Source organism: Streptomyces sp. NRRL F-5630 (assembly GCF_000719475.1).
Taxonomy (GTDB): Bacteria; Actinomycetota; Actinomycetes; order Streptomycetales; family Streptomycetaceae; genus Streptomyces.
In genome coordinates, this window is the sequence record NZ_JOGO01000045.1 from 1 (window position 1) to 53,753 (window position 53,753).

Consider the following 53,753-nt stretch of genomic DNA (forward strand, 5'->3'; position numbering starts at 1 on the left):
GCGGAGGGGGGCGGCTTGCGGAGGAGGTTGCTCCCCGACGTGACGGGCCTTCGGCGAGGGACCGCCCCCCTGTCGGGCCCGGCCGGTACAGGGGCGTGGCACGGGCGCGGCCGTGTCCCCCTGCTGCCCGCGGACACCCCTCGTACGGCCCCCGCCCCCTTGCGCCGCACCGCCCGCCGTGCCACCACGAGGGGAGAACGACTCGCGGAACGGGAAGGCCCGTACCGCGACCCCGCACCGATCCGCACCACAGGAAGACCGCACCGACCGCACCACCGGAAGCCGCACCACCACGTATCCGCTCCGGGTCCGCACGCGCGCGGGCCCCGGACCCGAAGGGCTGCACCATGGCTGAGCGTCGCGTCACCGTCGGCTGGCCGGAGGGCCTCCACGCCCGTCCCGCCTCCCTCTTCGTGCGGGCATCGACCGCCACCGGACTCCCCGTGACCGTCGCCAAGAGCGAGGGCGAAGCGGTCAACGCCCGCTCCATGCTCGCGGTGCTCGGCCTCGGCGTGCAGGGGGGCGAGGAGATCAGGCTGAGCGCGGAGGGAGAGGGGGCCGAGGAGGCTCTGGACCGGCTCGCGAAACTCGTGGCCGAAGGGCTCCAGGAACTTCCTGAAACCGTTTAGAGAATGCGCGGGTGGCCCGGACGCGCGGAATTGTTCCGCGCGGGCTTGGGCCACCCGCGCATTTCCCGGACGTGCACGCCGGTAAAGGCCCACCAAAAACACGCCCCACTACGGGCGGGGAATTCCCGCCGGGACGGCGAACGCGGCGACACCCCGGTCCCGCGTGGCGCATCCCTTTGTATACGGCCCCCGTGTTAATGCCGATGGCCCGGATTGTTTACGGGATGTTGCGAAGTCCTCACGCGGCCGGACCCGCGCCGCCTCACCACGCGGGGGCCTCCTCGGGTTCGCGCCCCGGCGGGCGGCGCGGCGGGCGCGGGCCGGGGACGCGCACGCGGTGGGCGCGGCGCGCGCGATCGGCGTGCTGCGCGGTGAGCGCGCGCGCCCGCTCCGCGTCGCCGCGCGCCACCGCGTCGACGATCGCGCCGTGCTCGGCCCAGGACTCCTGGGGATGGGCGGGCGACTCGACCACGTACATCCACGCGATCTTGTGCCGCAGCAGGGTCAGCAGCGAGGTCAGGGTCTCGCTCGCGCTGGCCTGGACGAGCGTCTCGTGGAACCAGCCGCCCAGCGAGCGCAGGTCCTCCTCCTGCCCCCGGCGCGCCCGCTCCTGCCCCAGTCTGACGAGGCCGCGCAGTACCTTGAGGTGCGCCTCGGTCCTGCGCTGCGCGGCACGCGCCGCGCACAGCGGCTCCAGGAGCAGCCTGGTCTCCAGGACGTCCACGGCCTCCTGCGCCCCCGGCTCTGCGACATGGGCCCCGGCGTGCCGCCGCGTCACCACGAAGCCCTCCGCCTCCAGCGTGCGCAGCGCCTCCCGCACCGGCACCCGGGAAACCCCGTATCTCCGCGCGAGCAATTCCTCCGTGAGCCGGCTTCCCCGCTCGTACACGCCCGAGACGATATCGTCCCTGATCGCCGTGCATACCGAGTGCGCGGGAATGCTCATGACCCGACCTCCGCATTCATCACCGCGAAACGCCGCCGTTGGGCGTCCGCGAGGTGACTCCATTAGAGCAGTGCCCCGGGAGAACAGCGAAGAATTCCTCAGGAGAGAGAGAATTCACCGGATGCCTTCGGGTTCGGCGCGCTGTTTACGGGCGGTTCGCGTCGAAAAGGGCGGGGTGCGTCGCGGCGCCGGCGCGAGCCCGCGACCCGCACGCGGAATGCCGAAAGCCCCCGGGGGGCCGGGGGCTTTCGAGTGCGCCAGGAGGGCGCGGGGCCTGCGGGGCCGAGGCGAGGACGCGCCGACGGCGCGAGGCCCGCGGGGCCGGCGCGAGGGCGGCTCAGATGTCGATGCCGTGGCCGCGCAGGTAGGCGAGCGGGTCCATGTCGGAGCCGTACTCCGGGCTCGTGCGGGCCTCGAAGTGCAGGTGAGGGCCCGTGACGTTGCCCGTGGCACCGGAGACGGCGATCTGCTGACCGGCCGTCACGCTCTGCCCGACCGCGACGGTGGCGGCGGTGAGGTGCCCGTACTGCGTGTACGTCCCGTCCTGCATCCGCAGGACCACCTCGTTGCCGTACGCGCCGCCCCAGTCGACCTTCACGACCGTCCCGGCGCCGACCGCGTGCACGCTCGTGCCGCTCGCCGCGTGGAAGTCGATGCCGGTGTGACTGCCTGACGACCACAGGGAACTGCTGGCGTGGTAACCGGTGGAGACGTACGAGCCGGGGATCGGCAGGACGAAGGTGTTGAGGCGCTCGCGCTCGGCGGCCCGCGCGGCCCGCTCCTTCGCCTCCTTCTTCCGCTCGGCCTCGCGCTTCGCCTTCGCGGCCGCCTTGCTCGCCTCGGCCGCCGCCTTCGCCTCGGCGGCGTCCTGCTCGGCGGCGGAGTGCACGAGGGACGCCTGTGTGGCGATCTCCTGGGCGACGCTGTCGAAGCCGATGACACGGGTGAGGCCGGTGTCCGGGCCCTCGTGGCTCGCGGCGTGCGCGGGGGCCGCGAGAGTGCCGACGACGGAACCGGTCGTGAGCGCGGCGAGTCCGGCCACCTTCGCTCCGGTACGGGACGCTCGGACGGCAGGGCGACGGTGCCTGCCCATGGGGCGCGTGAACGCCATGAAGCGGCTGTTCCTTTCCTTCCCTCTCGCCTACCGGGTTAGCTGACGGGTTCGGAGCAGGAAGGTCTCCTACGGACACCGGCGGACGGCGTCCGATTCACCCCATGGGACACATGGGTCCCCGGCTCCCGGGTACAAGCCCCGGAACTCGGCGAAGGCTGTCCGCTGCCGCGGGCGCGGCGCATACCTGACGAACAGCCGGAGTGACGCTAAGCGGGACAACACTTCCGCAACAACCGCAACCGCGCCTTTGTTGCTCATGCCACACCCCAGACAGGCCGTCATGCACCCAATACGGACACGGCCGCGTCCGCGGCCCGGACGGCTCCGGACCCGTGCCGGCCCCCTGAGCGCCCGTGTCCGGACAAAGCCCCACAGCCACCGCCGGTACGGACCCACTCGTCGCGGCCCCCACCGCCGCGCGCACGCCTGCCGGGCCCTCAACCGCCCGCAGTCGTCGGGCAGGAGGGAAAGCAGGCGGCCTGTGGGAGCGGGAGCGGGCACCGCCCAGCACACGACAAGCACCACCGAGCGGAACAGGCACCGCCCAGCACAGAGCCAGGCAATGCCTGCACAGGGCAGGCGCCACCGAGCGCCGCTGCCGTCCCGGTCGCGCCCGCCCCGCAGGGCATCTCAGCCCTGCACCACCGTCACCTCCCCGATCCCCAACTCCCGCACGGGGTCGGCGATCTGTGCCGCGTCTCCCACCAGGACCGTCACGAGGCGGTCCGCGGGGAAGGCGTTCACGACGGCGGCCGTGGCCTCCACCGTGCCCGTCTCGGCGAGGCGGCGGTAGAAGGCGGCCTGGTAGTCGTCGGAGAGTTGCTGCTCGACCTGGTCGGCGAGCGTGCCCGCGACGGCCGCTGCCGTCTCGTACTTGAGCGGCGCGACGCCCACGAGGTTCTGCTCGGCCGTCTCGCGCTCGGCGTCGGTGAGCCCGCCCGCCGCGAGGTCGCGCAGCACCTTCCACAGGTCGGCGAGCGCGGGCCCGGTGGACTCGGTGTCGACCGAGCCGCTGATGGCGAGGAGCGCGGCCCCCGGGGCGAGGCCCGTTCCCTCGGCCGGCCTCCCGGACCGCAGCACCTGCCCGAAGGCCCGTACCCCGTACGTGTAGCCCTTCTCCTCGCGCAGCACCCGGTCGAGGCGCGAGGTCAGCGTGCCGCCCAGGCAGTAGGTGCCGAGCACCTGCGCCGCCCACACCGGGTCGTGCCGGTCCGGTCCCGTACGGCCGATGAGGAGCTGGGTCTGCACCGAGCCCGGCCGGTCGACGATGTAGACGCGTCCGGTGTCGTCCGAGGTGATCGGGCTCATGGGCGGCGAGGCGGGGGCGGAGCCCTGCCATGTGCCGAGGCTCTCGGCGAGCAGCGCGTCGAGGTCGGCTCCCGCGAAGTCGCCGACGACGACCACGGTGGCGGTGGCCGGGTGCACGTACCGCTCGTACAGCTCCCGTACGGCCTTCGCGCCGATCGCCTCGACGGTCTCCGCCGTGCCCTGCCGGGGGCGGGAGAGGCGGCTGCCGGCCGGGAAGAGCCGCGCGAACAGCTCCTTGGCCGCGCGGCGCGCCGGGTTGGCGGCCTCGTGCGGGATCTCGTCGAGCCTGTTGCGTACCAGTCGCTCGATCTCGGACTCGGCGAAGGCGGGGGCGCGCAGGGCCTCGGCGAGGAGGTCGAGACCCTTGGCCAGGCGGGAGACCGGCACTTCGAGGGAGAGCCGGAGCCCCGCGTGGTCCGCGTGCGCGTCGAGGGTCGCGCCGCAGCGCTCCAGTTCGGCGGCGAATTCCTCGGCGGAATGCTTGTCGGTGCCCTCGGTGAAGGCGCGCGCGAGGATCGTGGCGAGGCCGTCGAGGCCCCGCGGCTCGGCGTCGAGCGGAACGTCGAGCAGCACCTCCACGGCGACGAGCTGCTGGCCCGGGCGCTCGCAGCGCAGCAGGGTCAGGCCATTGGACAGGGTGGAGCGCTCCGGTGCGGGGAAGGCCCAGGGCTTGGCGGGACCCGGCTGGGGGCGCGGGTGGAACTCCATGGTGCTCTGCACGGCTTCGCTCACTGCTGTGCCGCCTCCTCGTCCTGGTCGGTGGCCGCTTCCTCGGCGGCGGGGGTCTGCTCCGGCGCGGTGGGCTCGTAGACGAGGACCGCGCGGTTGTCCGGGCGCAGCCGGGCGGCGGCGATCTCGCGCACCTCGTCGGCGGTGACCGCGAGGAGGCGGTCCACGGCGGTGAAGGCGAGCTGCGGGTCGCCGAAGAGCACGGCGTAGCGGCAGAGCTGGTCGGCGCGGCCGGCGACGGTGTCGAGCTGGTCGAGCCACTCGCGCTCCAGCTGGGCCTGGGCGCGCTCCATCTCCTCGGCGGTGGGGCCCTCTTCGGCGAAGCGGGCCAGCTCCTCGTCCACGGCCGCCTCGATCGCGGGGATCTCGACCCCCGCGCTCGTCTTGACGTCCAGCCAGCCGAGCGAGGGGGCGCCCGCGAGCCGCAGCAGCCCGAACCCGGCCGCGACGGCCGAACGGTCGCGGCGCACGAGGCGGTTGAAGAGCCGCGAGGACTCGCCGCCGCCGAGGATGGTGAGCGCGACATCGGCGGCGTCCCCGGCGCGGGTCCCGTCCTCGGGGAGCCGGTAGGCGGCCATGAGCGCGCGCGAGGGCACGTCCTCGCGCACCGTCTCGCGCAGCTGGCCGCCCATCACGTCGGGCAGCGAGCCGTCCCGCGGCGGCTGCTTGCCGTCGTGGCCGGGGATCGAGCCGAAGTACTTCTCGACCCAGGCGAGGGTCTGCTCCGGGTCGATGTCGCCGACGACGGAGAGGACCGCGTTGTTCGGCGCGTAGTAGGTGCGGAAGAAGGCGCGGGCGTCCTCCAGGGTCGCCGCATCGAGGTCCGCCATGGAGCCGATGGGGGTGTGGTGGTAGGGGTGGCCCTCGGGGTAGGCGAGCGCGGTGAGCCGCTCGAAGGCGGTGCCGTAGGGCACGTTGTCGTACCGCTGGCGGCGCTCGTTCTTGACCACCGCGCGCTGGTTGTCCAGGGACTCCAGGTCGAGCGCGGTGAGCAGGGAGCCCATGCGGTCGGCCTCCAGCCACAGCGCGAGCTCCAGCTGGTTCGACGGCATGGTCTCGAAGTAGTTGGTGCGCTCGAAGCTCGTCGTGCCGTTGAGGGAGCCGCCCGCGCCCTGGACCAGCTCGAAGTGCCCGTTCCCCTTGACCTGCGCGGAGCCCTGGAACATCAGGTGCTCGAAGAGGTGGGCGAGGCCGGTGCGTCCCGCCACCTCGTGGCGCGAGCCGACGTCGTACCAGAGGCAGACGGCCGCCACCGGGGTCAGGTGATCCTCGGAGAGGACCACGCGCAGTCCGTTGGCGAGCCGGTGCTCCGTCGCGGTCAGACCGCCGGAGCCGGCCCGCTCGGTGGCCGTGTCACCCATGGGCATGTACATCCCTTCGTGTCGCCGAACCGCTCGTGGCCGCCGCGAGGCGCCGGGGCGTGCTCGTCGTACAGCTGTCGAGTCGGAGCGCTGTTGTCTCGTCGCGCTGTCACTCTATGCAACCGCACCGACGAGCGGGGAAGTTCCCGCCTCCGGACTTCTTCCCCACGGATCGGCGCAGGGGGCGCACGGGAGTCGTTCGCGCCCACGCCACGCGCCGGTCGGGTACGTACCCGCGCGCCGCTCCGGTACGCGCGGAGGAGGCGGGCGGCGCCGTACGAAGTGGACACGCCGCCCGCCGCCTCGCGGCAGGTACGAACGGCGAGGGAGGACACGCCGAAGCGGGCGCCGCCGCTCGCTCCCGGGACCGGCGCGACCCCCGTGCGACGGAGGTCGGCGCCCTCGCCGGAAGTGCCCCCTCGCTCCGGCTCCGTGGGCCCGCGACGGCTTCCGCGGACGGGTCGAGGTCGGGACTGTCGGCGCGGCGGTCCACAATGGTCCGCGTCAGTACAGCCGCAGTACAGCCGATGCCGTGACGAGAACGCGAAGGAGCCGCAGCAGCGATGGCCCGCCGCAGCACGAAAACCCCGTCTCGGGGCACCTCCCGGGCCGACGAGGCAGACTTCGAGGAGAGAATCCTCGACATCGACGTCGTCGACGAGATGCAGAGCTCCTACCTGGAGTACGCGTACTCCGTGATCTACTCCCGGGCCCTCCCCGACGCCCGGGACGGCCTGAAGCCGGTGCAGCGACGCATCGTCTACCAGATGAACGAGATGGGTCTGCGGCCCGAGCGCGGCTACGTCAAGTGCGCGCGCGTCGTCGGCGAGGTGATGGGCAAGCTCCACCCGCACGGGGACGCCTCCATCTACGACGCGCTCGTCCGCATGGCGCAGTCCTTCTCCATGCGGGTCCCGCTCGTCGACGGGCACGGCAACTTCGGCTCGCTGGGCAACGACGACCCGCCGGCCGCCATGCGGTACACCGAGTCCCGCATGGCCGACGCGGCGATGCTGATGACGGAGTCGATCGACGAGAACACCGTCGACTTCGCGCCCAACTACGACGGCCAGGAGCAGGAGCCCCTCACCCTCCCGGCCGCCTACCCGAACCTGCTGGTCAACGGCGCCTCCGGGATCGCCGTCGGTATGGCGACGAACATGGCGCCGCACAACCTCGGCGAGGTCGTCGCCGCCGCGCGCCACCTGATCCGCCATCCGAACGCGGATCTCGACACGCTCATGAAGTACGTGCCGGGACCCGACCTGCCCACCGGCGGGCGCATCGTGGGCCTCGCGGGCATCCGCGACGCCTACGCGAACGGGCGCGGCAGCTTCAAGACCCGCGCCACCGTCGCGGTGGAGAACGTGACGGCGCGCCGCAAGGGCCTCGTGGTGACGGAACTGCCGTTCACGGTGGGCCCCGAGAAGGTCATCGCGAAGATCAAGGACCTCGTCGGCTCGAAGAAGCTCCAGGGCATCGCGGACGTCAAGGACCTCACCGACCGCGAGCACGGACTGCGACTCGTCATCGAGATCAAGAACGGCTTCGTGCCCGAGGCCGTGCTCGAACAGCTCTACAAGCTGACGCCGATGGAGGAGTCCTTCGGCATCAACAACGTGGCCCTCGTGGACGGTCAGCCGCTCACGCTCGGCCTCAAGGAGATGCTGGAGGTCTACCTCGACCACCGCTTCTCCGTCGTGCGGCGGCGCAGCGAGTTCCGGCGCGCGAAGCGCATGGACCGGCTGCACCTCGTGGAGGGCCTGCTCGTCGCGCTCGTCGACATCGACGAGGTCATCCGCCTCATCCGCTCCAGCGAGAACTCGGCGGAGGCGAAGCAGCGGCTCATCGAGCGCTTCTCGCTGAGCGAGACGCAGACGCAGTACATCCTCGACACCCCGCTGCGCCGGCTCACCAAGTTCGACCGGATTGAACTGGAGTCCGAGCGCGACCGCCTCAACGCCGAGATCCAGGAGCTGACGGCGATCCTCGAATCGGACGCCGAACTGCGCAAGCTCGTCTCCGGCGAACTCGCGGCCGTGGCGAAGAAGTACGGGACGCCGCGCCGCACCGTGCTCCTCGAATCGGGGGACGCCCCGGTCACGGCGATCCCGCTCCAGGTCGCCGACGACCCCTGCCGCGTCCTGCTCTCCTCGACCGGCGTCATCGCGCGTACGCCGGGCACCGAGCCCTTGCAGGAGGGCTCCGCCAAGCGCGCCAAGCATGACGTGATCCGTTCCGCCGTGCCCGCGACGGCACGCGGCGAGGTCGGCGCGGTCACCTCGGCGGGGCGGCTGCTGCGCATCACGGTCGTGGACCTGCCGCAACTCGCCGACGGGGCGGGCCCCTCGCTCGTCGGCGGGGCACCCGTGGCGGAGTTCGTACAGCTTGAGGACGACGAGACGCTCGTGTGCCTGTGCACGCTGGACGAGTCCTCGCCGGGGCTCGCCATCGGCACGGCGCAGGGCGTCGTGAAGCGGGTCGTGCCCGACTACCCGGCCAACCGCGATGAGCTGGAGGTCATCACGCTGCGCGAGGGGGACCGCATCGTGGGGGCCGCCGAGTTGCGCACGGGCGAGGAGGACCTCGTCTTCATCACGGACGACGCGCAACTGCTGCGCTTCCAGGCCTCAGCGGTACGGCCCCAGGGCCGCCCGGCGGGCGGGGTCGCCGGGGTCAAGCTCGCCGAGGGCGCCAAGGTGCTCTCCTTCGACGTCGTCGACCCGGCGGTCGACGCGGCCGTCTTCACGGTGGCCGGCTCGCGCGGCACCCTCGACGACTCGGTGCAGACGACCGCGAAGCTCACCCCGTTCGACCAGTTCCCCCGCAAGGGCCGGGCGACCGGCGGGGTGCGCTGCCAGCGCTTCCTCAAGGGCGAGGACTGCCTCAGCTTCGCCTGGGCGGGGCCGGTACCGGCCCGCGCTGCCCAGCGCAACGGCGCCCCGGCGACGCTGCCCGAGCCCGACCCGCGCCGCGACGGCTCCGGCGTCTCGCTCGACAAGCCGGTCGCCGCGGTGGCGGGACCGGCCTGACCGGAGGCCGCCGTCCGCGTGCTCGTCCACGGCCTGCCGTGCGTACGGGCCGTGGGCGGCGGGCCTGCTCCGGGGAGGCGGGCCGGTCTGGGCAGCAGCCCGGCGTCCGGCGAGGGCGGCCGGGCGCCTGGAGGGGACGGCCAGGTCCCGTCGAAGGCGCGCCCTCCGGCTCCGGCTAGGGCGTGAACTCCGGCTCCTCCGCGAGATCCGCCTCCGGGTCCCGCACGTACCTCAGTACGCCCCACATACGGCGCTGGCCGTCCGCGTCCGCTCCCCCGGCGAGGCTCAACGCGTCGGGCGCGGCGGCGAGTTCCTCCTCGCGGCAGGCGTCGAGTTCCTGGGCGACGCGTGCCGCGTCGATCCCGGCGCCGATGAGGACGAGTTCGGTGCGGCGGGGCGCGGCCTCGGGCCAGGGCTCGGGGGTGAAGCGCAGGAAGCGGCCCACGGCGTGCACGCCGTAGCGGTGGAGCGGATCCGCGGCGCCGAAGTCCACGTAGCCCTTGATCCGGTAGAGGCCCTCGGGCCGCCGCTCCAGGAAGGACATGAGGCGTACGGGATCGAGCGGGACCTCGTAGGTCCGCGCCACGCTCTCGTACCCCTCGTGCAGGTGAGGTGCGGGCTCCTCCTCGGCGCGCAGGTCGTCGAAGGAGAGCTGCCCGCGCCGCTCGGTCACGGGACGGCGGTCGAAGAGCAGTTCCGGGTCGAGGCGGCCGTGCGTGACGGGTACGACGGCGGCACCGCGCGCCAGGTCCCGTACCTCCGCGAGCAGTTCGGCGCGTGCGGTGGCGGTGACCCGGTCGGTCTTGTTGAGGACGACGAGGTCGGCGACGGCGAGCCGTGTGCCGAGGCCGGGGTGCCGCGCGCGCGTGGCGGGGAACTCGGCCGCGTCGACGACCTCCACGAGCCCGCCGTAGACGAGCCGCGGATTGTCACCGGCGAGCACCATACGGACCAGCTCGGCCGGTTCCGCGAGCCCGCTCGCCTCGATGACGACCAGATCGACGCGCAGCCCTGGGGCGGTGAGCCGGGCGAGCTGTTCGTCCAGTTCGCTCACGTCGACCGCGCAGCACAGGCAGCCGTTCCCGAGCGAGACCGTTGAACCGGCCTGTCCGGCGACGGCCATCGCGTCGATCTCGATACTGCCGAAGTCGTTGACGAGCACCGCGATCCGGCTGCCCCTGCTGCTGTGGAGCAAGTGGTTGAGCACCGTGGTCTTCCCGGCCCCGAGGAACCCGGAAAGCACCACGACGGGGATCTGCCGCGGGGCGGCGCGCTCTTGTTCGTCCGCTGTCACCGTCCCAGCCTACGAACCGCTCCCCGCCGCTCGTCCGCTCGCCCCACCCGCACACCCGAGCCGGGCCCGGCTCGGGGACGCCCATGGGCTCACGCCAGGGTCCGGCGCGGGATTCGGCACGCGTCGCGGCGCGGGTGCCGCACCGGCTTCGGCGCGCGGTTCAGCGGGGCGCCTGCCCCGTCGAGCCCCTGACGACCAGCTCCGGCTCGAACAACAGCTCCTCGGCCGTCGCCGTCGCCCCCGCGATCTGCACCGCGAGCAGGTCGACCGCGGCACGCCCCATCGCCTCGATGGGCTGGCGCACGGTCGTGAGCGGGGGCTCCGTGCAGTTCATGAAGGCGGAGTCGTCGAAGCCCACGACGGAGACCTCGTCCGGCACCGACAGTCCGCGCCGCTTCGCCGCGCGGATCGCGCCGAGCGCGTAGGGGTCGCTTGCACACACGAAACCGGTGACGCCCTGGTCGAGGAGCCGGGTCGCGGCGGCCTGCCCGCCCTCCAGTGAGAACATCGCGCGGACGACGTGCGCCTCGGGCAGTTCGCGGCCCTCCGCGGCGGCGAGTTGCCGGGCGGCGGCGAGCTTGCGCTGCGAGGGCACGTGGTCGGCCGGGCCGAGGACGAGACCGATGCGCTCGTGGCCGAGCGAGGAGAGGTGCCGCCACGCCTGCTCGACGGCGACCGCGTCGTCGCAGGAGACGCCGGGAAAACCGAGCTGATCGATCGCCGCGTTGATGAGCACGACGGGGATGCGGCGCTCCGCGAGCCGGCGGTAGTGGTCGTGCGGCGCCTCGGCCTGCGCGTACAGCCCCCCGGCGAAGACCACCCCGGAGACCTGCTGCTGCAGGAGGAGATCGACGTAGTCGGCCTCCGAGACCCCGCCCTTGGTCTGCGTGCACAGGACCGGTGTGAGGCCCTGCTGCGCGAGCGCCCCGCCGATGACCTCGGCGAAGGCGGGGAAGATCGGGTTCTGCAACTCGGGCAGAACGAGACCGACGAGGCGGGCCCGCTCCCCGCGCAACTGCGTGGGCCGCTCGTAGCCGAGCACGTCGAGCGCCGAGAGCACCGCTTGGCGCGTGTTTTCCGACACCCCGGGCTTGCCGTTGAGGACCCGGCTCACCGTGGCCTCACTGACTCCGACCTTCTGGGCCACTTGGGCGAGTCGACGCGTCATGGCCGAAAGATTAGCGCAAGGAGCGCAAGCGATTTGCGGGAATCCTGAAAATTTCACCGTTGGCTTCCGCCGGATTCTGCTCGCCGCGCTGCGCACCGTGCGCACGGAACCCGACAGCCCTTCCCGCGCCGCCTGAGGGACGGCCCCGTTCACCTGCGGTTAGGCTCGCCTTCGTGAGTATCTGCGCCACCGCCTCTCGTGCCCTCGGCGAGCCCCTCGCCGGGACGGCGGCCACCGCCCGCACCTGGCTCCTCATCGAACAACCGGGCCCGTGGGGTGCCAAGGCCCTGACCTCCAGCCGCCTCGATCCCGCCCTGGGAAGGCGCCTGGAGGAGGCCGCGCGCGATACCGGCGTGCGCCTCGGACTCATCCGCCGCCCCGGCCGCACTCCGCCCACCCCCGCGCGCCGCGTCTTCGCCGCGCACGTCGTACCCGGGCAGGGCTGGGTGCACGAGGCGAGCATCGCCTCCGACGAGGCCGCGGAACGACTCCTCGGCCTGGATCTGAAGGCCCTCGGCGCGGGCGACGCCACCTCCTTCCTCGACCCCGCCGACGGCCTCGCCGGCACCCCCTACACGGGCGCCCCGCTCGTCTGCGTCTGCGCCAACGGCAAGCGCGACCGCTGCTGCGCGCTCCTCGGCCGCCCCCTCGCGGCCGAACTGCACGCGGCGGGCACCGAGGGGGTCTGGGAGGTCACGCACCTCGGCGGCCACCGCTTCTCCCCCACGCTGCTCGTCCTCCCCTACGGCTACGCCTACGGGCGCGCGGACGCCGCCCTGGCCCGCACCGCCCAGCGCGCCGCCGCCTCGGGCCGCGTCCACCTCGACGGCTGCCGGGGCCGCTCCGTGTGGGAACGCCCCGAGCAGGCGGCCGAGTTGGCGGTACGGGCCGAGACCGGCGAGGAGCGCGCCGAGGCACTGACCCTGCACACCCTGCCGCCGGGTGAGGGCTCCGCGGCGCACCTCGTCCGCGTGGACCACGGCGACGGCCGCCGCTGGACGGCCGAGGTGGTGCGTACGGTCGCCGAGGACGCGCGCCCGGAGAGCTGCGGCGCGGCCCCCGCCCGCACGGCCGGTTTCGAGGTCGTACGGCTGACGGCCCAAGCCTCCTCGCGCTGAACGCCGCTACGGGTGCGGGCGCCCCCCCTCGTGGAGAAGGACGCCCGCACCCGTAGGCCCGCGGCCCGCCGCGCCCGGCCGACGGGGTGACGCTCAGACCGCTCCCGCCCCGGTGAGGGAGCGGACCTCGGTCTCCGCGTGCCGGGCCTCGTCCGGCTCCTCCTTGGACGTGACCGTCCCGATCCACCCGAAGAGGAAACCGAGCGGGATGGAGACGAGGCCCGGGTTCTCCAGCGGGAAGAGATGGAAGTCGACGCCCGAGACGATGGAGTCGGGGCCGCCGGAGACGACGGGCGAGAAGAGCACGAGCAACAGCGCGGGCACGAGTCCTCCGTAGACGGACCAGACCCCGCCCCGCATCGTGAACCGGCGCCAGAAGAGCGAGTAGAGCAGGATCGGCAGATTCGCCGAGGCCGCGACCGCGAAGGCGAGGCCCACGAGGAAGGCGACGTTGAGGTTGCTCACGAGCAGACTCAGCGCGATCGCGAGCACTCCGATACCGACCGCGGCGAGCCGCGCCACGGCCACCTCGCTGCGCTGCTTGCGCCCGGCGCGGCGCAGCGTCGCGTACAGGTCGTGGGCGACGGAGGCGGAGGAGGCGAGAGTGATGCCCGCGACAACGGCGAGGATCGTCGCGAAGGCGACCGCCGCGACCACGGCGAAGAGGACCGTGCCGCCCGTGGAGTTCTCACCGCCGCCGAGGTCGAGGGCGAGCAGCGGGATCGCCGTGTTCCCGGCCGCGTTGGAGCGCCGCACCTCGTCCGAGCCGACGACCGCCGCGGCGCCGAAGCCCAGGATGATCGTCATGAGGTAGAAGGCGCCGATGAGCCCGATCGACCACACCACCGAACGCCGCGCCGCGCGCGCCGTGGGCACGGTGTAGAAGCGCGACAGGATGTGCGGCAGCCCCGCCGTGCCGAGCACCAGGGCGAGACCGAGGCTGATGAAGTCGAAGCGGGAGGTCCAGTCCCCGCCGTACTTCAGGCCCGGCTTGAGGAAGTCCATGCCGTGGCCGCTGCGTTCGGCGGCGCTCTTGAGGAGCTGGTTCACATCGCCGTGGAAGCGGAGCAGGACCAGGACGGTCAGAGCGATGGCACCGGCCATCAGGAGCACGGCCTTGACGATCTGGATCCACGTCGTGGCCCGCATCCCACCGAACGAGACGTAGATGATCATGAGCGCGCCGACCCCGATGACGGTCCAGACCCGGGCCGCCCCGCTCGTGCCCCCGAGGAGCAGGGCCACCAGGGAGCCCGCGCCGACCATCTGCGCGACGAGATAGAGCACCGAGACGGTGACCGAGGCGGCCCCGGTCGCGACCCGCAGCCGCGGCGCGCTCATCCGCGCGGCCACCACGTCCGCCAGGGTGAACCTGCCGCAGTTGCGCACCAGTTCGGCGACGAGCAGCAGAACAACGAGCCAGGCCACGAGGAAGCCGACCGAGTAGAGCAACCCGTCGTAGCCGACGAGCGCGATGAGGCCCGCGATGCCGAGGAAGGAGGCGGCGGACATGTAGTCCCCCGCGATGGCGAAGCCGTTCTCCATCGGCGTGAAGAGCCGGCCACCGGCGTAGAACTCCTCGGCGGAACCGTGCCTGTTGCGGCTGACCCAGGTCGTGATGCCCAGGGTGACCACTACGAAGGCGCTGAACAACAGCAGCGCCAGGGTCTCGTGGTTGCTGCTCAACGCCGCACTCCTCGCGTCATTTCCTGGGTGTCCCAGCGCAGTTCGAGAGCCGCCCGGTCCCGCCGCAGCCGGGCGTGACGCGCATAGGCCCAGGTCAGCAGGAAGGTCGTGGCGAACTGCGCGAGCCCCGCCACCATCGCCACGTTGATCACCCCGGCGACCGGCCGCCCCATGAGGTCCGGCGCCATCGTCGCGGCGATCACATAGGCGACGTACCAGAGGAAGAACGCCGCGGCAGCCGGGAAGGCGAAGCTGCGATAACGGCGACGCACTTCCTGGAAAGCGGGGCTGTGCTGCACCTCCAGGTAGACGTCCGCCGCCCGACGGGCCGGCTCCGGCTCGGAGGCGGGTGCGGGAATGACGGGCGTCGAGGCTCCGACACCGTCCACCCCGCCCCAGCCGGAGGCGAGCGAATCCCGCCAGGGGTCGTCGAGCCGGACCTGTCCGGCTTCACGACCATCGTGCTTTTCCACCGAACTCTCCTTGTCCGCGGCGAGCTGAGCCGCGAGCACAAGAATGAGCAGTGCGGAAAGACCCGAGACGCCTGGGACCGGAAATTTCACCCTTTCAGGTGAGAGAGGAACCTGGTGGCGTAACTATCCCGTGCAGATAGGCATATCGGACGGCCTGGGCGCGATCACGAAGGCCCGCCTTGGCGAACAGATTGTTGATGTGGGTCTTCACCGTGGCGGCTGACACATGGAGCGCGCGTGCGATGTCCGCGTTGCTCAGGCCCTGCGCGATGAGCGCCAGCACCTCGGCCTCCCGCGCCGTCAGCCCATCCGGCGGCACAGACCCCGCGGAGCCCGGCGGTCGGACCGCCGCACGCCCCGCCACCGCGTCTCCCCCGCTCCCGTCCGCCGCCCGGCCAGGCGTCCCCTCTCCCGGTCGGCCGGACGCCCCGGGCGGCGCCGAAGGATCCGCCGCGGTCTCGTCCGCGATGCGGTCGAGAAGGCGCCGCTGAATCCCGGGAGCGAGCCCCGCCTCGCCGGACAGCACGTCCTCGATGGCACGCACGATCTCCTCGCCCCCCGCGTCCTTCGTGAGGTAGCCCCTGGCCCCCGCGCGCAGGGCCGGGAAGAGATCCTGGTCGTCGGCGTACGTGGTCAGTACGACAACCTGCGTCCCCGGGTACTCCGCCCGGATCCTGCGCGTGGCCTGCACTCCGTCGCAGCGCGGCATCCGCAGGTCCATCAGGACGACGTCCGGGGCGAGCTCCCCGACAAGCCGGACGGCCTCGTCCCCGTCCCGTGCCGAGCCCACCACCTCGATCCCCGGCAGCAGACCGAGCAGCATCACGATGCCCTCGCGTACCACCGACTGGTCGTCGGCCACCACCACCCGCGCGTTCACGCCGGAACCCTCAGTCGCACCACGAAGCCTTCCTCACCGTCCTCCGGGGGGCCTGCCGACAGCGTCCCACCCAGCAGTTCGGCCCGCTCCCGCATGCCTCTCACACCGTAGCCGCTGCCACTCGCCGCCAAATCGGGAACCCCGAGGTCGTCCGGCCCCACCCTGCTTCCCCCGCCCCGCACACCTTCCGGGCCCACCGGTCCCGCCGCCCCCTCCCCGGCTGCCAGGCGCGTTCCGCCTTCCGCACCCGCGGCCCGCTCCTCGCCGCGCTCCACCCCTTCGTAGCGCCCGGCCGGCTCGCCCCGCCCAGCCGTCTGTGGGCCCTCGCTCCGCTCACCGCCGCCGTCCCCGGCGAGGCCCTCACCGCGCTTGGCCCCGGCCAAGCTCTCACCACTGCCGTCCCCGCCCAGGCCCTCACCACGCCCGGTCCCGTCGAAGCCGCGCCCGGTCCCGCGCAAGCTCTCGTCACGCCCGTCGAAGCCCCCGCCGCCTTCGGAGTGCTCACGCCGGGCACCCCGCTCCCCCCACGTCTGTCGTCCGGGCCCGTTGCGGACCTCCAGCTCGACGGCCTCCGGCCCGTAGACAAGACGCAGCCGTGGTCGCGCGCCCGGCGCGTGCTTGCGCACGTTGGTCAGCGCCTCCTGCGCGACCCTCCGCAGCGTCTGCCCCGCCTCCGCGGCGACGGGCCGCGCCTCGCCCTCGACCCGCAGCACCGTGCCCTCCCGCGCGGCCAGCTCGGCGAGTGCCTCGGCCACGGGAGCCATGTCGCCGCGCAGGGCGGAGAGCGCCTGCCGGGTCTCCTCCAGCCCTTCCCGGGCCATTCCCCGTGCCGCGACGACCCGCTCCAGGACCTGCTGGCGGTCGGCGCCCCGTTCGAGCTGGATTCTGGCCGCCTCCAGGTGCACGAGCTGTGCGGAGAGGCTGTGGGCGAGTACGTCGTGTATCTCCCTGGCGATCCTGGCCCGCTCCGCGAGCGCCGCGGATTCGGCACGCGCCGCCTGGCTCGCCCCCTCCTCGATGAGCAGGCGGTGCGCGGCCCCCCGCGCCTCCGCGTCGAGCCTCATCACAAGCCCGGCCAGGACGAGCCCGCCACAGGTGACCAGTGTCGCGATCCAGTCGTCCCGGTCCGTCACGAAGTACGCACCGAGCCCCAGCATCGCGGCCGCGCCGCCCCAGCCGAGGGGCAGCCTCTGCAGCGCGACGACCGCCGCCAGGCACCACAGCACGGACGAGGCGGGGTGCCAGTCGAGACCGTAGAAACCGGCCCCCGCGAGGAGGACGGCCGCCATGCAGGAGACGGCCGCCCGGAGCTGGTGTTCACCGGTCACCCGGAAGAACCGTCGCAGGGCCACGAGCGCGAGGCCGAGCAGAACGAGACCGCCGATCACCGGGACCGGTCCCGCGTCCGGGTGGAGCTGGTGGCTGACCCACAGGAGGAAGCCCAGGAGCGTGACCCGGACTCCCCTGGTCGCGGCCGTACGAGCGCCGCTCTCCACCCAGCGGCGGCTCTCCCGCGAGAGCGCCTCGCGCGAGGGCCAGACCGACCAGACGTCCTTCCTCATACACGGTCCTTCGGGCGGGCTGCGCGGTCGTACCGGCGAGCCGGCTTCGGTGTTCCGGAACCCTCACCGTACGTCGGCCCGAGAAGCGCGGCCCGGCGATTGAGGAGCAGCCCGCGGGCGAGGAAGGTCGCGGCCAGACCCAGGAGGAGGACGGGTGTGTGCTGCGTTGTCCCGAGCGAGGAACCCACCCCGTAGAGCGCGACCCGTACCAGGATGCTGCCGCACCACACGGCGCCCGCCATCTTCGTACCGGCGGACCACAGACTCCCGTCCTCCTCCCGCCAGACCCGAGAGGTCCACGCCCAGGCGGCACCGGTGAGCAGGCCGGCGAGCACGTTGAGCAGGATGAGGGCGACCGCCACGGAAGGGTGTGCGTCATCGACGAGCCCGGGCTCGCGCAGCGCGACGACGGCGAGGATGACGGGCAGCAGCCATGGGCGCCGACCGCCGTCGATGCGCTGGGCCCGGAACAGCCTGAACGCGATGAGGACGACCGCCGCCACGATCAGCAGGATCTCCAGGGCCCCGGACATGTGCGCCTCCATAGGTCGGGGGGTGTCTCGAACACCACCGAAACTACGGAAGGGGCCTGGTCAGGGGATCGGAGCCAGGGTGGAAAGCGGGTGGATTCTGTTTCTCCACCCCAGGGTGGAGAACCGGGAAGATCCGGCCTCCCGGGGCGGAGAAACAGCGCCCGATACCGACCCGCGCGGCGGGCGGACCGCTACGCGTCGATGCGCGAGCGGTCCAGCGTCGCCGCCGAATTGGTGATGAACTCCTTGCGCGGCGCGACCTCGTTGCCCATGAGCAGGTCGAAGACCTGTTCCGCGCTGTCCAGGTCGTTCATGCTGATGCGCCGCAGCGTGCGGTGCCTGGGGTCCATCGTGGTCTCCGCGAGCTGGTCGGCGTCCATCTCGCCGAGACCCTTGTAGCGCTGGATGGAGTCCTTGTACCGGACGTTCCTGCGCTCGAAGTCGAGCAGCGTCTCGCGCAGCTCGCGGTCCGAGTACGTGTAGACGTACTTGTCCTGCCCCTTCTTCGGCTGGCTCAGCTCGATCCGGTGCAGCGGCGGGACAGCGGCGAAGACCCGGCCCGCCTCGACCATCGGGCGCATGTAGCGCTGGAAGAGCGTGAGCAGGAGACAGCGGATGTGCGCTCCGTCCACATCGGCGTCCACGAGCAGGATGATCTTCCCGTAGCGCGCCGCGTCGAGGTCGAAGGTACGCCCCGAGCCGGCTCCTATGACCTGGATGATCGCCCCGCACTCGGCGTTCTTGAGCATGTCCGAGACCGAGGACTTCTGCACGTTGAGGATCTTGCCCCGGATCGGCAGCAGCGCCTGGAACTCGGAGTTCCGCGCGAGCTTCGCGGTGCCGAGCGCGGAGTCCCCCTCCACGATGAACAACTCGCTGCGGTCCACGTCGTCGCTGCGGCAGTCGGCGAGCTTGGCGGGGAGCGAGGAGGATTCCAGCGCCGTCTTCCTGCGCTGCGCCTCCTTGTGCTGACGTGCGGCGATGCGGGTACGGGCGGCTGCGACGACCTTGTCGAGCACCGCGCGGGCCTGCGCCTTCGCGTCTCGCTTGGTCGAGGTCAGGAACGCCTTCAGCTCCTTGGCCACCACGTTCGCGACGATGCGGTTCGCCGCCGAGGTGCCCAGCACCTCCTTGGTCTGCCCCTCGAACTGCGGCTCGGCGAGTCGCACCGTGACGACGGCCGTGAGGCCCTCCAGCGCGTCGTCCTTGACGATGTCGTCCTCGGCGACCCGCAGCAGCTTGGCGCCGCGCAGGACGTCGTTGACGGTACGCGTGACGGCGCGCTCGAAGCCGGTGACGTGGGTGCCGCCCTTGGGCGTCGCGATGATGTTCACGAAGGAGCGCACGGTGGTCTCGTACCCCGTGCCCCAGCGCAGGGCCACGTCCACACCGAGGTCGCGGACGACCTCCGTGGGCGTCATCTGCCCGTACTCGTCGAGGACCGGGACCGTCTCCTTGAAGGTGCCCTGCCCGCTCAGCCGCAGCACGTCGCACACGGCCTTGTCGCGGGCGAGGTACTCGCAGAACTCGCTGATCCCGCCGTCGTAACGGAAGGACTCCTCGCCCTTGCTCCCGCCCTCGCCGAGGCCGTACTCGTCGCGGACCACGAGGGTGAGTCCCGGCACGAGGAAGGCGGTCTGGCGGGCCCGCTGGTGCAGGGTCTCCAGCGACAGCTTGGCGTCCTTGAGGAAGATCTGCCGGTCCGCCCAGTAGCGGACCCTGGTGCCCGTGCGGGTCTTCGGGACGCGCTTGGTCTTGCGGAGCCCCGTGGTGGGCTCGAAGGCGCCCTCGGGCCCCGTGCTCTTGAACTGGCCCGGGACCCCGCGCCGGAAGCTCGTGGTGTGCACCGAGCCACCCCGGTCCACCTCGACGTCGAGACGCGCGGAGAGCGCGTTGACGACCGAGGCACCGACACCGTGCAGACCGCCGGAGGCCGCGTACGAGCCACCGCCGAACTTTCCTCCGGCGTGCAGCTTGGTCATGACGACCTCGACCCCGGACAGGCCGGTCTTGGGCTCGACGTCGACGGGGATGCCCCGCCCGTTGTCCCGCACCTCCACGGAGCCGTCCTCGTGGAGGATCACGTCGATGTGGTCGCAGTAGCCGCCGAGGGCCTCGTCGACGGAGTTGTCGATAATCTCCCACAGGCAGTGCATGAGGCCGCGGCTGTCGGTCGACCCGATGTACATGCCGGGCCGCTTGCGCACCGCTTCCAGGCCCTCCAGGACGAGCAGGTGCCGCGCGGTGTAATTGGAGTCGTCGCGATCTGCTCCTGCGAGCAGAGCTGTCGACGACACAGATGTATCGGCGGTCACGCGGTTCGCTCCTCGCTGAATTTTCTTCTGGGGCCTATTGGCTCAACGTCCCGTCCGGGACGCCGCTCAGAGGGTACCGAGGCCAGGTAGAGCCGCTGTGACGCCACCCTCGCTTCAAACCCACCCTAGTGCAGAATCACACACCCGTTCGAACGAGGGGGGCGATGACTCTCATGTCACGTTCCCTTCCAGGCATGAACCATCTAGGCTCCGGGCACGTCCTCATGCACAGACCGGCAATCCAGCCGGGAGGATGTGACCCTGCACACCATGCGAAACCGTAAAGCACGCACGCTGTAATACGGCACATTCGCCGCCAACCGGCAACGGACAACCGCCCTCGAAGTTTTTTCGCGAGAGAGGCCGCGAGCGGGAACGTTTTCGGCCTGGTTGGATGTTGACCCTGGTACGACAGCTCGTCGAGCTAGAGAAGAGGCGACGTGACTACTGTTCTGACACCCGCGAGCCCGCTGACGGCCGCTGACCGCTGCGACCGGTGCGGCGCCCAGGCCTACCTGCGCGTTGTCCTGACCAGCGGCGGTGAACTGCTCTTCTGCGCTCACCACGGGCGCAAGTTCGAGCCGGAACTCAAGAAGATCGCCGCTGAGATACAGGACGAGACTGATCGCCTGACTGCTCCCAGCACGGCGAGCGACGAGGAGCACTGAGGCTCCAGGTCGCATCCACCCACGACGAGCCGGCACCGGTGTGAGCCGGTGCGGCGGGCGGGCCTCCCGAGGGGGACCCGCCCGCTTTCGTATGCCTGTGGAAGGCCCGCCCGAGGCCGCATCCGCTCGGTTGCCGCCCTCGGGCCCCCGTACGCCCCCCAGCCCCCTCGAAGGGAGCGCGCGGTCCTGTGGGACGCCCGCTCCCCCACGAAGCGCTCAGCGCTCGCGCAGCCCCTCGCTGTCCGCCACGGCGGAAATGCGCGTGTACACGCCGGGGCTGCCCGCCTCGGCGCAGCCACTGCCCCAGGACACGAGCCCGATGAGCTTGCCGCCGGACACGAGCGGCCCGCCGCTGTCCCCCTGGCAGGCGTCCTTGCCGCCCTCCGGCTCCCCCGCGCACAGCATCGTGTCGGCGTCGTAGGCTCCACCACCACTGCCCGGGTAGGCGCTGCCGCAGTCGCTGTCGGGGAGTACCTGGATGTCGGCGGCGTGCAGGGTGCTGGCGTACGAGCCGCGCCCCGTCGTGTCCCCCCAGCCGTAGACCTGGGCCCGCGCGCCCGCCCGGTAGCCGGGGTCACCGGCGAGGGCGAGCGGCAGGACGTGGCTCTGCGGCTGGGGCTCCTCCAGCGTCAGCGTGGCCACGTCGCCGGAATTGCTGTCCGGGTCGTAATCCGGGTTGATCCACGTCTTCGTCACGCGCGCCTCCGTGCCCGCCCGCCCGGAGAGGTCATCGCGGCCGACGAGCACCCGCAGGTCCTTGAGCCGGCTCAGGGGGACCCCGAGGACCTTCCCGCTGAGGCAGTGGGCTGCCGTGGCGACCGTGCGGGGCCCGACGAGGACCCCGCCGCAGTACTGGCCCGAGCGCTCCGCCCCGAAGCGGCTGCGGCTGGAGAGGGCCACCACCCAGGGATGATCGGCCACCGCCACCTGCTTGCCGCCGACGATCACTCCGTCGGCGGCGGCCGGTCCTGGGACGAGGACGGGGCTGAGCGCAGCGGCGGTGGCGAGCACTCCCGCGCTCACCCGGGTGCGAAGTCCGCGAAGCGGCATGCCGTACTCCTTCACTCTGGGTACCGAACTCGCACTCAGCGTGATTCAGCCACCCGAGGAGCGCACGCCCAGCCCTGGAGCTTCGGGCAACCGGCCCAATCCGCGCCCCGGACGGGCGACACCACGCGTCCACGCACGCCGAAGGCCCCGCCGGTCGGAACCGGCGGGGCCTTCGTGGACCTGATCATGGGGGCCGGTCGTCCGGCCCCGCGCGTCAGTCCAGGTAGTCGCGCAGCACCTGGGAGCGCGAGGGGTGCCGCAGCTTGGACATCGTCTTCGACTCGATCTGGCGGATGCGCTCGCGCGTCACGCCGTAGACCTTGCCGATCTCGTCGAGGGTCTTCGGCTGACCGTCGGTGAGACCGAAACGCATCGAGACGACGCCCGCCTCGCGCTCGGAGAGCGTGTCCAGGACGGAGTGCAGCTGCTCCTGGAGGAGGGTGAAGCTGACCGCGTCCGCCGGGACGACCGCCTCGGAGTCCTCGATGAGGTCACCGAACTCGCTGTCGCCGTCCTCACCGAGCGGGGTGTGCAGCGAGATGGGCTCGCGGCCGTACTTCTGGACCTCGATGACCTTCTCGGGGGTCATGTCGAGTTCCTTGGCCAGCTCCTCCGGGGTGGGCTCACGGCCCAGGTCCTGGAGCATCTGCCGCTGGACACGGGCGAGCTTGTTGATGACCTCGACCATGTGCACCGGGATACGGATGGTGCGGGCCTGGTCCGCCATCGCGCGCGTGATCGCCTGGCGGATCCACCAGGTCGCGTACGTGGAGAACTTGTAGCCCTTGGTGTAGTCGAACTTCTCGACCGCGCGGATCAGACCGAGGTTGCCCTCCTGGATCAGGTCCAGGAAGAGCATGCCGCGACCGGTGTAGCGCTTGGCCAGGGAGACCACGAGGCGGAGGTTCGCCTCCAGGAGGTGGTTCTTCGCGCGGCGGCCGTCCTCGGCGATGATCTCCAGCTCGCGCTGGAGCTTCGGCGCGAGCTTGTCGCTGTTGGCGAGCTTGTCCTCGGCGAAGAGACCGGCCTCGATGCGCTTGGCCAGCTCGACCTCCTGCTCCGCGTTGAGGAGCGGGACCTTGCCGATCTGCTTGAGGTAGTCCTTGACCGGGTCGGCGGTGGCACCGGCCGCGGCGACCTGCTGCGCCGGGGCGTCGTCCTCGTCGTCGTCGGACAGAACGAAGCCCTGGCTCTCGCCGCCGGCGGCCGGCTCGGCGGCCTCCTCGCTCTTGCCCGGCGTCTCCTCGGTGTTCTCCTCGTCGAGGAGCTCGTCCGACTTCTTGCCGGTCTTCTTCGCGGTGGCCTTCTTGGCCGTCGTCGTCTTCTTGGCGGCGGTCTTGCGGGCCGTCGTCTTCTTGACCGCGGGCTTCTTCTCGGCGGTCTCGTCCTCGACGGTCACCGCTGCGGAGGCGGAGGGAGCGGTCACGGTCGCTGCCGCGGTCTTCTTGACCGCCGTCTTCGTGGCCACCGTCTTCGTAGCGGTGCGCTTCGCCGGACTCTTCGCTGCGACGCTCTTGCGGGTGCGCTTGGGCTCCGCGGCACTGACCATCAGCGTCACACCCTCTTCCTCAAGGATTTGGTTGAGGCTGCGCAGTACGTTCTTCCACTGAGTGGCCGGAATCTGGTCAGCTTCGAAGGCCCGACGCACATCGTCACCGGCGATCTGCCCATTAGCCTTTCCCCGCTCGATGAGCGCCATGACAGACACAGACTCGGCGATCTCCGGCGGGAGCGTACGGGATGTGCTGGCCGACACGAACAACCTCTCGGAACGTTGGAAAACGGCTTCCGGCTCTCGCCCGAAGGGCGGGGGCCGACGACCGTCGGTGGGGATGACCGACGACGCGGGCGGGCGCCGCGGGGACCACAGCACCGGAACCAGTAGCCGTATTCCCCTGAGCGACTCTCACCTCTTAGGTCATCGCGCTGTACCCGGGAGCGTTACGCGCAATCTGCGTGGCCCGAGTCACACACCGAATGGACACAAGGAGGCACATAGACGACCATACGCGCTCACCAAATGTTCCGGAGCGGTCGGTACTGAACAGGGCGAAGGCCCGAGGACACAAGGGGGCACGGAGGTACGAAAGGGCTCCGGTTGCCCGTGGATCTGGGCGGTACGGGCACGACATCGCTCCGTGCGACGTCACCCCTCTCGCACAGTGGACCCCCGGCCCCCCACAACGCCCGGGGCCCCTCCTCCGTTACGGAGAGGGGCCCCGGGCATGGGTGCACGCGACTAGTGCTGCTCGCGCGGCCCCGGAACGACGCGCTCGCCCTCGGGGTGCACCGTGAGCAACTGCCGCATCGCCGCCTCGGCACCGACACCGTCGCCGGAGGCGAGGGCGTCGACGATGCGGGCGTGGTGGGCGACGGATGCCTCATTGGGACGTTCGCACCCCATCGCGGGGCCACCCGATACATGCAAAGCGGCGCTCACGATCCCGGAGAGGTGCTCCAGCATGCGGTTGCCACCGATCTGGATCAGCAGGGAGTGGAACTCGGCATCGGCCCGCGAGAACGTGATGCCGTCCCCCTGACCGAGCGCGTGCCCCATGATCTCAACCATGTCGACAAGTCGCTGCTGCACGTCCTCGCGACCATGCCCGGCGGCGAGCCGCGCGGCGAGCGGCTCGATGCTCCACCGCAGCTCATTGAGCTCACGGCGCTGATCATCGCGCTGGGGGCCGTAGGCGCGCCATTCGATGATGTCGGGATCGAGCAGGTTCCAGTCACTGACGGGACGCACCCGGGTACCCACATTGGGGCGGGCACTCACCAGGCCCTTGGCCTCCAGGACGCGCAGGGATTCCCGCACAACGGTGCGGGACACCTCGAAACGCTGGCCGATCTCCTCGGGGACGAGGGGACGGTCCGCGCCCAGGTCGCCGGAGACGATCATCTGGCCGAGCTGCTGAACGAGTTGGCCGTGCAGGCCGCGGCCTCGGCTGGCACCGCCGCGTCGCGGCACCCGGCCAAGCTCCGGCTCCGCGGCACCCCAGGAAGGAACTCCGATCCTGTCCTGGGCGGCCTCGGCATAGGGGTAGCGGTCGATGTCGCCCGGGCCGGCGAGGCCGGAGTCGGCGGAACGGGCGGCGGTCATCATGGCGTGCGCAACGGTACTCACAAAGGCTTTGTCGGCGTTCTCCTCAACGGCCTTGAGTTCTTTGGTGAAAAGCACACGAAAGGGTGATCGCTTACCGTTGGCCAATTGACGCTTTATCGGAAGTTCCCGAGCAGCAGTCGGGGAGTTGCACGCGATTCCCCTCAGCTTCCCTCTCCACAAGGCATCTTGCGGTACGGTTCGCACCCACCTCCCACCACCGCGGCTGAGCGTCCCTCCAACGGGCCTTACGCAGCCCTGTTTTCCGGCCGTCGCGAAATCACCCAGCGGAACCACCATCTGCGAAAAGCCCTGTTCGGGCAGCGTGGCCACTACTCACGGTGAGAAGCGCACTCTTGTGCGTGTCGCGGGGTGCTCGGGCGGGTCGCACGAGCGACCCGGGCCCCGGGAGGGGCACTCGGGCCCCGCAGGACATGCGTCAGATCTCAGGGCGCAGCATGGGCGGGTTCAGCAGGGTGGCGCCTCCTGCCCGGAAGAGTTGCGCGGGCCTGCCGCCCTGCCGGGTCGTGGTCCCGCCGGTGGGCACGAGGAAGCCCGGCGTACCTGTCACCTTGCGGTGGAAATTGCGGGGGTCGAGCACCACCCCCCAGACCGCCTCGTAGACCCGGCGCAGTTCGCCGACCGTGAATTCCGAAGGGCAGAAAGCAGTGGCGAGCGAGGAATACTCGATCTTCGAGCGAGCGCGCTCGATGCCGTCGGAGAGAATGCGCGCGTGATCGAAGGCGAGAGGCAGCAGTTGCTCGTCGTCCCGCCCCGCGCCCTCTTCCCCCAGCAGCCGTTCGACCGGCGCCCACGTGGCACCGCTCGCGTCACCCCCCGCCGTGGGCGAGGGAAGATCGGGGGCGAGCGCGAGGTGGGCCACGCTCACCACCCGCATACGGGGATCACGCCCCGGGTCGCCGTAAGTAGCGAGTTGTTCCAGGTGCGCGCCGTGCCGTTCCTCGTCGGAGCCGCTCGCGCACTCACCGTCGTGAGCACACAGACCGGTCTCCTCCTCCAGTTCACGCCCCGCCGCGGCCGCCAGGTCTTCTCCCGGCCGGACGAATCCCCCGGGCAAAGCCCATTGCCCCTGGTACGGAGCCTCCCCTCGACGAACGAGCAATGCCCGCAGCCCGTTGTGCCGCACCGTGAGCACCACCAGATCGACGGTGACGGCGAAGGGCGGAAAGTCGGAGGGGTCGTAGGGAGCCATGGGACTGATCATAGTCGTCCACCTGACGATAAACACGTCGTTCCCAGAAGCCCGCAGAGCCCCATCCCCTGAAAGAGCCGTCGCCCCCAGCGGCCCCAGCGGCCCCAGATTGCGAACGAGGCCGCCCGCCTGAACCCGGCACGCGAAGGCCCGGCGTTCCAGGTGGGCCCTGCCTGTGTCCATCCCCGCAGACCGGCGGATCCCGTACGGACAGCCATGAACGCCGGAACGCCGGGCCCGCCCTCTCGCACTCTCGCCCTCTCGCCCTCTCGCCCTCTCGCCCTCTCGCCCTCTGAGAAATCGTGGGGTGGAAGCGGCGACACGTGGCCGCGGGCCGTCGCTCCCGAGTCGGCATCGGGAGCGACGGCCCGTCGGCCGCGCCCTCACGCCCGCAGTTGCAGACGCTCGGGCGCCTCCTCCACCATCGCGAGCCCCAGCCGGGTGACCCGCGCGGAGAAGCGTTCCCCGGCGACGCCGAGACCGGTCAGCCCCAACTCACCGAGCGGCGCACCACGGACCGGGCGCAGCACGACGGACCCCTCGGGGACATCTGGGCGGATGCCCACCAGCCCCACGATCACGTGCACCCCGGCAGCAGCGGCCACGGCGGCCGGCCGACAAGCGGCGGGATGCGGCCAGGGCCTGCTCCCCTCCCCCCGCTGCTCACCGGCGAACATCTCCGGCAACCGGTACTCGAAGTGCTCTGCCGCCGCGAGCAGCCCCCTGAGCAAAGCGTGGGACTGCTTCTCGTAGCCCGCTGCGGCAAGCCCCGTCACGGCGATAGCCGTCTCATGGACTCGCACCGCGCCGCCCCGGTGCCCGAAGGGGCTGTACCCGTACTCCTTCGCACCGAGACTCCGCAGTCCCCAGCCGCTGTCCATCACCGGGGTACCGACCAGGCGCGCGAGTTGTCCCGTACGCGCCGGGTCGAGAAGCGACGGGACCGCTTGGCCCGCCGGGCCCAGGCCGGTGTCGAGCAGGTGCGCCACCGCACTGCCGAGGTGCGGAACCGGGCGCCCGTCGGTGTCGAGCGCGGCGGGCGGGCGCCCGCCGCCGAGGTCGTCGTACCAGAACTCGTCCTGAAACCGACCCGCGAAATCTGCTGCCCAATCCTGAAGTTCCTCGCTACCGGGCCGGTTGATCCCGCGCAGGAGTCCGGCTCCGAGGAGGGCGGCACGGTAGGCGTGCGCCTGCGCCTCGACGCGCGCCATGCCGCCGGTTTCCCGGTCCCGCACGTAAGCGTGTTGTTCTGTCTCGCGCCTGAGCCACACGAGGCAGGATTCAGCGGCCGGGGCGAGTTCTTCGACGACGGACGCGTCGAGCCCCCACCTCCATGCCTCGGCCAGCAGCGCGGGAAAAAGCAGGGTCGCCTCCACGCTCGTACTCCCTGGCGGCAGGTGGGGGCCGGCGTCCCGCAATGGGCCCGGGATACGCCCTTGTTGGGGACCTCGTACCACCTGCGTACGCGCCAGGGCCCGCAAAGTCCCCGCCGCTAGCCGGGTGCCGAGCGGCAGAGCCATGCGGGCCGCAGCCAAGGCCTCGGCGGGAGCAAGCCCGCAGCGCCACGGGGCCCCTGCGGCAAGATGCACCTCCCCGGCCTCGCCGGGCTGCCGTACCAGCAAGGCGTTGAGGTCGTCGAGCGAGGCCCGCAGCAGGGCGGCAGCCCGGGGATCGTCCCCGCAGGCATCGGCCTCGGTGAAGACAGGTGTCGCACCGCGCGCCACGGGGCGCACGCCACCACGAAGTTCCGGCCGCAGCCGCAACTCGATGGACCGCTTTCCTCCCGGCGGGATCTCCAACTCCCAGCGCAGCAGCCCCGATGCCGCCACTACATCGGCAGCGGGCGGCTCGGCGAGCAGCGACACCTTGCCCGCGGGGGACGACCACTGCAAGCCGGCACCGTGCACAGAGGCCCCCAGTGCCGGGGCGCGACGTCCGGCGGCCACGGCTCCGAGTTCCGCCAGATCGCAACCCAGCGTGAGTTCGACCACGAGGCGCAGCGGTCGCACGGACACGCTGCGCAAGGTGATGCGCTCGCTGCCCTCTGCGTGCCGCTCGCGCTCCACCAGCAGATCGGGGTCGGGCCCCGAGCCGCCGAGCCCTCGCAGCACCCCCGCGAACCGCGTTCGGTCCGCACCCACCGCACGTGCCTCCACCGGCAGAGGATCCCGCCCCGCGACCTGAAGCCTGCACAGCGAGAGCAACCGCCTCCCCGAGTGGTAGACGCCCTCAAGCCCTTGCCCGGTCAACTGCCCGTGCTCGGCGGAGATCGCCAGGCCCGGCAGGGCCACGGCAGTCAACGTCCGGTGTGTCGCTGGAGGTTCCACCGGAGGACGGCCCCGGCCGCCGCCCGGGCCGGGCGCGGGCACCGTTCTCCCCGGGGTGGATCGGTGCTCGCGACCACCGGGTCGGGGTGCGGTCAAGGACATCAGGAGGCTTCTTCCGCGTGCCGATCGGGGGACGGAGGCGGGGCGGTGCGCAGGGTCCGAACGACTCCGCCACCGAATGAACGCCCCAAGGGGGGTACGGGTCACGGGCGAGGGGCAGTTGCCCGATATTCCTCCGTGCGTCCCTCATAGCTGCCTCCCAGATCCGTCAGACCACCGTCCAGCCCTGAAGATCCTTTCTTCTCCGCCTGTTCACCCTCCTTTCGCACCGCACCGCACCGCACCGCAGGACTTTGCCGTCATTGCGCGCTGGTCGAAGGCGCGTTGTCACTGCCGGGCTGGGAACCGGGTGGCATCACCGTCTGACCGGGCTCCCCCGGGCTTACGGGGCCCTCGTGACCGCCTGCCTCCGGGCCGTCGGCCAAGGGCCCGTCGTGGCCCCCACCCCCCGGACCCGTCCCGGGGATATCCAGGCTCCCTCGTCCCGAACCGACCTCGGAGGCTTCCTGGTCGCCCCGTACGGGACGGACTTCGCGGCTGTCCCGACGCTCGCTCTCCGAACCGGACCGCGGAGACTTGTGGCTGCCCCGGGTCTTACGGCTGCCTCCTCCCGAGCCGGGCGCGGACGCCTCATGGCTCCCCTGCTCCGTACCGGCTGCAAGGCCCGCGACTCCGTTGACCGCAGGGCCCTGTGGCGATGCGTCCGAGCCGGGAACCTCCGGGCACGACCCGCGGTCCGCCACGGGGGACGTGGTCCGGTCCACGACTTCCCCGCGGTCCGCCTTCCGTTCCTCTCCCCCGGGCCATTTGAGAGCATCCGAGGACTGGGGTCCGGGGTGCTCTCGCCCGGTCAAGGACGAGCGGTCGACCGCGGCACGACGATCGTTCGCCCCAGGCGTCCCGGCTTCCCGTTCCCTCTGCTCCTGCTCCCGTTCCCCCGAGTGCGCCCCTTCACAGCCGGGGGTCGATACCGCCAGGCGTCGCCGGGCCCGCGTGTACGCCTCCTTCTCCGCGCCTTCCCTCCGCTTCACCACGCTGCGGCCGAGGCGTCCCGGCGCGGCTCCGCCAGGCCGCCCGGCGTCACGTCGCCGCGTCGCCGGCCGAGCGGCGGAGGCCGTACGAGCGGTGGAACGGGTACGGCGTCGTGCGCTGCCGCGGCCGTCGGTCGGCCCGCGTTCGGCTTCCTTCTCACCGGGACCACCCTCCGATGTCCCATCGGCGTGGGACGGCGTTCCTCCCTCCGGTTCACCCGCAGGAGCCGGTCCGGTGCCGTCCGGACGGGAGTCGTTGGGTGCCGAGGCCGGCCCGGCGGGGGGACGACGCATGGCCGAGTGCTTCGTGCGCCCGCGCAACTGCTGTCGGATCTCGTCAGGTTCGACCCCCTTGTCGAATGCCTGGTCCAAGAGCCCCGCGAACACGTAGTGGGGATCGACGGCGAGCGCGAGGTGCAGGGCCAGCCGGGCCTCGCTCTCGTCTCCGAGTGCCCAGGCCGTCCAGCCGACGAGCGAGAGCGGCGCCGCCGCGTGTTCCTTGTACGAGAGGACACAACGACGCGCGAGAGCACGCCACAGGCGACGCGCGGCGTCGGGGAAGGCGAGAAAACTCGCCGCCTCGTCCCGGGCCTCCCGGTCCTGGAGACCAATGACGAGCCGCGCGGCCTCCTCATGGGTAAGCGCTTCATCGTCCGCGAGGTCTGCCTCCAGCGGGTCCGAGGGAACAGGCGCCGTCGCAAGACGAGTGAGCACGTTGTCAAGCAGCCCGACCGTCCCACGCCGGATCTTGAGCACGTTCTCCCGGCTGCTCAGAATCTGCGGCAGGAGGTCGAGGGCGACGAGGTCGAGAATCCGCTCCTGGGCTTGGGCGGCGGCGGTGCACCACGGCAGCAATCGGCTCTCCAGGCGCGCGGCGGGGAGCGGACTCGGCATGCCCTCGTAGACAGAGGTCGCGGCAAGGACCGAGCTTCCAGCCGGCAGCAGGGGGGCGCCCGTCTGTTCCTGCCCTTCCAGCGGGGTCACGTAGGACCAGGAGCGCCCGGTGGAGACGCACAGTGCTTCGACGACCGGGGCGTCGAAGTGACCGCAGGCGACACGAATGTGCTGGGCGAGGGGACGCAGTCGCTCGCGCACCTCCCCGGCACCGGCCGGCGGCACGGCGCCGGGCCTGGCCTCTTCCGGCTCCTGGAAGAGGAAGGCGATGACACCATTGGGCGGGGAGCCGCCGCGCCGCTTCCGCAAGAAACTGGCCACTCCCCTGCCGGGGCCGTCTCCGGGGGAGTCGAGAAGCATCGTGGCTACCCGCTCGGCGGCCTGCGGCCACTGCCCCGGATCGTCCGGGATACGCAGGGCCGTTCGTCGCCCGAGCCGTCCCCGCTCGCCGTGCAGTGCGAGCAGGACCACGCTGTTGCCGGGCACATAGCCCAGGAGGTAGGGCAAGGAGTCCGCGAGTTCCGCGAGGGACTTCAGCGAGATCGCCTGCCGTTCCGGCAGCCTTTTACCGGAGGACTCGGCTGCGGGCTGGTCAGCGGAAGGATCGGCACGGAAAGCCGCGAAAGGAAGGGGTTCGTCCCACGGGTGTGCAGGGTCGCTCTCGGGTGGGCGTCGCTGAGCGGGGACTCGGGGATTGTGGAGTAGCGAGTCCGGAGAGCCCTCGCCCGCGCGCTGGGCAGGAATAACGGTGTCGGGATCCTGCATCGCCGCAGGGTGGCTCGGCGGTGGGCCGGAGAGGTTTGGTGTGGCGGCGGGGGCGGACGGCCGGGGCTCAGGCAGGGCGGAAGGCTGTTCCGGACGGACGGGGTGGTCGTGGGCCGCGACGGGTGCGGGGCCCTGAGCAGGGCCGGAGAGCCGATCCCGAGCAACGTCACAGGGCTGCGGAGGGGACGGGTCCCGGGCTTCGAGGCTGCTCTGCGGCTCAGCGGGCGGGACCGGGGGCCGGCTGCCCGAGGGAGTGACGGACTGCGCGGTGAGAGGGGTGGGGGGCTGCCCAGTGGAAGGCGTGACGGACGGGTCGGATGCGTCGTTGCGATGCGTCATGGAGAGCACTGTGCACGGAAAAGCAAAATTCTTCCTCGCCCCCCTGTGGATAACCCCTCGTATTGAGTTTTGTCGCACACGCTCTTTATCTGATCTGCTAAATAATCTTGAACTCGTTCATCCGATCATCTCCCGATGAGGGGGTTATCCACAGCTCGTGCAGCCCTCGTTCGCCGGTTGTCGGTCTCATCGGGTTGCATGGGGGCATGAACGACGAAGACCTCCGCACCACTGCCGACGCAGTCCTCGCCCAGCTGGTGGGCGATTCCACCGGGCGGGCACGGCTGCGCGAGGACCAGTGGCAGGCCATCGAAGCGCTGGTCGTGCACCACCGCAGGGCCCTGGTCGTGCAGCGCACGGGCTGGGGAAAATCCGCCGTGTACTTCGTGGCCACGGCACTCATCAGGCGGCGCGGTGGTGGCCCGACCGTCATCGTCTCCCCGCTGCTCGCCCTCATGCGCAACCAGGTGGAGGCGGCCGCCGCCGCGGGGATCAAAGCACGCACGATCAATTCGGCGAACCGGGAGGAGTGGGACGCGGTCCAGGAGGAGATCCGCGCCGGAGAGGTCGACGTGCTCCTCGTCAGCCCTGAGCGCCTCAACCATCCGGTGTTCCGCGACGAGGTCCTTCCGAGCCTTACTGCGGCGACGGGCCTGCTCGTGGTCGACGAGGCGCACTGCATCTCCGACTGGGGACACGATTTCCGCCCGGACTACCGGCGGCTGCGCACCATGCTCGCCGAGCTGCCGACGGGGGTGCCCGTGCTGGCCACTACGGCGACGGCGAACGCCCGCGTGACCGCGGACGTGGCGGAGCAGCTCGGGACCGGCGGTGACGGGGACGGTGCTCTCCTACTGCGTGGTCCGCTCGACCGCGAGAGTCTCAGCCTTGGCGTACTGCCCCTGCCCGATGCCGCTCACCGGCTCGCATGGCTCGCGGATCACCTCGACGAGCTGCCGGGGTCGGGCATCATCTACACCCTGACCGTCGCCACGGCCGAGGAAGTGGCCGCGTACCTGCGCCAGCGAGGCCACGAAGTGACGTCGTACACCGGGCGCACGGAGAACGCCGACCGGCTGGAGGCGGAGCAGGCCCTCCTCGCCAACCGCGTGAAAGCCCTCGTGGCGACCTCCGCCCTGGGTATGGGCTTCGACAAGCCGGACCTCGGCTTCGTGGTTCATCTCGGTGCGCCCTCCTCTCCCATCGCCTACTACCAGCAAGTGGGTCGCGCGGGGCGCGGGGTGGAACATGCCGAGGTACTGCTCCTGCCGGGCAAGGAGGACGAGGCGATCTGGAAGTACTTCTCCTCTCTCGCCTTCCCTCCGGAGGAGCAGGTACGACGGACCCTCGACGTCCTCGCCGGGTCCTCACGGCCGATGTCGACTCAGGCCCTCGAACCCCTCGTCGATCTGCGGCGCACCAGGCTGGAAGCCATGCTGAAGGTGCTCGACGTGGACGGGGCGGTCCGGAAGGAGAAGGGCGGCTGGACCGCTACCGATCAGCCCTGGGCGTACGACGCGGAGCGGTACGCCTGGGTGGCCGGGCAGCGGGCGATCGAACAGCAGGCGATGCGTGACTATGTGACGAGCACCGGGTGCCGGATGGAGTTCCTGCGTCGTGCGCTCGACGACGAGGCCGCCGCGCCCTGTGGCCGGTGCGACAACTGCGCCGGCTCGCGTTTCAGCACGGAGGTGTCCCCCGTCGCTCTGACCTCCGCGCACGGCGAGCTGGAGCGCCCCGGGGTAGACGTGGAGCCGCGCCGTATGTGGCCGACCGGTCTGGAGGCCGTCGGCGTCACCCTCAAGGGGCGCATTCCGGCCTCGCAGCGGGCCGAAACCGGACGGGCGCTTGGCCGGCTCTCGGACATCGGCTGGGGGAACAGGCTCCGCCCCCTCCTCGGCCCCGACGCACCCGACGGGCCGGTGCCCGACGACGTGTTCCAAGCGGTGGTGGCGGTACTCGCCGACTGGGCCAAGGGACCTGGCGGGTGGGCTTTCGGCGAGAAGGAAGCGCTCACACGCCCGGTCGGCGTGGTAACGCTTCCTTCCCGAACTCACCCCGAATTGGTGGACTCGCTGGGCAATCGTGTCGCCCGGATCGGTCAACTGCCCTTCCTCGGCGGACTCGCCCTACGAGAGGACGACGAGCCAAGGCGCGCGCACCGGGGGAACAGCGCGCAGCGACTCCTCTCCCTGCGGGGAGCCCTCGCCGTGCCCACCCCGCTCGCCGAGGCGCTGACAAAGCATCCCGGCCCGGTCCTTCTCGTGGACGACTTCACGGACACGGGCTGGACGATCGCCGTGGCAGCCGGACTGCTCAAGGAGGCGGGCGCGAAGGAGGTACTGCCACTGGTGCTCGGGGTCCAGGGCTGAGGCACCCGGACATACAAGACGCGGAGAAGCGGCCATCGAAGCCCCCAGGCTGGATGGCCGGGCCACCACTTGCCACCAGGGAGGTACCGCAAGCGGAGGGCCGGGAGTCGGAGGCATGGAGCGGGGGAAGGGAAATAGGGAATGCATCGTCAGATATGGGTACTGCCTGACGAATGCTCGTTGCCGCAGCTCTCTCGCCGTACGAGAATTGAAGCCGCTCCCCGTACGGCGATTCCGGCTCCGGTGCTGCCGTCTGGTGGTGCGCTCTCCCACGTCCCGATTCCGCCCGCAGTGCGGGCGCGTAGCCGAAGGGAGGACCGTGACCCTCGGATTCGCTCCGTCCGCCGCGTCGAGGAAGACGCCACCACCCCCGTCCACAGCCTCCTCGCCCCTGGTACCGGTGCCGTCCCTGCCCGCCGCGCCGACCGGCTCACCACCTCGTACGGTCGGCGCGCAGGAGTGGTCCACGGCGAAGGTCCCACTGCTCGGCAACCCCCGGGAAGTCGTGACGGGCCTCTACGAACGCCACCGGCCGGCGGCCGGGACGGTGGTGGTGGGAGTCCTCGACCCGGACGAACGCCTGCGGGCGAGCGCGTCCTTCACCCGGCGCCCGGGCGAGTCCGACGGCTGGGTCTGCCGCAATACGCTGCTTGCCCAGCTGCGCCGGGTCCTCCCCCACGACCTGCGCCGAAGAACGCCGGTACGCACAGCGGTGCTGCTGCACTGCCGCGAGGGCGAGTCACGGTGGACGGTGGAGGACGGCGCCTGGATGTGGGGGCTGCGCGACGCCTGCACGCTGCACGGCCTGCGCTGCGGGGCGTACGTGACGCTTACCGGCGCGGGCTGGCAGGTTCTCGGCGAAGGGCGTGGCGGCCGCCACCCCCAGCTCGGCTCCCGCGCCACCCTGTTCGTACCTCGTACGGACAAGGTCTCGCCCCTCCCAGGGCAGTTGGGGCCGCTGCCGGAACAACCTGCCAACCGCGCAGAGCGCTTCGGAGCGGGAACGGAGCTGCCGGAGCAGCGCAAGGGACGTACGGAGTCGCTCACGGAACGGGCCGCGGGGCTGTTGTCCCGGCCGATCGACCTCCCGCGGGAACCGTGGCCGCGTACCACCGTGCGTTGATCCAGGGCCGTCTTTCGCCCGGACTGCACGCGGCAAGATCTCGCCGACTGCCGACCGGTTACCGCGGACGGCTTGGCTCCGCCCGGCCGCCGGCGGCCGGGCGGGGGCCGTGTCGGTCAGACGCCCACGCCCAGCACCGCGTTGACGCGCTGCGGGTCGCCGCAGACGATCAACAGGGTGTCCGCACGCTCGCGGGCGAGGGGCAGGACCGTGGCGACGGCGCTGTCCGCGCCACCGTTGAGGGCCACCACGACGACCGGGCGGGAAGCGAGCCGAGCGATGTGCGGGAGGTCGGCGTAGAAGACGTCGTCACCCGCGTCGTGCTGTGCCCAGTAGGCGGCCTCGCCGAAGGACAGCTCATGGGCCGTCCAAGGGTGCGCCTCGCCTGTGGTCACCACCAGCACCTCGCCGGGCGCGCGGCCCGAGTCGAGGAGCAGGTCGACGGCCTCTTCGGCGGCATCGAGTGCGCCGTCGGCAGGGGCGGGGATGAGCTGGATCTGGGTGACGGCCGGAACCGGGGGCTTCGGCTGCTGCTCGCGCTGGGCCGGAGCCGGGCGCAGGGGCCCCGGGCGACCGGGGCGAGACGGCGCCGCGGGACGCGGGCCGGGTACGGGGCGGGAGGTCTGGGCGCTGCGGCCTGCGGCCGGAGTCGCGCGGGGACCCTTGGCACTCTCGGGAATCTGAGGCTCCTCGGGACTGAGAGGCATGACATGACTGGTGGGCTGGTCGCCGGGGTCCGTCCCGGCGATGGTGCCCGTACGGGCGGTCGAACGATCAGAAGTCGAAACCGAGCTGTCCTTCGATCGCCGCCGGGCTCCCGTCCGTCCCGGCCCGCACCTTCTTCAGATGCCGCCATTGGGGCATTGCGTCGAGGTACGACCAGGAAAGCCGGTGGTACGGGGTCGGGCCCCGTTCCGCCAGGGCCGTCTTGTGCGCCGGCGAAGGGTATCCAGCGTTGGCGGCGAAGGCGAAGTCTTCGTGTTGCACACCGAGTTCGGCCATCAGGCGGTCACGGGCGACCTTGGCGAGGACGGACGCCGCGGCGACCGACACGCAGGACTGGTCCCCCTTGATCACCGTGCGGACGTTCCACGGTGTTCCGAGGTAGTCGTGGTTGCCGTCGAGAATCACCCAGTCGGGACGCACCGGGAGTCCGTCGAGTGCCCGGACGGCGGCGAGCCGCAGGGCGGCCGTCATACCGAGCTCGTCGATCTCCTCCGGCGAGGCGTGCCCGAGGGAATGAGCGGTGACCCACTTCTCCAGCTCCACGACAAGAGCGTCACGTCGTTTGGGAGTGAGGAGTTTGGAGTCGGTCAGCCCCTCGGGGGGTCGCCGCAACCCTGTGATGGCGGCGCAGACCGAGACGGGCCCGGCCCAGGCCCCGCGTCCCACTTCGTCGATGCCTGCCACGACCTTGGCTCCGGTCGTGGCGCGGAGCGAGCGCTCAACGGTGTGGGTGGGTGCTTCGTACGGCATAGCGGATGACAGCGTACGCGCCCTTCATCCGGGGCGACACCCCGGCTCCCCTCCGCTGCCGTAATGAGATCTATCGGAGACCTGGCCCCGGCCGGAACGGTCATTCGGCGGGTGTCCCGTGGGCGAGTTCGGCCCAGGCGGGGAGGGGTTCGGTCTGCTCGCGCCAGGCGCGCGGCGGGACGCCCGCAAGGCTCGCCGCGGCGATCCTCCCGACGATGGCGCCGCCGTCTCGATATCCGCTCCCGCACGGGCGCTCGTCCAGAGCACACGCGCGAAATCGCCGAGCGACCGGGCGGCGGTCCGGATGTTGCAGGGCACCGTGTTTTGGGCCGTGGCCGGCGCCCGCAGCCCAGGACGACAGCGACGGTGGTGGCGTCGTCGTAGCCGAGTATCGAGGCGGCGCGGCGGGGTCCGAGCTCGACGGCGGTGCGCGGTACGAGCGCGAGGACGGCGTCGAGCAGCGCCGGGGGCTCCGCCGAGTTGGCCCCGTGGCCGCGACGAGGGCGGCCGTCACCGGATGCCGAGAGGTGGCACATGCCGAGAGGAAGGCCTGACGCACGGCCCCCTGGGGTCGTCGGCGTACCAGGCTCCGAGTGGAACGACGCGTATTTGCGCCATCATTGCCCCAGGATCCCTGGCCGTGGAAAAGCCCGGTGGAGAGTGGGCGCCAGTCCCCTTCACGGACGAGTCAGAGCAGCCGGTTGGCTCCCGGCCCGCAGCCGCGGTCGTGGTGATGGACGAAGGAGGGGGCGACAACGTCCTCCTTCATCCTCCCCTCTGCGGCCAGGACCGTCACGGCCGAACTGGCCACCTCCGTGTCGTCGGTTCACTGCCAGGGGCCCGGAGGCAGTTTTCCGGCGGTGAGGCGGGAGCAGTCCTCGGCACTGGCGGTCGCCGGCCTGGAGCGGTTCGGTCGTACGGACGAGGAAGACTGCGAGCCGAGTGCGTCGCCGATGCGGAGCCCGCCGAGGCTGGCGCGAGCGCTGGCGAGACGTGCCGGGACGGAGCGGAAATCGAGCGAGGCCGTCCGTTCCGCGCGGGTCATGACCGCATGGCTCTCTCCAAGGCCGGCACCTACGCCCAGGTAGCGGAGAGGAAACGATTCGGCCTCCGCATTCCGCGTCCCGCACGGCTCAGCTGGTCACGCCGTAAGGCTCCGGCTCGCGCCATTTCGCGAAGGGGCGGTCGAGGTGATAGCGGCCGTCCGGGCCGAGTTCCAGACAGCGCGTCTCACCGTTGTCGGGGTTGGAGAGCGACTCGAATTCGGCCACTGTCCAGTGGAACCAGCGCATACAGAAGAGCCGCATGGTCAGCCCATGCGTGACCAGGAGCACGTTCGGCGGGTGGTCCGGCGCCTCGAAGCTGCGAAAAAGGCTTTCCAGGAAAGCACCGACGCGGTCGTACACGTCGGCGCCGGACTCACCCTGCGCGAAGCGGTAGAAGAAGTGGCCGTAGGCGTCTCGGTACGCCTTCTGCAAGCGCACGTCGTCGCGATCCTGCCAATTTCCCCAGTCCTGCTCCCGCAGCCTGGGCTCCTCGCGGATCCGGACGCGTTCGGGGTCGAGGTGGAAGAGTCGCAGGGTCTCGTGGGTCCTTCGATACGGGGAGACGTAGACGCTGACGCGTTCGTCGCCGAAGAGCGTGCGCAGCCTGTCCCCCGTGGCGAGGGCCTGGGCGCGCCCCGCAGCGGTCAGGCACAGGGCGTGGTCGGGCTCGCGCTCGTACACACTGTCGTCAGCGTTGCCGTCGGACTCACCGTGCCGGACCAGAACGATGCGTCGTGGTCGTGCCATGCCCTCCAGCCTAGGGCGCGCTCCGCGACGAGGTGCGGCGGGGCACGCTCCATCCGGAGCAGCCGCTGCACCCGGAAGGCGGGAGCCCGGGCCGGTCAGACAGTCCAGGAGGGTTCCAGCCCGACCACGGCACCGTCCAGGGTGAGGACGTCTTCTTCCGCCTCGGCGCGCGTGGAGAGCCGGTGCAGGCCCTCGGGCCGGTACTTGCCGCGTTCGGCGGTGGACTGCCACATGGACAGGACAAGGAACTCGCTCCCGGGAGCCTCGGCGAAGAAACCCCGGACCATGCCGGGCGAGCCGGCCATGGCCGGGTTCCAGATGCGGCGCTGGGCGAGAGTGAAGTGCTCGACGCGCTCGGGCCGTACTCGGGTATGCGCGATCCGGATGAGGTCCACGTCGTGGAAAAGCGGCGCGAAACCTGTCTTCACGTCAAAGCGGTGATCGAAGAGCACGGCGCGTACCTCGGTGCAGCTGCCCGCCTGAGCAGCTGCGAGCCGCTCGTGGGTGCGGGCCATGAAGGAGTCGTAGAAAGCCCTGCTCTCCCAGAAGCCGAAGATGTGGGCCTGCCCCGGCCGCTCGCGGCTCCACCCTCCCGCCTGTCCCTTGAATCCCCGTACCTCGGCGAGTTCCGCCCACCGCCGCTGACCTCGGTCGAACCGGTTCCGGTCGGCGACCTCGCAGCGAATCCACTTGCACAGCACCGCGCCATCGTACGGCGGTGGGGCACGTACCGGTCATCCCACGCAAGGGCACCGACATTCGTTCGGTTTCCATGCCACCATGGACAATGCATGTGGCCGACCGCTTATCTGACTGGGCGTCAGGCGAGCGGTCGCATCCTCCGTCCCGAGCGAAGGGAAGGCCCGATGGAGAGCTTGAGCAAGGGACTCACAAAGGTCGAGGTCGCCCTCAAATGGGACCCCAGCCCGCATGGCGCCCCCGGGATGGACCTGGATCTCGTCGCAGCGGTGTTCACGCTGAGGGACCCGCACGGCGCACCGGCCTATGTCGTGTACTTCGACCACCGCGCCCCTGACGGCACGATCACACTCAACCGCGACAGCCGTACGGGCCAGGGCCTGGGCTTCGACGAGGTCATGGTCCTGGAGCTGAACCGGCTTTCCGAGGCATACGGCAGGGTCGCGATCGGCGTGGTGATCCAGCAGAACGGCGGACACCGCACCTTCGCGGACGTGCGCGAACCGGGCATCCGACTGCGCGAAGGGTACGAGGAGCTCGGCCCGGTGGACTTCACGAACGTGGCGGGCGCGACGGCCGCGGTAGTGGCCGAGTTCCGGCGCGGAGAGGAGGGCACGTGGGGCTACCGGCCGACGGTACAGGGGTACGACACCGAACTGCCTGACTTCCTGACACTGCTACGCGGCAAGCCCGAGGCCAGCTGATCGAGGAGCTGGACACCGGTTTCCCAAAGGCCAGTGTCGGGGGTGCTGCCGCTCCAGCGATACCCGGAAAGCCTGCCATGGGAGCGCTCCCGGACGCCGCGAGATGATCTAGGACGCGCCACACCGAGCCCCGCGTTGCTTCGCGCCTGCCCCTGTCACCCTTTCGAAGGAGGATTCGAGCGCAGGACCGTTTCGGCGGATTTTTCGCTGGCAGGATTGCTCTCACGAGGCCCGCTGCACCACCGCGGACGTTGAAACCTTCGCCGTGGACATGGCCTCGTACGCCCCGGGGGGAGCCGGCCTGGCCGACTCTTCTCCTCCCGGGGTTCTTGGTCCCGCTCCGCGGTCGTCCCTTTCCCGCCAGTGAGCCGACGCTCTCACTCCGGCGGAATCGGTACGGGCACACGGCCGAACTTCTCCTGGCACTCCCGCAGCCACGCGTGCCGGGGATCGGTCACGTACTCCAGGAAAAGCCGCAGCGCGAGCCGGTACGTGCTGATGGTGGAGAGCCCGATGGGACGCTGGGCGGTGCGGAGGTGGGCGGAGAGCAGGTGGTCGAGGAAGGCGTCGGCCTGCCCCGGTTCCCACTCCCAGGGATAGCGGTCGGTGTAGACCGCGAAGCGATAGACGAGGTCCAGTCGCGACTGGACGGTGTACGACGGCAGGGAGCCCGCCCGTTGCTGGCGTGTCCAGCCGTCCAGCATCGCTTCGAAAACCGGCTGGGCATGCGGGCTGTGGGCTGCAGTCGTCACGACGCGCACAACGCGCGAGAGCGGGCGTGGTTACGCCCGGGAAGAGGAGGGACACGCGAAAGGAGACACCAGCGGGTGAAGGGCTGACCTGCTGGTACTACAAAGAGGCGGGCAAAAGGGTGAGAGCCCAGGGGCACAGCTACTCCCCGGCGGAAGCTGCGGGTCGCGGGGACGGCCGCCCTCAGGAAGAACGAGGCGGGCATACGAACGAGGCGCGGCACCGGACCTTCCCCGGCGCGGCGGCCCGGTCGAGTCGAGCGCCACAAGCCGACAAGCCCACTCGGCCAAGACAGCGCACAGGGAGCACGGCTCAGCCGGCGAGCAGGCTCCCCTGCGACTGGGACCCGTCCTCTGGGGTGCGCGTCCTCCCAGAGGACGCGCACCGGCCGCTCCCAGAGCAGCCCTACCGGCAGCCCCTCCCGAGCGGCCTCGTACGGTACAGCGTCGACCGTAAGCGGGCCGCCGGGGAGCGGCAGGGAAGCGAAGAGCCCGCGCCCCTCCGGGGCCATCGCATGCCGGAGGGGCCGTCCCCCAGGGACGGCCCCTCTCTCACCCTCGCGCCGCGTCACACACGGTGCGTCGCGCACACCGATTTCCGCGCCAGGCGCTCACGCCCGGGCCGCGACGTGCGCCAGTCGTGGCGTCAGCTGCACCCGCTCGTCGAGCCGCAGCCCTCGCAGATGTAGCAGGAGCCGGCGCGCTGCATCTTCGTGCCGCAGGAGAGGCAGAGCGGGGCATCGGCGCTGATACCCAGTTGCATCTCGACCAGTTCGGCGGAGGTGTGGGCCTCGCGCGGGGCCGGAGTGGTGGCCTCGTCGGTGCCCGTCACGACCGTCGTCTTCTTCTGGACCGGTGCGGACTGGGCCAACGTCTCGGTGTCGGACTCCTCTTCCGCCGGTTCGTAGGAACCGGTGTCGAGGTGGCGTTGGCGCTCTTCGGCGGAGTGGATACCGAGAGCGGAGCGCGTCTCGAAGGGCAGGAAGTCCAGGGCCAGGCGCCGGAAGATGTAGTCGACGATGGACTGTGCCAGGCGTACGTCCGGGTCATCGGTCATACCGGCCGGCTCGAAGCGCATGTTGGTGAACTTCGAGACGTACGTCTCCAGCGGCACGCCGTACTGGAGACCCACCGAGACGGCGATGGAGAAGGCGTCCATCATGCCCGCCAGGGTCGAACCCTGCTTGGACATCTTGAGGAAGACCTCGCCGAGACCGTCGTCGGGGTAGGAGTTGGCGGTCATGTAGCCCTCGGCGCCGCCCACCGTGAAGGAGGTGGTGATGCCGGGCCGGCCCTTGGGGAGGCGCTTGCGCACCGGGCGGTACTCGACGACCTTCTCGACCGCCGCCCGGATGGTCTCCTCGGACTTCTCGGCGATCTCGGCCTTCTTCTCCTCCTTCTTCTTGGCGGAGAGAGGCTGGCCGACCTTGCAGTTGTCGCGGTAGATCGCGAGGGCCTTGATGCCGAGCTTCCACGCCTCGAAGTAGATCTCCTCGACCTCTTCGACGGTGGCCGACTCGGGCATGTTGACCGTCTTGGAGATGGCACCGGAGATCCACGGCTGGATCGCCGCCATCATCCGCACGTGACCCATGGGCGAGATGGCGCGGTCGCCCATGGCGCAGTCGAAGACCTCGTAGTGCTCGGTCTTGAGCGCGGGCGCGTCGACGACGTTCCCGTTCTCGGCGATGTGCGCGACGATCGCCTCGATCTGCTCCTCCTGGTAGCCCAGGCGGCGCAGGGCCTGCGGGACGGTGCCGTTGACGATCTGCATCGAGCCGCCGCCGACGAGCTTCTTGAACTTGACCAGGGCGAGGTCGGGCTCGACACCGGTGGTGTCGCACGACATGGCCAGGCCGATGGTGCCCGTCGGGGCGAGCACGCTCGCCTGCGCGTTGCGGAAACCGTTCTTCTCGCCGATGCGGAGGACGTCCTGCCACGCTTCGGTGGCCGCCGCCCAGACCGGGGTGTCGAGATCGTCCATGCGGACGGCGACACCGTTGGCGTCGGCGTGCTGCTTCATAACGCGCTTGTGAGCCGTGGCGTTACGGGCGTAGCCCTCGTACGGGCCGACGACCGCGGCGAGTTCGGCGGAACGGCGGTAGGCCGTGCCGGTCATGAGGGAGGTGATGGCACCGGCGAGCGCACGACCGCCCTCGGAGTCGTAGGCGTGGCCGGTCGCCATGAGGAGGGCGCCCAGGTTGGCGTAGCCGATCCCGAGCTGGCGGAAGGCGCGGGTGTTCTCGCCGATCTTCTCGGTGGGGAAGTCGGCGAAGCAGATGGAGATGTCCATCGCGGTGATGACCAGCTCGACGAGCTTGGCGAAGCGCTCGATGTCGAAGGACTGGTTGCCCTTGCCGTCGTCCTTGAGGAACTTCATGAGGTTGAGCGAGGCCAGGTTGCACGAGGTGTTGTCCAGGTGCATGTACTCGCTGCACGGGTTCGAGCCATTGATGCGGCCGGACTCGGGGCAGGTGTGCCAGTTGTTGATGGTGTCGTCGTACTGGATGCCGGGGTCGGCGCAGGCCCAGGCGGCTTCGGCCATCTTCCGGAAGAGGCTCTTCGCCTCGACCTCCTCGATGACCTCGCCGGTGAGGCGGGAGCGCAGGCCGAACTTCCCGGCGGTCTCGACGGCCGTCATGAACTCGTCGTTGACGCGGACGGAGTTGTTGGCGTTCTGGTACTGGACGGAGGTGATGTCATCTCCGCCGAGGTCCATGTCGAAGCCCGCGTCGCGCAGGGCGCGGATCTTCTCCTCCTCCTTGACCTTGGTCTCGATGAAGCTCTCCACGTCCGGGTGGTCGACATCGAGGATGACCATCTTGGCCGCGCGGCGCGTGGCCCCGCCGGACTTGATGGTGCCGGCCGAGGCGTCGGCGCCGCGCATGAAGGAGACGGGGCCCGAGGCGTTGCCGCCGGAGGTGAGGAGTTCCTTGGAGGAGCGGATGCGGGAGAGGTTGAGGCCCGCGCCCGAACCGCCCTTGAAGATCATCCCCTCTTCCTTGTACCAGTTCAGGATCGACTCCATGGAGTCGTCCACGGAGAGGATGAAGCAGGCGGAGACCTGCTGCGGCTGAGGCGTGCCGACGTTGAACCAGACCGGGGAGTTGAAGCTGAAAATCTGGTGGAGGAGCGCGTAGGCGAGTTCGTGCTCGAAGATCTCGGCGTCCGCCGGGGAGGCGAAGTACTGATTCTCCTCGCCGGACTTCCGGTAGGTCTTCACGATGCGGTCGATGAGCTGCTTGAGCCCGGTCTCGCGCTGCGGGGTGCCGAGGGCCCCACGGAAGTACTTGCTGGTGACGATGTTGACCGCGTTGACCGACCAGAAGTCGGGGAACTCGACGTCACGCTGTTCGAAGTTGATCGAACCGTCGCGCCAGTTGGTCATGACGACGTCACGGAGCTCCCAGCTCACCTCGTCGTAGGGGTGGACCCCCGGCGTGGTGTGGATGCGCTCGACCTTGAGCCCCTTGCCCGCCTTGGTGTTCTTGCGGGTCCCGCGTGCCGGACCACTCGCCGTCTCTGTCATGCCGCCTCCTCGTACCAGGCTTCAACGCCTCATAGCGCCTCAGACTTCCGTCCTGGCGCGGTTTTCTCCGCATTCCCCGGGGCCTCCCGGGGATCATGGGTCCCACGCGTCGCCCACCGTCGGGACGACGCGCACAGGCCCGACCTGGTGCGGAACGCCAGTGAGACGCTCCAACACCGCTCCCGGGCTTCTTCGCTCGCCCGGGCCCCCGCTTTTCGTTTCTCACCGCGCGCGTGTCCCTCCCCTAAGGAGAGGCGATGCACGCTCGGCCGCGCCCCATCACTAGGGGCGCGAGCTTCGATGCAACTACTCAAAGACCTGCTTCGACCACAAAGGGTGACTCAGCTGGCGCGACGGCACCCTACGGGGGCACCGCCACATCCGGCCTCGTCGCTACTCCAGGAGACTCGGCTACGCCGCGTGAGGGTGGCTGTTCAGGCGTGCACTCACTCGCGCACGCCCGCCGGGGTGGGAACCTCGGGACGCACGCGTAGCTCGGCGATGGCCGTCTCGAAGTCCTCCAGCGAGTCGAACGCCCGGTACACGGACGCGAACCGCAGATAAGCGACGAGATCCAGCTCCTGAAGCGGTCCCAGTATGGCGAGACCGACATCGTGAGTACTCAGCTCCGCGTTGCCCGTCGCTCGCAGTGCCTCTTCGACCCGCTGACCGAGCAGGGCCAGGGCGTCTTCCGTGACGGGGCGACCCTGGCACGCCTTGCGCACTCCGTTGATCACCTTCGTGCGGCTGAAGGGCTCCGTGACACCACTCCGCTTGATCACCATCAGTGAGCAGGACTCGACGGTGGTGAATCGGCGGGTGCAGTCCGGACACTGTCGGCGACGGCGGATGGCCGCCCCGTCATCAGTGGTCCGGCTGTCCACGACCCGACTGTCCGGATGCCTGCAGAAGGGACAGTGCACGGGACTTCCCACCCTCCAAGACGACGCGACACTCTGCGCTCACCAGGAACTTGAGCCCCTGGAAGCAGCCCCCAGCATAGGTGATGCCGGAGCCGGTCAGACACCCGGACCACAAGTTCTAGGTTGTGCCACACGGTCGACCACTAGATCTAGGGCCTCGGGTGGCCCCCGCGACGGAAGACAGCCCCCGCGTGTCGCGCCGTCGGCACGGGCCGGGGCAGCCAACGGGCGCGGCGCGCGGGGCCGAGGGGAAGGCTTCCGGCCCAGACGCCCTGCGCGCCCGGCCGCTGCGCCTGCGGTCCCGTCCGGTGGGCGACCGGACGGGAGGAACCACGCGCGCCACCGGGACGCGCACGGAGTGTGACGTTCGGGTGGATGCCCAGTGCGGTGCGAGCGTACGTCGCGCGCGCCGCGCGACGAGGTCGGGGGTGCCCCAGCCAAGGGCAGGGATGGGTGACAAACTAGGGGCGCCCTTTTCGTCCGGGAGCACCAGCGCGGACGAGGAGCAGGAAACGACCGTTTTCGTCAACGCACCACGCCCCGATCCCCACCCCTTCTCGCGCGTCACGCGCTCGGCGCCGCCTCAAGCCGCCTCAAGTGTTCGAGTACGGGCCTTGGTGAAAGGCCCGCAGCGCAGCACCCAGTTCACGCAATCCCCTTTTACCCACACGAAATAGCCCCGCCTCTATACACCTCAAGCCCCGTTCTCGACAGGTAAGTACGGTTTTTTCACTCGAACGTGTGTTTGGCGCAACCTTTCGAAAGCCACTACCGTTGTGCTGCCAGGGAGACCATTCGAGAGGGGCCCAATGTGACCACCACAGCCGACAGTGCCACCATCACTGCCCAGGACCGCTCCCAGGGACGATTCCAGCCGGCCCGGGCGCTCGGCAATGAGGGCGCCACGCACCAGGAGGGCGGCAAGCCCGCGCGCTCACTCCCAGGACGACCGCCCGGCATCCGGGCGGACAGCACCGGACTGACCGACCGGCAACGACGGGTCATCGAGGTGATCAGGGATTCGGTGCAGCGACGGGGCTATCCGCCGTCGATGCGCGAGATCGGCCAGGCGGTCGGGCTCTCCAGCACCTCCTCCGTGGCGCACCAGCTCATGGCCCTGGAACGCAAGGGCTTTCTGCGGCGCGACCCGCACCGCCCCCGCGCCTACGAGGTACGCGGCTCGGACCAGCCCAGCCCGCAGCCCGCCGACACCACCGGCAAACCCGCCGCCTCCTACGTTCCCCTGGTCGGCCGGATCGCGGCCGGCGGTCCGATCCTCGCCGAGGAGTCCGTCGAGGACGTCTTTCCTCTCCCGCGGCAACTGGTGGGCGACGGCGAGCTGTTCGTCCTCAAAGTGGTCGGCGACTCCATGATCGAGGCGGCGATCTGTGACGGCGACTGGGTCACCGTGCGGCGCCAGCCCGTGGCCGAGAACGGCGACATCGTGGCCGCGATGCTCGACGGCGAGGCGACGGTGAAGCGGTTCAAGCGCGAGGACGGCCACGTCTGGCTGCTCCCGCACAACGCCGCGTACCAGCCCATCCCGGGCGATGAGGCGACCATCCTCGGCAAGGTCGTCGCCGTCCTGCGGCGTATCTGACCACTACCCCCGGGGCAGGCATCCGCACTGCCTCCTTCAGCAGGGCCCTGAGACTCACTGCGCCGGTCTCGGGGCCCGTCGCGCGCACGCGGCGGGGAAGCGGAAGCCCCGCAGTCCGCCCCCCGCTGCCGGATATCCGAGCGCGCGAGGCGGGCAGACGGCCTGAGGAAGGCCGACGCACGGCCGGGCCATGACGTCGGCGCACTGGCGGACGGGCTCACGCTACCGAGGTGGCTGACGGCCGGGCCCCGTACGCTCCCCAGCTCCGCACGTCTCCCGTGCGGGTGCACGCGCGCGGAGGCATCCGCCCAGCCCTCTCCGAGCCCGCAGGGCGGGCCTCACCCGTCCGTGCCAGCGCCCACCTGCTCGCCCGAACCCAGCCCCAGCCCCGGCTCCGCCTCCACAGCCGCAGCCGCAGCCGCAGCCGCAGCGACCGTCGTTGCCGTCTCGGTCGTCGCCGCCTTCGCGGCCGCGTCGATCGCCGCGAGGGAGCGGCGGACCTGGTTGCGGTCGTTCGTGTACCAGAAATCGGGGAGCGAGGCCCGCAGGTAGCTCCCGTACCTGGCCGTCGCGAGACGCGGGTCGAGCACCGCGACCACGCCCTTGTCCCCCGTGGCCCGCACGAGACGGCCCGCGCCCTGGGCCATCAGCAGAGCCGCGTGCGTCGCGGCGACCGCCATGAAGCCGTTGCCCCCGTTCTGCTCCACGGCCTTCTGCCTCGCGCTCATCAGCGGATCGTCGGGGCGCGGGAAGGGAATCCGGTCCATCACGACGAGCTGGCAGCTCGGCCCCGGCACATCCACGCCCTGCCACAGGGACAGCGTGCCGAAGAGGCAGGTGCGCGGGTCCTCGGCGAAGGCCCGGATCAGCTCACCGAGGGTCTCCTCGCCCTGGAGGAGCACAGGGACGTCGAGCCGGGAGCGCAGTTCCTCGGCCGCCGCCTGCGCGCCGCGCATCGAGGAGAAGAGCCCCAGCGTCCGACCGCCCGCGGCCTCGACCAGTTCGGTCAGCTCGTCGAACATGTCCGTGCGCGTGCCTTCGCGCCCGGGCGGGGAGAGGTGGCGCGCCACGTAGAGGATGCCCTGCTTGCGGTACTCGAAGGGCGAGCCGACGTCGATGCCCTTCCAGACCGGCAGTTCGTCCGTCTCCGGGGCCCCCGAGCCCGCCACCCCCTCCGGGGCGAGGCCGAGCGAGGCTCCGACCCCGTTGAAGTCCCCGCCCAGCTTGAGCGTCGCCGAGGTCAGCGTCACCGAGCGGTCGGCGAAGAGCTTCTCGCGCAGCAGCCCCGAGACCGACAGCGGCGCGACCCGCAACGAGGCGCCGAAGCGGTCGTGGCGCTCGCACCACAGCACGTCGTACTCGGAGAGTCCGGTCATCCGCTCGGCCACCCCGTGCACGGACTCGACGGAGGCGAGAGCCTGCTTGCGTACCGCGTCCTCGTCCTGCACCGAGCGATCGCGGGTGTTGCCGATGGCGGTGATCACCTGCCGGGCCGCGTCGCGGAGCGCGGCGAGCGCGTAGCCGAGATCGTCGGGCAGCGCTTCGAGCCGCCCCGGCAGCGCCAGCTCCATGACCCGCTCGAAGCCCTCGGCTGCGGCCTGGAAGGCGTCGGCGACCTTCTCGTCGACGAGCTTCGCGGCACGGCGGGCGGCCCTGTTGACCTGGTTCGGGTTCAGCTCACCGGTGGCGACGTTCGTGACGCGGCCGACGAGTTCGTGCGCCTCGTCGACGATGAGGACCTCGTGCGAGGGGAGCACGGGGGCGCCCTCGATGGCGTCGATCGCGAGGAGCGCGTGGTTGGTGACGACGACGTCGGCGAGCTTCGCGCGTTCGCGCGCCGTCTCCGCGAAGCACTCGGCACCGTAGGCGCACCGGCTCGCCCCGAGGCACTCGCGCGAGGAGACGGAGACCTGCGCCCAGGCGCGGTCGGAGACACCGGGGCTCAGACCGTCGCGGTCGCCCGTCTCGGTCTCGTCCGCCCAGTCCCGCAGCCGCAGGAGGTCCTGCCCGAGCTTGCTGGACGGGGCCGCCGCCTCGAACTGGTCGAAGAGCGCCTCCTCCTCGTCCTTCGGCATGCCCTCGTGGAGGCGGTGCAGGCAGAGGTAGTTGGAGCGGCCCTTGAGCATCGCGTACTCGGGACGGCGACGCAGGACGGGGTGCAGGGCCTCGACCGTACGCGGCAGGTCGCGCTCCACCAACTGGCGCTGGAGCGCCAGCGTGGCCGTCGCGACGACCACCCGCTCCCCGTGCGCCAGCGCGGGCACCAGGTAGCCGAGCGACTTCCCGGTGCCGGTGCCGGCCTGGACAAGGAGGTGGGAACCGTCGTCGATGGCCGCTTCGACCGCCTCGGCCATGGCCACCTGGCCCGGCCGTTCGGTGCCGCCCACGGCGGCGACGGCGGCGTGCAGGAGCTCGGGGAGTGAGGGCTTCGTCATAGCCAGACCACCCTACGACGCGGCACCGACAGCTCCCGCCGCTCCGTCCACAGGCCCGGTCCCCTCATGCGAGCGCCCCTGTCCGAGGGTGTCCTCTCCCGTCGCGCCTCATTCGGCCTTCGTCCCGCGCCCCCACCTCGCCTGGGGCCGGAACGCGCCCCCGTGCAGCGGGTTCGCCACGATGCCGTGCACCGCCGCGTGGGGGCGCTCGGAGCGGTCCCGGTAGCCGTCGAGGTGGAGGCGGTTGCGGTTGAGGCAGAGCCGCTCGATCTCGGGGCCGAGGAGTTCGAAGAGCTCGTAGCGCTCCTTCAGCTCGGGGAAGCGCGCCTGGTAGGCGAGGACCTCGGCGCGGACGAGGCCCCAGAAGTCCTCGTCGGGGACGCCGAGCTGGGTGCGGCACAGCGGCGCGAGGTAGCGGAAGACGCCGACGAAGAGACCGGAATGGATGAACTGCGGGAGGAAGGAGGGCTCTTCGGTGAGCAGGATGTCGCGCACCTCCGCGGGCATGTCCTCGTGCTCCGGAAGCGGTCGCGCGCTGAGGTTGACGTCGTCCACGAAGTCCTTGACCGCGAGTCTCGTGGGAATGTCGCGAGCGTCGAAGACGACGATCGCGTTCTCGCCGTGCGGCGAGAACACCGTGCCGTGGCGGTAGAGGAAGTGCAGGAGCGGCGGCAGCAGGGCGTCGAAGAGACGATGCAGCCAGTCGTGCGGCGCGAGCCCCGAGCGCGCGACGAGTTCGGCGACGAAGGCGCGCCCGTCGCGGTCCACCTGCAGGAGAGAGGCGAGGGTCCGCGCGCGTTCGCCCTTGTCGAGCAGCGGGGCGAGCGGTTCGCGCCAGATCGCGCCGAGGAGTTCCTTGTACTGGTATGGGACCTCGGGCAGCGCGTCGTAGAGGGGGTGGCGCACGGCGACGGAGGCGACCTCGCCGAGCAGGATCACGCGGCATTCCTCCCGCAGGTAGGGATCGCGGTCGCGTACGGACTGCACCCAGGCCGTGACGGCGGGCGCGGCGATCGTGCGGCGGGTCGGCAGCCCGCGCCAGACCAGGGTGTTGAGCACGGAGAGCGGCAGCTTGACCGTGTGCCGAGCGGGGTCGTCCAGGTTGAGGAAGGTGCGGATGGACTGCTGAGGGAGGCGCCGGGCGCCGTCCGAGGGCAGCGGTATCAGGTCACCGGCGGCGACGCCCGCGGCGTGCAGGGGCAGCACGGTGCTGTCCCACTGCCAGGGGTGCACGGGCAGGTAGAGGTAGTCGGCGGGGTCGAGGCCGCGCCCGGTCACGACCGCGTCGAAGGACTCGCGCACGGCGGGCGCGAGTTCGGTGGCGTAGAGCTGCTCGGGCGTGTCGAGGCCGGGGACGCCGCGGTAGGTGGCGAGGTGCCTGCGGACCGCGAGCCACGGCAGGCGTGCCTCGGCGCGGCCCTCGGGGGCCCAGCGCGCGGCGTCGGATGCGCTGAAGCCCATGCGGCCTTTGTTCAGGACGATCCAGGGGTGCCCCGTCTGGTGGCCCTCCAGTTCCGCGTACCCGAGTTCGGCGAGGTCCGCGCTGGTCAGGGCGGTGTGGAGGAGGCGCGCGTCGGCGGCGAGCGTCGCGTTCAGCTCGCGCAGCAGGTGGCCGAGTGTCGCGCCGTCGAGCCCGAGGACGTGGCGGGCGCGGACGAGGAAGTCGAGCGGGTCGGTGGCGGGGTACGGGGCGGTGGGGGTGCGGTCGTCGCCGGGTCCCCCAGCGCCCGCGGTCTCCTCGGCGCTTCCTGGGCCGAGACGCAGGCTCTCGGGTTCGACCTCCCAGTGGCCGTAGGCGCTGCGGGCGGCGCGGAAGAGAAGCGCACTCTCCCCCACGGTCTCCCCCGTCTCGCCCCCGCCGTCCCGCACCGCTCCGTCCTGGGCCGTCCCGTCCCTTTCCGCTCCCTCCCGCGACGTCCCCTCCGGCCGCCCCAGCGGCAACCGGTACGCGCGGTGGTGGAAGGGGACGTCGGGCGCTTCCGGATCTTCCGGGCGGGGCTCGAAGAGGCCCTCGTACGAGAATTCCGCGACCATCTTGGCGAGCAGTCGCTTCCCGGCCTCGCGCCACAGCTCGGGGGTCAGCTCGGCCGGGGCGAAGAGCCCGTGCTGCGGGGGGCCCTCGGGGGCGGTGAGGGGCGGGAGCGCGGGCCCGGTGGGCTCGTCGGCGGGTGTCCGGGGACGCGGTGCGGGGAGGTTCTGCACGAAGGGCTCCTTCGGTGGCGACCGGTGTGCGGACGTGCGCGGGTACGGCGGGAAGCGCAGGCGTACGCGGGAAGGACGGCGACGCGCGCGGGCCGGGTTCGGGCGGCGCGCCGCGGGAGGTGCGTACCGCTCCCGGGTACCCGCGTCGCGAGAGAGAGTGCGGGCGGGCAGCGTGGCGCGGGAGGAGAGCGGCGGGGCGCGTAGGTGTCAGGCGGGAGGCGTCGGCGCGCGGTCCCTGATCATCAGGGCGGCGCGTTTGTCGGGCAGCTCCAGCTCGCGGTCCTTGCGGTAGTCGGCGCGCAGGAACGCGGCGACGGAGCGGACGTTGCGCACGTCCGGTTCGGCGAGGACGCGGGTGGTGCGCGGGCAGTGCGCCAGGATCAGCGAGGTGACGGCGCGCAGCAGCCCCGTGCCGACGCCGCGGCCCCGGTCCGTGCCGCCGCCGAGGAGCAGGTGGACGCCGATGTCGTGCGGGCGCGCCGAGTAGTACGGGGTGAGGACGTCGTGATCGGCGCGGTAGATCTCCCAGTAGCTCATCGGCCGCCCGTCGAGCAGTCCGAGGCACGGCACGCTGCGGCCGTCGCCCTCGATCTGGGGGCGGACGTGCGCCTCCGTCACGTCGGGCGGGCCCGCGAGTTCCCAGAAGGCGGCCACTGCGGGGTCGTTCATCCACCCCGTGAGCAAGGCGAGGTCACGCGGCAGCGTGACGGGCCGCAACCGGAAGAGGCCGTGGGGCGTGGGCACGGGCGCCCAGTCGCCGGGCGGGGTGTCGGCGGCCGAAGTGTCGCCAGGCGGCGTCGCGTCCTCGGGGGGCGGGCCGGGGCATTCGGCCCTGGCTATGCCGGAAGCCGGCGCCTCGCCGCCCTCGGCGGCGCCGGGCGCGGGTGATGCGGCCCCCGCGAGGGGGGTGTCCGCTATGGGCATGGGTGCACTCCTCGGTTCGGTGGCGGTACGGGACGGGCTCGGCGGTACGGGTACGGGGCGGGCGGAACGGTGCGGCGCGGGGCCGGGTGGGTGAGGCCCGGCCCCGCGTGCGCTCAGGAGCTGTGCAGCGGGTTGCGGAAACGGACGTATACGGACTGGGTGTCGACGGGGCCGACGAGTTCGTCGAGGCCGTGCAGCCGCGTGAGCAGGTTCGCCTTGCAGCGCAGGACCGGGCTGTCGAGCAGCAGGGTGGGCAGCCGGGAGCCGAGGGCCTCGGGGCCGCGCGCGGCTTCGGTGAGGAAGCCGCGCAGCGCGGCGAGGAGCAGGTGTTCGTCGGCGAGGCCCTGGGAGCCGAGGGCCCCGACGAGGCCGAGGATGTTGTTGATGGCGAGGTAGTAGGTGAAGCGCTCGTCGGTCACGTCGTCGGGGACGAACGTGTCGCTCTGCGTACCGATGCCCGGCAGCCGTCGCTCCAGCGCCTCGCGGTACGCGTCGCGGAAGTAGTAGCCCTGATTGTCCCGGTACCTGCCGCCGCTCGGCCAGCCGTCGGCGTCGAGCAGGACGACGGTGTTCTGCTGGTGCGCCTCCAGGGCGACGCCCGCGTGCCCGTCGAGCCAGAGGATGGGGCGAACGACGCGCTCCAGGTAGCGCAGGAACCACTCGGTGGCGACGGTGCCGCGTGGCCTGCCGGTGCGCTGGGCGAGCCGGGTGACCAGCTCGCTGAGCCGGGAGCGCATGGGCTGCTGGGCCTGCGAGCCGTGCGCGAGGAGCCCGCTCGGCTCGGCGGGACGCCCGCCGATCGGGGGCAGGGGGCGCGGCGAGACGAGCCCGGCGAGGCAGGCGGCGTCGGTCGCCGGGGTGAAGGGGTTGTGGCGGATCATGACGTCCACGCCGCGCAGCGGTTCGCCGTCCGGGCCGTCGACGGCGATCCACGCCGGGTCGCGCACGATGTCGAAGCCGGGGTGGGCGGCATGCCACTCGGCGCCGAGCCCGGTGCGGAGCAGGCGGTGGACCTCGACACCGCGGTGGAGTTCCTTGCGGAGGTTCTCGCGGCGCGAGTTGGTGATACGCAGGCCGAGCGAGAGCTTGAGCATCGCCGGGGCCTCGGCGCGGTAGACGGTGCGTACCGAGGAGGTGGGCGACCACGCTTCCCCGTGCGGGCCGAGCGGCGTGAGCAGCCCCGCCTCGACCAGCGCCTGAGCCTCCGGACGCTGGGCGAGGTCCCGGGCCTGCCAGGGGTGCAGGGGCAGCGCGACGGTGCTGGGCGGGAGGGTGAGCCCCGGGCCCGCCAGGCGCTCGGTGAGCTGTCCCGCCGAAACGGTCCTGCCGCGCTCGGTCCAGGCCGAGTCGGTGGCGAGGACGTCCTTGTGCACGGCCAGCCAGTGGAGCGGGAAGGCACCGCGCAGTTCGGGCGAGTAGAGCCGCGACTCCGCCTCGCTGAGTCCCTGCCTGCTCTTGGGAGTGGGGTGGAGCGGGTGGCCGAGGAGCAGGGCCTGCTCCGCAGCGAGGAAGGGGGTGGGCGAGTCCTCGGCGTGGCGGCGGCGGAAGGAGAGGAAGACGGCCGTACGGCGTACGGAGTCCCTGACCCGTGCCACGAGGTCGTCGTCGGGGGCGGGCGGGGCCTGC

At 71.3% G+C, this 53,753-nt stretch carries 35 protein-coding genes, 3 pseudogenes and 1 riboswitch; of the genes and pseudogenes, 8 read left to right on the forward strand and 30 right to left on the reverse strand.

Annotation, left to right across the window (positions count from 1 at the left end; translation table 11 throughout):
- Positions 1 to 347 precede the first annotated feature (347 nt).
- Positions 348 to 629 (forward strand): HPr family phosphocarrier protein, encoded by a 282-nt coding sequence (locus IF99_RS0120270; protein ID WP_030998018.1) that lies wholly within the window; start codon positions 348 to 350, stop codon positions 627 to 629.
- 194 nt (positions 630 to 823) lie between these two features.
- Here IF99_RS0120270 and IF99_RS0120275 read toward each other — a convergent pair.
- The 4 genes and pseudogenes from IF99_RS0120275 to IF99_RS0120290 form a co-directional block, all read right to left on the reverse strand.
- A pseudogene (locus tag IF99_RS0120275) lies at positions 824 to 1,575 on the reverse strand (GntR family transcriptional regulator).
- Positions 1,576 to 1,912: 337 nt separating this feature from the next.
- Positions 1,913 to 2,686, reverse strand: a complete 774-nt coding sequence (locus IF99_RS0120280) for a M23 family metallopeptidase (RefSeq protein ID WP_030998020.1) — start codon at positions 2,684 to 2,686, stop codon at positions 1,913 to 1,915.
- A 12-nt stretch (positions 2,687 to 2,698) separates the two neighbouring features.
- A riboswitch (cyclic di-AMP (ydaO/yuaA leader) is annotated at positions 2,699 to 2,850 on the reverse strand.
- Positions 2,851 to 3,319: 469 nt separating this feature from the next.
- Positions 3,320 to 4,705 carry a M16 family metallopeptidase gene (locus tag IF99_RS0120285; protein WP_420705689.1) on the reverse strand — a complete coding sequence of 462 codons (1,386 nt, stop codon included), beginning with the start codon at positions 4,703 to 4,705 and terminating at the stop codon, positions 3,320 to 3,322.
- A 20-nt stretch (positions 4,706 to 4,725) separates the two neighbouring features.
- On the reverse strand, positions 4,726 to 6,099 hold the full coding sequence (locus IF99_RS0120290; protein ID WP_030998022.1) for a M16 family metallopeptidase: 1,374 nt from the start codon (positions 6,097 to 6,099) through the stop codon (positions 4,726 to 4,728).
- Positions 6,100 to 6,650: 551 nt separating this feature from the next.
- Between IF99_RS0120290 and IF99_RS0120295 the strand changes: the two genes are divergently transcribed.
- Positions 6,651 to 9,119, forward strand: coding sequence for a DNA gyrase/topoisomerase IV subunit A (locus tag IF99_RS0120295; protein ID WP_030998023.1), 2,469 nt, complete (start codon positions 6,651 to 6,653; stop codon positions 9,117 to 9,119).
- Between the two features lie 175 nt (positions 9,120 to 9,294).
- On the opposite strand, the gene IF99_RS0120300 is transcribed toward IF99_RS0120295, so the two are convergent.
- Both IF99_RS0120300 and IF99_RS0120305 read right to left on the reverse strand, forming a co-directional pair.
- Entirely contained in the window at positions 9,295 to 10,413 is a 1,119-nt protein-coding gene (locus IF99_RS0120300) for a GTP-binding protein (RefSeq protein WP_030998024.1), read from the reverse strand.
- Between the two features lie 160 nt (positions 10,414 to 10,573).
- Positions 10,574 to 11,581, reverse strand: a complete 1,008-nt coding sequence (locus IF99_RS0120305; RefSeq protein ID WP_030998025.1) for a LacI family DNA-binding transcriptional regulator — start codon at positions 11,579 to 11,581, stop codon at positions 10,574 to 10,576.
- Between the two features lie 173 nt (positions 11,582 to 11,754).
- On the opposite strand from IF99_RS0120305, the gene IF99_RS0120310 reads away from it, so the two are divergent.
- Positions 11,755 to 12,699: a sucrase ferredoxin gene (locus tag IF99_RS0120310; protein WP_030998026.1), complete on the forward strand. Its 945-nt coding sequence runs from the start codon at positions 11,755 to 11,757 to the stop codon at positions 12,697 to 12,699.
- Positions 12,700 to 12,792: 93 nt separating this feature from the next.
- On the opposite strand, the gene IF99_RS0120315 is transcribed toward IF99_RS0120310, so the two are convergent.
- The 6 genes from IF99_RS0120315 to IF99_RS0120340 all read right to left on the reverse strand — a co-directional run bounded on the left by IF99_RS0120315 (position 12,793) and on the right by IF99_RS0120340 (position 20,148).
- On the reverse strand, positions 12,793 to 14,385 hold the full coding sequence (locus IF99_RS0120315; RefSeq protein WP_030998027.1) for a cation acetate symporter: 1,593 nt from the start codon (positions 14,383 to 14,385) through the stop codon (positions 12,793 to 12,795).
- Positions 14,382 to 14,897, reverse strand: a complete 516-nt coding sequence (locus IF99_RS0120320) for a DUF485 domain-containing protein (RefSeq protein ID WP_030998028.1) — start codon at positions 14,895 to 14,897, stop codon at positions 14,382 to 14,384. The genes IF99_RS0120315 and IF99_RS0120320 overlap by 4 nt, the downstream gene beginning before the upstream one ends.
- Positions 14,898 to 14,952: 55 nt before the next feature.
- Positions 14,953 to 15,738: a response regulator transcription factor gene (locus tag IF99_RS0120325; protein ID WP_030998029.1), complete on the reverse strand. Its 786-nt coding sequence runs from the start codon at positions 15,736 to 15,738 to the stop codon at positions 14,953 to 14,955.
- Positions 15,735 to 17,300, reverse strand: a complete 1,566-nt coding sequence (locus IF99_RS0120330) for a histidine kinase (protein WP_030998030.1) — start codon at positions 17,298 to 17,300, stop codon at positions 15,735 to 15,737. The genes IF99_RS0120325 and IF99_RS0120330 overlap by 4 nt, the downstream gene beginning before the upstream one ends.
- Positions 17,297 to 17,833: a DUF1453 family protein gene (locus IF99_RS0120335; RefSeq protein ID WP_030998031.1), complete on the reverse strand. Its 537-nt coding sequence runs from the start codon at positions 17,831 to 17,833 to the stop codon at positions 17,297 to 17,299. The genes IF99_RS0120330 and IF99_RS0120335 overlap by 4 nt, the downstream gene beginning before the upstream one ends.
- Before the next feature lie 191 nt (positions 17,834 to 18,024).
- Positions 18,025 to 20,148, reverse strand: a complete 2,124-nt coding sequence (locus IF99_RS0120340) for a DNA gyrase/topoisomerase IV subunit B (protein ID WP_030998032.1) — start codon at positions 20,146 to 20,148, stop codon at positions 18,025 to 18,027.
- A gap of 440 nt (positions 20,149 to 20,588) precedes the next feature.
- Here IF99_RS0120340 and IF99_RS0120345 point away from each other — a divergent pair, with 440 nt between their 5' ends.
- Positions 20,589 to 20,816: a DUF7455 domain-containing protein gene (locus tag IF99_RS0120345; RefSeq protein WP_007821322.1), complete on the forward strand. Its 228-nt coding sequence runs from the start codon at positions 20,589 to 20,591 to the stop codon at positions 20,814 to 20,816.
- Positions 20,817 to 21,032: 216 nt separating this feature from the next.
- On the opposite strand, the gene IF99_RS0120350 is transcribed toward IF99_RS0120345, so the two are convergent.
- The 6 genes and pseudogenes from IF99_RS0120350 to IF99_RS32680 form a co-directional block, all read right to left on the reverse strand.
- Positions 21,033 to 21,866: a S1 family peptidase gene (locus tag IF99_RS0120350; protein ID WP_030998033.1), complete on the reverse strand. Its 834-nt coding sequence runs from the start codon at positions 21,864 to 21,866 to the stop codon at positions 21,033 to 21,035.
- 214 nt (positions 21,867 to 22,080) lie between these two features.
- A pseudogene (locus tag IF99_RS35780) lies at positions 22,081 to 23,085 on the reverse strand (RNA polymerase sigma factor); the annotation flags it as partial.
- A 1,020-nt stretch (positions 23,086 to 24,105) separates the two neighbouring features.
- Positions 24,106 to 24,993, reverse strand: coding sequence for a FadR/GntR family transcriptional regulator (locus IF99_RS0120360; RefSeq protein WP_030998035.1), 888 nt, complete (start codon positions 24,991 to 24,993; stop codon positions 24,106 to 24,108).
- Between the two features lie 415 nt (positions 24,994 to 25,408).
- A complete protein-coding gene (locus IF99_RS0120365) occupies positions 25,409 to 26,182 on the reverse strand; it encodes an NUDIX hydrolase (protein WP_030998036.1) in 774 nt (257 codons plus the stop codon).
- A 383-nt stretch (positions 26,183 to 26,565) separates the two neighbouring features.
- On the reverse strand, positions 26,566 to 28,482 hold the full coding sequence (locus IF99_RS0120370) for a glycogen debranching N-terminal domain-containing protein (protein ID WP_030998037.1): 1,917 nt from the start codon (positions 28,480 to 28,482) through the stop codon (positions 26,566 to 26,568).
- A gap of 386 nt (positions 28,483 to 28,868) precedes the next feature.
- Positions 28,869 to 31,259, reverse strand: coding sequence for a DUF4192 family protein (locus IF99_RS32680; protein ID WP_267882249.1), 2,391 nt, complete (start codon positions 31,257 to 31,259; stop codon positions 28,869 to 28,871).
- A gap of 545 nt (positions 31,260 to 31,804) precedes the next feature.
- Here IF99_RS32680 and IF99_RS0120380 point away from each other — a divergent pair.
- Entirely contained in the window at positions 31,805 to 33,970 is a 2,166-nt protein-coding gene (locus IF99_RS0120380) for a RecQ family ATP-dependent DNA helicase (protein ID WP_030998039.1), read from the forward strand.
- 319 nt (positions 33,971 to 34,289) lie between these two features.
- On the forward strand, positions 34,290 to 35,093 hold the full coding sequence (locus IF99_RS0120385) for a hypothetical protein (protein WP_420705688.1): 804 nt from the start codon (positions 34,290 to 34,292) through the stop codon (positions 35,091 to 35,093).
- A 116-nt stretch (positions 35,094 to 35,209) separates the two neighbouring features.
- Here the strand turns inward: IF99_RS0120385 and IF99_RS0120390 are convergent, their stop codons facing one another.
- From IF99_RS0120390 to IF99_RS0120410, 5 genes and pseudogenes are all read right to left on the reverse strand, one after another.
- Positions 35,210 to 35,800, reverse strand: coding sequence for a hypothetical protein (locus IF99_RS0120390; RefSeq protein WP_030998041.1), 591 nt, complete (start codon positions 35,798 to 35,800; stop codon positions 35,210 to 35,212).
- Between the two features lie 67 nt (positions 35,801 to 35,867).
- Positions 35,868 to 36,569 carry a ribonuclease HII gene (locus tag IF99_RS0120395; protein WP_030998042.1) on the reverse strand — a complete coding sequence of 234 codons (702 nt, stop codon included), beginning with the start codon at positions 36,567 to 36,569 and terminating at the stop codon, positions 35,868 to 35,870.
- A 100-nt stretch (positions 36,570 to 36,669) separates the two neighbouring features.
- Positions 36,670 to 37,614 (reverse strand): annotated as a pseudogene (locus IF99_RS30965) (ADP-ribosylglycohydrolase family protein).
- 88 nt (positions 37,615 to 37,702) lie between these two features.
- The gene (locus tag IF99_RS0120405) at positions 37,703 to 38,362 is read right to left on the reverse strand and encodes a histidine phosphatase family protein (RefSeq protein WP_030998043.1); all 660 of its coding nucleotides are present in this window, start codon (positions 38,360 to 38,362) and stop codon (positions 37,703 to 37,705) included.
- 95 nt (positions 38,363 to 38,457) lie between these two features.
- Complete coding sequence (locus IF99_RS0120410) at positions 38,458 to 39,063, reverse strand: YdbC family protein (RefSeq protein WP_030998044.1); 606 nt, start codon at positions 39,061 to 39,063, stop codon at positions 38,458 to 38,460.
- A 165-nt stretch (positions 39,064 to 39,228) separates the two neighbouring features.
- On the opposite strand from IF99_RS0120410, the gene IF99_RS0120415 reads away from it, so the two are divergent.
- Positions 39,229 to 39,765 carry a TerD family protein gene (locus IF99_RS0120415; RefSeq protein ID WP_030998045.1) on the forward strand — a complete coding sequence of 179 codons (537 nt, stop codon included), beginning with the start codon at positions 39,229 to 39,231 and terminating at the stop codon, positions 39,763 to 39,765.
- Between the two features lie 377 nt (positions 39,766 to 40,142).
- Here IF99_RS0120415 and IF99_RS0120420 read toward each other — a convergent pair whose 3' ends face one another.
- The 3 genes from IF99_RS0120420 to nrdR all read right to left on the reverse strand — a co-directional run bounded on the left by IF99_RS0120420 (position 40,143) and on the right by nrdR (position 44,966).
- Positions 40,143 to 40,517, reverse strand: coding sequence for an integrase (locus tag IF99_RS0120420; protein ID WP_234340780.1), 375 nt, complete (start codon positions 40,515 to 40,517; stop codon positions 40,143 to 40,145).
- Positions 40,518 to 41,160: 643 nt separating this feature from the next.
- Positions 41,161 to 44,043 carry a vitamin B12-dependent ribonucleotide reductase gene (locus IF99_RS0120425; RefSeq protein WP_030998047.1) on the reverse strand — a complete coding sequence of 961 codons (2,883 nt, stop codon included), beginning with the start codon at positions 44,041 to 44,043 and terminating at the stop codon, positions 41,161 to 41,163.
- A 446-nt stretch (positions 44,044 to 44,489) separates the two neighbouring features.
- Positions 44,490 to 44,966: a transcriptional regulator NrdR gene (gene nrdR, locus IF99_RS0120430; protein WP_037827236.1), complete on the reverse strand. Its 477-nt coding sequence runs from the start codon at positions 44,964 to 44,966 to the stop codon at positions 44,490 to 44,492.
- 811 nt (positions 44,967 to 45,777) lie between these two features.
- Between nrdR and lexA the strand changes: the two genes are divergently transcribed.
- Positions 45,778 to 46,566: a transcriptional repressor LexA gene (lexA, locus tag IF99_RS0120435; RefSeq protein ID WP_030998049.1), complete on the forward strand. Its 789-nt coding sequence runs from the start codon at positions 45,778 to 45,780 to the stop codon at positions 46,564 to 46,566.
- A gap of 338 nt (positions 46,567 to 46,904) precedes the next feature.
- On the opposite strand, the gene IF99_RS0120440 is transcribed toward lexA, so the two are convergent.
- The 4 genes from IF99_RS0120440 to IF99_RS0120455 all read right to left on the reverse strand — a co-directional run.
- Positions 46,905 to 49,001 (reverse strand): ATP-dependent DNA helicase, encoded by a 2,097-nt coding sequence (locus IF99_RS0120440; RefSeq protein WP_030998050.1) that lies wholly within the window; start codon positions 48,999 to 49,001, stop codon positions 46,905 to 46,907.
- A 108-nt stretch (positions 49,002 to 49,109) separates the two neighbouring features.
- Positions 49,110 to 51,203, reverse strand: a complete 2,094-nt coding sequence (locus IF99_RS0120445) for an IucA/IucC family protein (protein ID WP_030998051.1) — start codon at positions 51,201 to 51,203, stop codon at positions 49,110 to 49,112.
- A gap of 207 nt (positions 51,204 to 51,410) precedes the next feature.
- Positions 51,411 to 52,127: a GNAT family N-acetyltransferase gene (locus IF99_RS0120450; protein WP_030998052.1), complete on the reverse strand. Its 717-nt coding sequence runs from the start codon at positions 52,125 to 52,127 to the stop codon at positions 51,411 to 51,413.
- 113 nt (positions 52,128 to 52,240) lie between these two features.
- On the reverse strand, positions 52,241 to 53,753 hold a 1,513-nt coding region (locus IF99_RS0120455; protein WP_030998053.1), incomplete at its 5' end, for an IucA/IucC family protein.

Bases quoted from the DNA above. Each gene is read 5' to 3' on its own strand.
- IF99_RS0120330 (WP_030998030.1), bottom strand. From the start codon at position 17,300: ATGAGGAAGGACGTCTGGTCGGTCTGGCCCTCGCGCGAGGCGCTCTCG.
- IF99_RS0120335 (WP_030998031.1), bottom strand. From the start codon at position 17,833: ATGTCCGGGGCCCTGGAGATCCTGCTGATCGTGGCGGCGGTCGTCCTC.
- IF99_RS0120305 (WP_030998025.1), bottom strand. From the start codon at position 11,581: ATGACGCGTCGACTCGCCCAAGTGGCCCAGAAGGTCGGAGTCAGTGAG.
- IF99_RS0120390 (WP_030998041.1), bottom strand. From the start codon at position 35,800: ATGCCTCTCAGTCCCGAGGAGCCTCAGATTCCCGAGAGTGCCAAGGGT.
- IF99_RS0120405 (WP_030998043.1), bottom strand. From the start codon at position 38,362: ATGGCACGACCACGACGCATCGTTCTGGTCCGGCACGGTGAGTCCGAC.
- IF99_RS0120350 (WP_030998033.1), bottom strand. From the start codon at position 21,866: ATGCCGCTTCGCGGACTTCGCACCCGGGTGAGCGCGGGAGTGCTCGCC.
- IF99_RS0120270 (WP_030998018.1), top strand. From the start codon at position 348: ATGGCTGAGCGTCGCGTCACCGTCGGCTGGCCGGAGGGCCTCCACGCC.
- IF99_RS0120290 (WP_030998022.1), bottom strand. From the start codon at position 6,099: ATGTACATGCCCATGGGTGACACGGCCACCGAGCGGGCCGGCTCCGGC.
- IF99_RS0120395 (WP_030998042.1), bottom strand. From the start codon at position 36,569: ATGCCGTACGAAGCACCCACCCACACCGTTGAGCGCTCGCTCCGCGCC.
- IF99_RS0120425 (WP_030998047.1), bottom strand. From the start codon at position 44,043: ATGACAGAGACGGCGAGTGGTCCGGCACGCGGGACCCGCAAGAACACC.
- IF99_RS0120380 (WP_030998039.1), top strand. From the start codon at position 31,805: ATGAACGACGAAGACCTCCGCACCACTGCCGACGCAGTCCTCGCCCAG.
- IF99_RS0120415 (WP_030998045.1), top strand. From the start codon at position 39,229: ATGGAGAGCTTGAGCAAGGGACTCACAAAGGTCGAGGTCGCCCTCAAA.
- IF99_RS32680 (WP_267882249.1), bottom strand. From the start codon at position 31,259: ATGCAGGATCCCGACACCGTTATTCCTGCCCAGCGCGCGGGCGAGGGC.
- IF99_RS0120440 (WP_030998050.1), bottom strand. From the start codon at position 49,001: ATGACGAAGCCCTCACTCCCCGAGCTCCTGCACGCCGCCGTCGCCGCC.
- IF99_RS0120280 (WP_030998020.1), bottom strand. From the start codon at position 2,686: ATGGCGTTCACGCGCCCCATGGGCAGGCACCGTCGCCCTGCCGTCCGA.
- IF99_RS0120450 (WP_030998052.1), bottom strand. From the start codon at position 52,127: ATGCCCATAGCGGACACCCCCCTCGCGGGGGCCGCATCACCCGCGCCC.
- IF99_RS0120295 (WP_030998023.1), top strand. From the start codon at position 6,651: ATGGCCCGCCGCAGCACGAAAACCCCGTCTCGGGGCACCTCCCGGGCC.
- IF99_RS0120285 (WP_420705689.1), bottom strand. From the start codon at position 4,705: ATGGAGTTCCACCCGCGCCCCCAGCCGGGTCCCGCCAAGCCCTGGGCC.
- IF99_RS0120365 (WP_030998036.1), bottom strand. From the start codon at position 26,182: ATGGCTCCCTACGACCCCTCCGACTTTCCGCCCTTCGCCGTCACCGTC.